The sequence below is a fragment of the Vagococcus luciliae genome (genome assembly GCF_024637875.1).
In the GTDB taxonomy this organism is placed as follows: Bacteria; Bacillota; Bacilli; order Lactobacillales; family Vagococcaceae; genus Vagococcus; species Vagococcus luciliae.
Map to the genome: position 1 here is coordinate 57,672 of NZ_CP102451.1, position 57,022 is coordinate 114,693.

A 57,022-nucleotide genomic window follows, 5' to 3' on the forward strand; every position below is an offset into this window, starting at 1 on the left:
ATTTAATTCTTCTGCTATTTGTTCTTGTGGTAACTCTAACTGCTCATAAGTATCCATATCCATAAACACATAACTACCACCAGACTCATAAAGATATTGCATTTTTTTATTATCTATTTGAGCTTTTGCGACTTTTTCTCCACCACGAAATGTTTTTTCAGCAGTATTTCCATTTCGTAAATTTTTTAATTTTGTTCGAACAAACGCTGCACCTTTTCCTGGTTTAACATGTTGAAATTCAATGACACGATAAATATTACCATCTACTTCAATTGTTAAGCCTGTTTTTAAATCATTAACTGATATCATAACGGCCTCCTAAAATACTATTTTTCACATGAATTATCTATAAAATAATAAGCTCTTTTGGAGAATGTGTCAATCGGTCAATACCATCTTCTGTGACTAACATATCATCTTCAATTCTAACGCCACCAACACCTGGTAGATAAATACCTGGCTCATTTGTAATAACATTTCCGGGAACAAACGCTTTTTCAGCTAATTTAGAGACATTCGGCCCTTCGTGAATTTCTAAACCAATTCCATGTCCTGTTGAATGACCAAAAGCATCACCATATCCTTTTTCAGCAATATAATCCCTTGCTACTGCATCTAATTCTATACCAGTCATACCTGGCTTAGCTGTATCCAAAACCAATTGTTGTGCTTCTTTAACAATTTGATAGATTTCTTTCAATTTTTCACTTGGTTCACCTAAAGAAATCGTTCTTGTCATATCAGAAACATACCCATTATAATAACAACCAAAATCAATCGTAATAAAATCGCCAACTTCGATAACTTTATCACTTGCAACACCATGTGGCATAGCTGAACGTAATCCACTTGCGACAATTGTATCAAATGACACACCACTTGCTCCTAAACTTCTCATATAAAAGTCTAATTCATTTGCTACTTGTATTTCAGTCATTCCAGGTTTGATATAAGTTAAGATATGTTCAAAGGCAGCATCAGCAATTTGACAAGCCTTACGAATGGTTTCAATCTCAGCGATATCTTTTACTTCACGTAAGGTTTCAATCACTCCTGTTATAGGTATTAAATCAACATCTACTAATTCTTCTAACACAGTGTATTGGAAAAACGATACTGTTTGTTCTTCAAATGCCATATTTTGAACTTTAGATTGATTCACTAAATCTGCAGCAACATTAAAAGCTGGTTCAACATTTTTAACAATTTCATATCCTACACATTGTTCACTTGCTTGTTCAGTGTATCTGAAATCTGTAATAAAATACGCTTTATCTAATGTGATTAATGCAATACCTGTTGTTCCTGTAAAGCCTGTTAAATATCTTAAATTATATGAATTCGTAATTAAAAAACTATCTATTCCACGTTCCACCATTTTACTTCGTAATTTTTCTACACGTTCCATCATTTACGTCGCCCTCTTTTCATTATGCTACTTTTTATTATAACAAACTTATCAAGGAAATAAAATCAAACAAATAAAAAAGCAACTTATCCCAACGAATAAGCTGCTTTAAAGTTTTAATTATTTAGCCACTGGATAAACTGATACTTGAGTTTTTTCGCGACCTTTGCGTTCGAAACGAACCACACCGTCTACTTTTGCATACAATGTATCATCTCCACCACGACCAACGTTTTCACCTGGATAAATTTTTGTTCCGCGTTGACGATATAAAATTGATCCACCTGATACAGTTTGACCATCAGCACGTTTAGCACCTAAACGTTTTGATTTTGAGTCACGACCGTTAGTAGTAGAACCTCCACCTTTTTTATGGGCGAATAATTGTAAATTCATTTTTAACATGGATTTGCACCTCCTTGACTGAGTTTAACTTGTATAAATGCTTGATTATCAGTTTCAATTGAGCGTAGCCCAATTAATAAACTGTGAACCAATAAATTTGTTATATCAATTTGATTATCTGATAAAGAATCCAATCTTTCAAAATAAAGATATCCTGACTCCATTTCGTAAATAGGCATATAGTCTGCTAGTTCGTTAATACTATTTATCGTATTAATTGACAAAACAGATGCTGCTGCACACACTATATCATATCCATAAGGACCTGATTCAGCATGTCCATCCATTTCAAATGATAAAAAGTCACCGGTCTCAGTTTGCTTAAATTTAGCCTGTATCACAAGCATACCTACTTTCTAAAAATTAGGCATTAATTGCTTCAATCATAACTTTTGTATAAGGTTGACGATGACCTTGTTTACGATGACTGTCTTTTTTAGGTTTATATTTGTAAGTAACAACTTTCTTTTGTTTTCCTTGTTTTTCAACAGTTCCTTCAACAGTTGCTCCTTCAACAAGTGGTGTTCCAACTTTTGTTGATTCTCCACCTACTAAAACGACTTCATCAAACACAACTTTACCGCCAGCTTCTACGTCTAATTTTTCAACGTAAATTGCTTGACCTACTTCTACTTTAACTTGTTTTCCACCAGTTTTTACAATAGCGTACATGTTTGTTCCGCACCTCCTTCTTCTATACTTAGACTCGCCGTCACAAGCGACTAATGTTCTTAATACTTGTTTCGTGCGGTTGTAGTTGTGGTGCACACAAATACAACATTAACATCCTACCAAAAAAATAGAGAACAGTCAATAACTTTTGACCATTCTCTATAAATTAGAGTGTTTCAGATACAAAAAAGTCAGACAATCCAACTTCAATAAACAATTCAGAGCGATACATTTTTGATACCATTGCGGCAATATAATGATTCGCATAAATTTGACCTTCATTAACCCAAGCATTTGAAATACCTAGCAATGAGTAAACAACAAAGTTATTTACCAATTCTTTTGGCATTTTTCTAACTGGAATAGAGTTACCATAGTTCACATGAGCTAATACATAGTCATACAAACGTTCACTAAATAATACGCGGTAATCCTCTGCATCGTTTTCATTTAGTAACGTTACGAAAAATTCTGGTGAGTTACCAATATAAGCAAACACACGATCTAAAACGATTCGTGGAATTTGTTTTTCTTCATCACCTTGATAAGGAATGTATTCCACTACTGATTCATAGAAATCTTCAATGATTTCTTCCATAATGGTTTCGATAAATGTATCTTTATCTCGATAATGTAAATAAAAAGTACCTCTAGTAACACCTGCTTGATTTGTTAAATCTTTGATGTTCATTTCACTTAAACTACGTGTTTTTAACAAATCTAGAAAAGCTTGTCTTAATTTTTTACGAGTTTTAATGACTCGTGGATCGATTTTCCCCATATTGTATATTCCCCTTACACATAAATTAATTGTTATATTGTTTAATTTCCCCATAATATCAACAATACTTTTGTAAGTATACATCATACTTCTACTTTTTGTCTAGTTTTTTAAACTTCCGTTTGTTTATCATCCATTTTTTCTTTTATTTTTCCTTTTACATAGGTTTTTTTATAACAAAAATTTTTATTAAAAAAACAGTTGACTATCCTGTAAAAATTGTTTATGATTATTCTGTTGTTTAAAACAACCAATACTACTAATCCATTCAGTCGCAGTAGCTCAGCTGGATAGAGCATTCGCCTTCTAAGCGAACGGTCGGGGGTTCGAATCCCTCCTGCGACGTTATTTAACCCAACTGTTAATTTATTTATCAGTTGGGTTTTTTATTTTGATAAAAAAAATAAGGAATGTGCCTATATCACATTCCCTTGTCAATTTTTAATTGTACATTATCCACTTCTTTTGAAATCATTAACACACCATCTCCTAAAGGAAGAATCGTGACAGATAAGTCATCATTTCCTAGTACAGTATCATACAATTGATTTAATTTTCGATAAATAGTTCGCTGGCTCTTAGGTATATCCTTTATATCATGCATGACTGTTCCCGCTTGAAATACGTCATCAATCATAATCACGCCACCTGTTTTTACTAACCTTAAACATTCTGGTAAAAATTCAATATACTTTGATTTTGCACTATCCATAAAAATAAAATCATATGGCCCATCAAGTGTTCCTAATAAATCTTTTGCGTCACCTTCTAGTAAAGTTACTTGATCTTCAATTTCTAATTGTTCAAATGTATTCTTTGCTCGCCTAATCATAACGTCAAATCGGTCAATCGTCGTCACGTGACTATCTTTTCCCATAGCCTCTATCATCAAACTAGCAGAAAAACCAATAGCAGTACCAATTTCCAAAACATTTTTTGCTTTAATTTGTTTTAAGAAAAAGCGTAAAAACGTGGCTGTTTCATTTGGAATAACAGGTACTCCTGTCTCTTTAGCTTCTTCTTGGACTTTCCCTACTTTACCACTAATTTCTGGTTGTCTATGCCTAAGCAATTCTATTATTTCATCTTTTAAAACTGGACGATACATCATTTCATTTCTCATTTTTTATCACCTACCCCATCCTTACAAATTATACAAATTTTTTTATCGTTTGACAATTAGGTATTTTATACCAATTGGTATATATTGACTAATAATGTATGATAGACTACTATTAAGTAAAAAAGAAAAGGTTTAGGTCCTATGATAGAACAGAATAAATATCTTGATTTACTTTATAAACAGTATGGAAATGAAGAAAACATTATTAGCGAAATCATAAATTTGAAAGCGATTCAAAATTTACCAAAAGGCACTGAACACTTTGTTAGTGATTTACATGGTGAGTTCAATGCTTTCCAACATTTATTAAGAAATGGATCGGGTAATGTAAAAGAAAAAATAAATGATGTCTTTAATAATGAATTAACTTTTAACGAAAAACAGAACCTTGCTTCACTTATTTATTATCCCGAGGAAAAATTAAAACATCTTGAAAAACAAATTAACACTAATTGGTATAGACAAACAATTGATCAATTAATTCGTTTAATAAAATTTAGTGCGAGTAAATACACTCGCTCAAAATTAAGAAAATCTTTACCAAAACGTTTTTCATATATAATTGAAGAGCTACTTTATCAAGTAAAAACTAATGCTGATAAAGCAGAATATTATAATCAAATCATTTCTAATATTTTGACGCTCAAACAAGGAAACGCTTTAATTATTGACCTGTGTTACACTATCCAACGTTTAGTTATAGACCATTTACACGTTGTCGGCGACATATATGATAGAGGACCTGCACCAGATAAAATTATTGACGCTTTAATGAATTACCATTCAGTCGATATACAATGGGGAAATCATGACATCATTTGGATTGGAGCAGCAGCTGGTTCTCCTATTTGTATGATGAATATCATCCGCATTTCAGCAAGATATAATAACTTAGATATTATTGAAGATACTTATGGTATCAACTTACGACCATTACTAACTTATGCAGAAAAATACTACCTAGATAATCCAGTATTTCAACCTAAAACAACACCTGAAACGATATCATCAAAAGAAGAGCTGTTGGAGACAACCAAAATACATCAAGCAGCCGCTATTTTACAATTCAAATTAGAAGAACAATTGGTTTCTAGGCGACAAGAGTTTAATATGGATCATAGAAAACTTTTAACAACTGTCGACTACACTGACTTATCGATTCACTTAAAAGGAAAAAAGTATGCTTTAACCAATACCTGTTTCATGACAGTAGATCCCAATAATCCCGCTAAATTAACTTTGGAAGAAGAAGAGATTATTGAACGTTTAATGCACAACTTTATCCATTCAGAAAAATTAAAACGCCATACTGATTTTTTAGTAAGAAAAGGAAATATGTACCTTGTCTACAATGATAACTTGCTCATTCACGGTTGTGTTCCTTTAAACCAAGATGGTTCATTAAAAGCTTTCCATATCAATGGACATTCGTATAAAGGAAAATATCTATTAGATTTTTTTGAAACCAGCTTAAGAAGGGCTTACGCTAATCCACATAGTCATAACGATATCGACACAGATTTACTTTGGTATTTGTGGTCAGGAGAAAATTCGTCATTATTTGGAAAAAAAGAAATGACTACTTTTGAACGATATTTCATTGAAGATAAAGAAACTCACATAGAAGAAAAAAATGCTTATTATAAGCTTAGAGAGTATCAAGAAACGATTTCTTTTATCCTTTCTGAATTTGGTCTCCACAAGAAAGATAGCCACCTTATAAATGGTCATACTCCTGTTAAAGAGATTAAAGGAGAAACGCCTATTAAAGCAGGAGGAAAAATGTTAGTAATCGATGGAGGATTTTCAAAACCTTATCAAAAAACAACCGGTATCGCCGGATATACTCTTTTATATAATTCTTATGGCATGCAATTAGTTGCTCATAAACCTTTTTCCTCTATAGAAGAGGTTATTTTACAAAACGATGATATTGCTTCCGTCAAGCGAATTGTGGATAGACCTGTGGATAGAAAATATGTAAGAGATACGACTATTGGAGTAAGTTTACAAGAGCAAATCAATGACTTAAATAAACTATTGAATTATTTAACCTATTAATAAAAAAACACATGCTTTTTAGGATTATCTTACCTAAAAAGTATGTGTTTTTCATATAAAAAATCTAGAAAACATACATTCTCTAGATTAATAACTATTATTTAGCTAAAGCAGCTTTTGCTTGGTCCATTTAAGTATTGTTAAAATAGTATATATTTAAATGTAATACATACTAATATATCAACTTTCTACTATTATATAAACATCATTGTAATTCAATAAAAATCATTTCAATCTGGGTCAATATCTGGGTCAGACTAAAATTTATACCCTAAAATATCTGGGTCAAAAAAGTAATCCAATTTATGCGGGCACAATATTATTATAGCACTAACGATGCAAATCTTCATTTAAGGCGTTTAAATTTGATTATATAAAGTTTAAATACACCTTATCTAAACCTACTTGATTATTCTCTAAAGACAATTCATAATTACTAACATAAATTTAAAATGGAGTTGAACTCAATGGATTATGAAACTGCACCAGAAGGACATATATGGGTTGATACAAATTCATATAAACGTTTCTTGCAATCTGTAAATACACCTAAATACTTAGTAAGGATACAAACAAAAGAAATGTGGGATAGACAGTTAAACAGAGAGCATTATCAACAAATAAAACGAGCGACTAATAGAAAATCTAAACCTAAAAATTCTAGATTTCACCCTAATAGAAACAAACTACTTGAAAATGAAGAATGGCGTAAAAAAAGATATCATAAATCTGTTTGGAAAAATATGGATTACGGAGATATCACTAAAGCCGGACCTGTTAAAATTATAAAGAAATAAAAAAGAATATCCTTAATTTTGCGTACCTTCTTAATCGGAATTTCTTCGTTAGGTAATGTTGCCATTAAATAAATAGCTCGATTACTCAAATGATGCCAATTGTCAACATTTGGTAGTTCTTTAGCAACTTTCATAAATCGTTGTACTTCTGTTACTAAATGTTTCTACGTTGAAACATTTGGTAGTTCTCTAGCAACTCTCATAATTTTATATGCTTCTTAAATCGTTCGACGTTGAACGATTTTGAAAAAACCGACGTCGGTTTATATTTCGTAACGTTTAGAAATTTAACCAATGTTTTTTACCTTGCCTAAACCTCACCAAAAAAAACACACCCCGTTAAGAGTGTGTCATTAGAAAAAAACAAGTTTATTAAAAGAATTACAAAAGACGACTAAAAAATAGTATTCCATCGTTTACACCCAGCTTACTTCAGTTAGTCCAGCACGTTGCAATCATGCCTACAATTTTCACATCCGTAAGACTTGTTGATAAATTTATCTCACAAATTAAGGGTAGCTAATCCCTAACTTGTTACCTTAATTATACCATCGTCTACATTTGTAGTCAATTAACAGAACGACAAACAAGGACGTTAAACTCTTTCATACCACTATCCACGTTCACTTTTATGATTGGATAATTGTTCCCTCGCCATGTTACTTCCATTGTTTTATCTACTTCAAATTCTTGATCATAACGAATCACAAAATTGATGATATCTTGACTTGTATTGTCGATTGATGTCACAACATCACGTAACATTCTTGTTTTAACGTATGCCCAGCACTCACCAACTTCAACTAATCCTTCAACTAAATCGCCATCTTCACTTTGATAGCTGTCATTTTTACTTATTTTAATCCGTTCATTAAGCTGGGTTACATTATCAATGAGTGGCATAATAAGCACCTCGCATTTGTTGTATCATAGCCTGTACCGTTACTGGTATACGCTCACTACTGGCTTCTTGTCGGTTTAAATACCAATGTTGAGTTAATAGACTAACCGCCCAATTAAATTGCTTGTAGTCCTCAATAATACCTTCTTTGGCATTGCTATCAATCGCATGGATAATATAATCACTTGCTGTTTCAATTAGACTTTGAAGCATATCGTCATCTATTGAGTGGTCTATTCTAAGACTGTTTTTTATATCTTCTTTTGTTACCATAAACTATCCTCCTTATAAAAATAAGGAAGGGAAAACTCCCCTCCTTTAGATTATGCTTCTGCTGGTGTAAACTCCACGTATCTAACCGCTTCTTCATCAATCTTTTGATAATCTGAACGTGTAATCACAGCTAAACCTTGTGAGTAAAAATCAAATTTTTCCCACTGTGTTGTGACCTGGTTACGTCTTGCCACAAATACCGCTTGTTTTAAATCACCCATAATCAATGGGAAGGCTTTTCCTGTGTTTGTTAGTAGTTTATCACTAAGCACTTGTAAAGGAGCTCCAAACAACGAATAACCACTAGGAGCTGTTACATCAGGTTGTAAGATATAGCGACCTTGACTATCTTTCATTGTATCTAAATGATTAAAGCCTGTTTGATTCGTTACCACTGTTTTAGTTAACGCTGGATCTAACTCCACATTAAAGACTTTCTTCAAATCATCTAACGTTGTCGCAGGGACCTTTTTGAATGTTTTAAGTAATTTAATAATGTTTTGATTGTCAGTGTTAACGACTAATTGAGCCAACTGTGATTTCACTTCTGCTACAATATTCACTGCACTATCTTCAATCACTTCATTTGATAAAGCAATCTTTCCAGCACGAGTTTTTACATTGTATTCAACCTGTTTAAACATTTCTGCTTCAATATCTTCAATCTCGGCTAGTTCTTCTTTAGTGGCTAAAATGGCTGTTTGTGGGTTTGTCGCAATCGGGTATTTTCCTTGACCGTTTGATACTTCTTTTACTGTAACCAAATCAATTAATGATTGATTCGCACGTTTTAATTGGAACACTTCCCCAATCACATCTTTAGGAATAACCACGCTTGTATTCTGTGTTGTTAGTCCGTCACGTTCTTCACCATATGAACGGATAAAGTTTTCAAAGTTTCTTGTTTCTGTTTGTTCGTTATCAATTAATGTTTTCATGTTTTTAGTCTCCTTTTGTGCCTTAGAAGTTGATTCTAAGCTCTCGTTTGTTTTAGTTGCTTGATGATTATCCATAAACGCTTCATAGGAACGCTTATCTACTTGAACATTTGTGTCATTGTACGCTGGAACGGTCACAACAGATATTTCATTTAAATTCTTAATGGCTTCAATAGAACGAACTACTTCACCACTTTCTTTTTTATCAAATGAATCAAGTCCCATTGTGAAACCAAAACTCATACTGTCTACTAGTCCTTTTTGCACATTTTCAAAGACATCTTTGGCATAGCTTGTATCATTGAGAGTGGCTTCAAATTTTAAGCCCACTTCATCAATCGTTAATTTAAGCGTCCCAGCTTTCGTACTAGCTAGTGGCTTGCTATAATCATGATTCTGTAATAAATACACGTCCGATAAATCAACCTCTTTTAAGGCTTCGGGAGTGATTACCTCAATAAAGCCACCTAAGTCTTTACTTTCTTTCCCAAACTTTAACGCATAACCAGAAATGGTTTTTTGTTCCGTTGTTTCATCAACTTTATTTTCAGTTGATTTAAGATTGGCTTCATTCGTCAATCGTTTCTCCTTGTTTTCTTCCATACCGTTCATCCTTTCTCATTTGGTATTTTTCTAAATTATCAAGATAGGTATAATTTAAACTTGCGAGTAATCGGTCACCGCCTTCCTGTTCGGGAAGTCCTAAACGTTTTCTAGCTTCATTTATTGTGAGTAGTGAGCCTTGAACGGCTTTTATTGTATTCTCTAATAAATTAGCTGGGTCGGTTTCGAGTAAGCGATCCGTATTAAATCGCAAAGATTCTTTTTTATCGACAATTAACTTATCTCTTAATTCAGAACTAAAAGCCATAAGATAATGTCCTAGTGAACTTTGGATATACATCAGATTAGATTGAACGGTGCTTGAATGTTGATTTTCTACCCCTAATCTATCTGAAGGTATGCCGAATGTTTTCGCAATCTGCTTTGTATTCCAATCATTAGAATTAACTAGTCGTAATACTTCTGTGTTAATTTCTAGTGTTTTATAGTCCATTGTTTCGTCTAAGATAATTGTTCTTAAAGCATTGTCCCCACTGCTGGAACCGTTCGCTTCTTCAAATTTTTCTCTTATCGCATTTTTAGCCGATACATCCAAATCTGATTTATTCACTTTTAAAATGCCACTGCCATTTACTCCACGATTGAAGAAATTAAACAGTGTTTTGTTTCCTGCTCGTTGGATGTCTAATTCATCTTTTAAACTATTCAAAGGTGAAATGCCTACTAAGCCATCTTGTGAGAAGTATTTGAAGTGAAGAATATCTTTTGATGATAGTTTTCTTTTTGTCTTACCATCATCATTAGTCACTTCATAAGTTAATGTGCCATTTTCATGTTGTGTTAATGTCACATTTGAATTAGCAATAAGATTTAATTGAACAACTTCGTCATTTTCTCGAATGATTTCAGCGTAGCTATTGCCATTCAGTAACATATTTACCGCTAAAGAAAATTTAAAATGCCATCCGTCCAATTCTTCATTTGGCTTTATATTGATAAGATAATCAAGTTCGTGTCCTTCAACAATCATCTTATTTTTAACCACTTCTATTGGACTTGAAGCAATATCGCTTGCAATTATCTTTACAGCGGTAAATACATCACTATTTTTTAATGCTTTCACACTGGTGTAAGTCGTATTATCACTTGATGTCATACTAACCACCGCATCTAAAAATGGTTCTCCGCTTGTTTTAACGGCTGTTCTTGGTTTAAATAGTGCCATGCTTTACCTCCTTTCATGTTTCTTTGTCTATCAATACAGACATAATAATTAAGACAATGCCTGTTGCAATCAATCCCCATTCCGTACCAGCTAATAAGCCGACTGCTACAACAATGAGTAAACAACCTAATATAAATAGATAGGTATGTAATTGATTAAAAAGCAAAACTTTCAGACGTGTAAAATTCATTATCTGCCTTCTTCCCTTCCACTGTTTCAAAATGATTCATTGCGAATACGTGTGCGTTTATCAATGCAACTATTGGATCAATTTTATTTGAGTTCTTAGATTTATTAATTTGAATGCCGTTATTATCTTCTTTGATAATCGCATTGTTTACTGCATGAGTTAATATTGTATTTTTAGGATGAATAATCTTTTTATCATATAATTGTTCTCTAAATGACCGCGTAGGGACGTTTAAAGTTAAAATACCTTGTCTTACTTCTATCATTGGATAGTTGGCTTTTTCTGCCTTAGATATAAGGCTATTAGCATTGTAAGGGTCATAACATATGCCCAAACACTCTAAGTCATTCATCTCAATCAAATCCTTTATAAACTCAAAGACTTGGTCGTAATCAACAATCCCACTCTCTAATTGAGTGATAGAACATTCGCCAACCTTTTCAAGTTCACGATATGGCAATCCGTCCCGATTTTCCTTATCTTGCAAACCGTATTTTGTAGCCACAAATGAATGAGAATCACAATATAATCTGCCATCATCTAGTGGTACAATCCACGATATACTAGTTAAATCATCTGTTTTAGATAAATCGACTCCGATATAAACCTGTTTACCTGTTATATCTACTGGCTCAACTTTTGCAATATCCCAATCTTCCCCAGCGATATAACTATCCTCGCTTGCTTGTTGCCACATATTGAAGTTCTTTACGAGTACCGCATTGAGATTATGTTGTTTAATCCCCAACTCAACATCATCTTGTATAGCTGGAAGCATTGTTGACTTGATTTCTTCACTTTCAAATATTGGATTGGCTTTAATCCACATATCTTGGTCGTGTATTTCTTCTTTATCATCAAGTTCCCATATAGCGATAAAATATCTATCGGCTTCTTCCTTGCCTTCTAATACATCCGACAAGAATTTATATTCGTCATACATTGGAACATTCATATCTAACCCTGCCGTAGATACAACGGCAAGAAGTCCATTCTTTTGATTACTCATACCACTTTTAAGAACGTTATAAACTTTTCTAGTTTTTGCTTCATGCCACTCATCAAGAATCGCCGTAGTAGCTCCAAAACCATCTAATGTACTTGTTTCAGAAGCCAACGCCATTGCAAATGAATCACTTTCTAAATCAGTAATTTGAGCATTTAATATTTTTAATCGTTGTCGCATATACTTAGATTTCTTGGCAACACTTTTTAAGCCATTAGACATCATGTTATAACCTAACTTAGCTTGTTTTAAGGCATTAGAAACAAATAGGACTTGTCTGCCTTGTGCTGGCTCCGTTTCCATTAACAAGGAGTTAGAAGCCATACTACTAACTAAATAGGTTTTACCATTTTTTCTACTCATTGAAATAAACGCTCGATTAAATCGCCTATTCCCTGTTTTCTTTTCTCGCCATCCGTCTAACTCGGATATTATCCATTGTTGAAACGACAGCATTTTTATTGGATTGCCGTCCGTTCCTGGTAACAGTTCAACAAATTTCAAAGAACGATTAGCACGCTCGACATCAAAGTAATAAGGAAAATCATCCGACTTACTTCGTTCTAAATCTTTAACAAAACGCTCCACTGCCAACTTAATTTTTTTACCAGCCACAATCTCACCATTCAAAACTTTATTGGCATACTCTAAAGCGTAATTAACCATTCAATAAAACCTCAAATGGATCACTCGGCTTTTCATTCTTCGCTTTGTTTAAAGCAAGTTTTGCCCTAGATTCTAATGTCATACCTAAGGCACTAGAAGAAGCCTTTAAGTCTTTCATAGCTTGTGACTGTACTTTAACCGCTGGATTAGGCTGTTTTTGTCCTGTGTTTTCGTTCGTGATAAACGTGCCGAATTTACGTATCTCACCTTCAGCTGTCTTAATTCTTGAAAATGCTAAACAATAAGAAATTAATAAGCCAAAATCAGTTTCAGATAAAGGCAAATCTTTTTTCATAACTGGTACTATCCGAAGAAACTCACTTTTTGCAGAAGGTGGCAACCAATCGGGGGGCGTACTAACTAATTCTTCATGTTCAAATAATTCTTTCTTAGCGTCCTCACGCTGTGCTTTTTCTTCGTTTGATAAGTGTGCTTTAGTCCCTTCAAACAATTTAACTGGTTTCGTCATAGCGTTCTCCTTTCCAACAATAAAAAAGAGGACATAACTAATAGTCATAATTGACTAATAGCTACATCCTCGGCTTTACCGTTTAGGTGTCTTTAACATATTTTATTATCGTTGATTGTTCTAATATTGGTTACTTTACCATTTCTCACTGTGACGATAACTTCACCATAATTAGGCAACTCAACCAGCTTTTTATTCCCGTTGTTAGTGGGTATTATCATTTTTTCTGTCATAGTTCTCCTACTTTCATTATAACATAATCGTCTACAAACGTAAACGGTTAGCATTTGTTCATTTTGGCTCTATATAACTCTACAAAAGGCCTTTTTTTGCAAAGTGAGAATGGCTCGATGTCACAAACGTTGATATATCAACCCCCATGATTTGATGGGTTATTGGCACGATATAGCCTCACTTCATTGGTCTTTGTGTTATGGCAGGCATGACATAGGCTTTGAAAGTTCGATTCGTCTAGTCGTTTACTAAAATCGTCTTTAATTTCTATGATATGATCCACAACATCAGCTTTTACTATCTTTCCACTTCGTTCACATTTCTCACAAATTGGATTTTTATATCTATAAAGTAATGAAGCTTTTCTCCATTGTCTTGATTGGTAAAACTTTATATACTTTTCATCTTTTAACATTCTATCTTTGTATTGATTAGTTGAATGAACTTTCTCATGTTTCTCACAATACCTAATATCATAATCAACTAACTTAGTACAAGAAGCATGATTACATTGTTTCTTTGGTTTCATGATATTAAAACTCTGTTGATGGTTTTATATTATTATCTTCAACATATTCTATAAAGGGACTAACCACGTTTATCTTATGTCCGTCCTCTAAGGCTATGACATACTTATTATCATTTACTTGTTGGATTGCCTGCACCTTGTTCTTGCCGACTATTATCGTTTCTTTAACATCACCATTGAAATATCTTAATTCTTTTATCATTGTTTACTCTCCTTTATTAATTGCTAACTTCATATAGTTTTCAGTTAGTAACTGTAATTCTTTTAATTCTTCTTTACTGCATTTATTTAAGTTTCCTAATGTCTTTAACAGATTAGATTGTATCTCACAATTCTTTTTATGAACTGATTGAGCTTGTAACATAACCTTATCAATTTCTTGTAATTTATCCTGCACCCTGTCTTGTAGGACCTGTAAACAATTTGCCTGTTGTTCTATCATAGTCCCATAATCAAACCCTCTATACTGCTTAGGTATATACATTAGTTTAAACATATAGCCACCCCTTTAATTACTTTTAGTGTCTTTATAAATCAGTGTCCACAATCCATATGTATGTAGTGCTTCGGGTTCCTGGTCCAATGATTGTTTGATATCTATCAACTCATAGCCTTGTTCCAAAAACACATTAATTCTATTTTCAACTTCTTTAATTTGCCCAAAGAACATTTTTATTTTTGTCATAGTTGCCCACTCCTAAATTAGTAATTCACACGTCATTCACACGATAATCACACGTACGTGTTACCTATCCAAAGCACTGGTATATAAGGGTTTATCATTGTTGAGTAACACGTTAACACGTCATGTCTGCAAACTTACCTATGTATGTCTAGTCTATAAACTGTCAATACTTTTAGGTAAAAGTACGTGTGACGTGTTACTAAAACTCTGCAACCCTTGTGGCTCAATGGATTCAGCAATCACACGTACGTGTTACCACCTGTTACTACGTGTTACTTATTAATATTTTTATTTGCATGATTTTTATTATAGAAACCACGTCTTCTATTTCTATTAGTTAGTTGTTTCTTTTCCCAACCATCTATGTTCTCAATGATTAAAGAAATCTTTTTAGCTTCTGAACCCGAACCAATTTTCAACATATCTTCACTATCCTTTTCAAAAACAACTTCTAATATGTCCGCAGTCAATACACTTTCTAAATATATAAGTCTATCTCTCATTGCAAAGTGTTTGAGTATATCATCATCAATACCCTTAGGATAGTTCTTATAATATTGTCTTTTATTCCAGGTTCTAGCTTCATCCCAATCTGCTGGGACTTCCATATCTAGATACTTAATAATCAAGTCACGTACTGGATCTTCAACCTTAGCTTCTTCCTGGTACTTAGTAGCTATTTCTAAAATCTCGATATCTTCATCATGACCTTTGTCAAAATAGATTCGTTGCCCTTGTTCAAACAATACTTTAGCTTCTGCCAACACTTGTAAGAAATAATCATCTGCCATTTTAAAAACATTGAGCTTTGGCTTATTCCTACATGGAAGTGGGTAGAAACGTCTTTCCCCTGTTAAATCTTTCAGATACTCACCATCATTAGTGGTTCCGATAAACACACAATGTCTAGCCCACTTTACTGTATTTCTTTCATACGGTAAGCGAATATCATCATACCGTCCACTAATAAAGTTTTTAGCTTTTGTGATTTTTGTTTTACCTAATGAAGCAAGTTCACCCAATTCCAAAATGACATTATTTCTTAGTTGTAAATAGTCGTCTTTGTTTTCCCCTAATGATTCTAGCGTGTCACTAAAATAATCATCCGTATATAATAGACTAGGTGCCGTTGATTTCCCTATACCTTGTTTCCCCGACAAGATAGGAACTAACTCAAACTTAATACCTGGCTTATATATCCTAGCAACTGACCCGACTATCCAACGTTTTGTGACTTCACGAGTATATAAGTTATCATCTACCCCTAATAAATCTATAAAAAACGTTTCAACCCTAGATGTATTATCCCATTCTTGCTTTTCTATACGTTGCTTAACTGGATTGAATACATTACGTCTAGCCACGTTTACAACGGCATTGTGGAGCTTTGTACCATCAAAAACAACATTGTAGTGTTTTTCTATATAAGACTGTAAGGCGGATTCAAAACTATCTTCCCATTGTCCTGCTTCTCGATTTATCCAGGGAGAATTTTTCAATAAATGAATATGTCCGCTAAACTCGTTATATCCAATAGTTCCTTTTAGATTACTATCGTTAGATATAATTAACTCCGCATTGACAATACTTGATTGTTTTATATTATCGTCTTTGTTATAACGTAGTTCAGACATCCAGGCTTTTAACTCAATGATTTTTTCAGAACGTTTTTCCGATTCCGGGAAGTCCAACGCTTCATGTAATTTATTTTTATGAGCCATGTACTTTCCCCCTAACATCCTTTTTAATCATACTTTTAATTATTTTATTCACTTCCTTATCATCAAGTGGAGGACTATTATAAGCATTGGCCGTATAAATCAACTCAACCAATGTTTCATTATCGACACCGTGCCATAGTAACCAACCACATAAAGAAGTTAAGTGATCGTTCCGTCCTCCTTCGCCTGCTCCACTTGTAATCAAATCTAATTTCATAGCTGTATTTGTTTTAGATACTGGTCGATAATTTTCTACTTTTATAGGCTTTCCACCCTGTAACAAGTCAATTAACCAACCTGGAGCCATTGCAGTATCATTTAAAGTCTTACCATCTAAAGAAATATACTTTGTTCCATTAGTCATAATTGATGGAGCAATAGGAATACCATAAGTAATAACATCTATCCCACTTCGTCCGTTGCCTGCTTCATCTACCCCAAATAATTCTTTAAATGCTCCTGTTTCTTGACTAATTTCCACACCATCAGGCAATTTAAAAAAGAAGTGAATACCATTCCCTGGGGTGGCTTCGACATAAGTCGGTGGGAACATATCGTATTTACTCCAAAGTTTCTTACAATTTTCAACTCCATCCATTCCTTTATCATGACGATCTAAATCAATCACGATAAAATGATGGTCTTTTAACATTAGTCCCACATTCCTTGATGAATCTTCTTCCCACCAATTAGAAATTTGGTCTAAATCGTTTGTTGCGTCATTCCATCCATTAGAACCTTGAAGCGGTATCTTAGTACCTGGACTAAGTGGGTAAATGGAATATCCTTGTTTTTGTAATTCGATAGCTCTATCGTAATTATTTACCACTCAATCACCTTCTTAATCTTCAAACTGTGTACTTTCCATTTCTTCGGCATGTTTTTTAGTTAATAACTTTATAGCATTTACAAGGCTAAAAATTTGATTGATATCATCCGTCGTCATGTCTTTATTTAACTTATAGTCTAAAAACGTTTGTAAGGCAGACAATGAATGATCTATGTCATTCGCATTGGTTATATTTAAGTCAAAATTATTTTTCATTACTTACTACCTCCACTTGTTCATCCGGACAAATACCATTAGATATAGTTTCTAATCGCTTAGATACGTCCTCAAGTAGTAGTTCTAGCCTTGTAAGCCCTCCAGTTTGAATGAAATATTTAAAACTAAAATCATCACCATTAGAAAAAACACTATTTAACAAATCAATTAAATCTCGACTAGAATCAAGTGTATTTTTTACGCCTATTAATTCATCTGCTTTCTTAAATAAATAATCAAACGTTACCTTATTACCGTTAATTGTTATTTTTTTCTCGTTCATGTTAAAATCCCCTTTATTTTCAATTGATTGTAAAGTGAAAATACTTTATAATAGGGATAAATAAGCTTACTAAATCTATTTATCCCATGCTCGCTTAAAGATTGCCGTCTTTAGCGTGCTTTTTTTGTATTCTCTTATAACTTGATTCATCAAATGCCATTAACCACGTTAAGATAAACACCGTACTAAGTAACATATTTATAACTGTTGGTCCATACTTTCCCATCAATAAACCGATAATAAAAATTGTTAGTAATAAACCAAATCTTCTTACTCGATACATATACTCACCTCCTTTCAATTCAAATAGATGTCCTCTAACCCAATTGAATCTAATAAATCAATAATCTTCTCTTTATATAGTTCTTGTACATCATCAATCTTTGCTGGCTTACCGTCCACTTTAAAATTCGTTGCTTCTGATAATTCATATAAATCTGTTAATTTTTCTTTTAAACTATTTAGTTCAATCATTATTTGTTCCTCCCACATGTGCCCAACATGTTTTTATTTTTGGTGTTCTAAAAGCCACTGTGTTATTGCCGATTTACTATATAGAGCCATTCCAGAATCTAATCTTATTTCTGGTGCCCCTTGAGCAATCCAACTTTTAAAAGTGTTTACACTTACGTTAAATGCGTCTGCACAATGTTTTTGTTTCAAAATATCTTGATCTAGTCCAGCATTACGTTTTGCTTCCTCAATACTTTCTTTAGTTATTTCGTAAATGTAACTTCTTAAAGCGTTTGTTTGTTCTTCTGATAAAAATACTTGCATTTGTCCCACCTCTTTTTGTCCATTTTTTTAACAACATTTAAGTTGTTGACCTTAATATACACAATTAAAAGAATCATTGCAAGTCTTTTTGCTACTTTTTTTTACTATTTTTTTGAAGTTGATAAAAAAAGGTTCAAATTAATGTTTTTTTGTAGTACACTATTGATATAAAAAAATGGAGGTTGAAACATGATTGTTTTTCATTTAGATAAATTACTGAAAGAACACGATTTAACAATTAACTCTTTAACAAATATTTTAAACGAAAAATATCCTAAAGATAAAAATGTTTCCAGAAAAACTATTACTGCTATCGCAAATAATTCTGCTAAAAATATACAGTTATCAACTTTGGAACAACTAACAGACTATTTCAAAATACCATTAGATAAATTAATGACTCTAACCACTAACAATCTAAAATATATATTTAGATTGATATATCCAAACAGTCTCTTTAATGTTAAAACTATGATTGGAACTAAAGATAAAGAAACATTACTCCCGCAAATGTATTTAGAGATTTTTGAGGATAATAAATTGATAGAGTCTTTTGTATTCCACATAATAGTTACGTCTAGTGAGGACGAATCACATAAAATTATTGATAGCATTTCTTTTCTTCCAGTACTATCTACACCGCATGAGTACAAAAATAATTTTGAAGAATTTGAAGAAAAGCTTAACAATAATCAAACTGAAGTTTACAGTGCGTTTTATGAGTTATTAAATAATTATCTTTCTAAGTTAACAATATTTGATATTGAAGATATCTTTAAATTATTTATTGAAAGTATACTAACAAATCTTAAATCTTTTTTCGCTGATAGTTTAACTATTTCATCAACCTTGTATTTTGACATTACAAATTTTTTGATAGTTCCCTTATTAGTCGATGAGAAAGACTCAAAAATCACAGTAGATTTTTCAATTGCTAAACATATACAAGAGTTTGGTACTCCACATTATAAAAATTTATCTGAGCAAAAAAAAGTATATGTAGAAACAGAAATTAAAACTGACTAACTCCCCTCCCGCATGTGCCCGCATAAGATAAGGGAGAGTTAAATATGGCAACACAAATAAAAAAATATACAAAAAAAGATGGAACAACTGCTTATATGTTTAAAAAATATCTTGGCATTGATCCAATTACTGGAAAACAAAGAGAAACCACTCGTAGAGGTTTCAAAAGCGTTAAAGAAGCAAAATTAGCTTTGTCACGGTTAGAAGTTGAAATTGCGGAAAATGGATTAAAACAAAATAAACCAATCAGAACATATTCAGAACTATGCGATGATTGGTTTAATCTTATTTATAAAAAACGAGTTAAAGAAAGTACATTCTGGAACACTAAAACAATTTTTGATACTCATATAATACCTATATTAGGTCATTTAAAAGTAAATAAAATCACTGTCCAAATGTGTCAACAGTATGCAAATGATTGGTCCGATAGTAGTCCAAAAAGATATAAAAGGTTGATTAATTATGCTGGGATGATTTTTAAATATGCGGTTTCTATTGGTGAATTAAAAGATAATCCTATGGATAATATTATTATCCCGACTATTGAAGTGGAAGAAAAAAAAGCAAATTTTTTATCTAAAGAAGAATTAGTTTTCTTTTTAGAACAACTCAAACAAAATTGGGATTATAAAAGATTCGCATTTTTCTTTTTACTTTCTCATACTGGAATGAGAAAAGGCGAAGCTCTTGCTATTCAGTGGCGTGATATTGATTTAAGCAATAAAACTTTAACTATTAACAAGACTTTAGCTGTGGGAAAAAATGGCAGTCTATTAGTGCAGACACCAAAAACTAAAACAAGTATCAGAACAATAGGCTTAGATGATAATACGATTGAAGTTTTAAAACAATGGAAGAAATTTCAAGCTAAGGAATTATCATTATTGCAGTTTATACCTTCAGTGGACCAATTAGTTTTTAGTAAGTCCGATACCAACACATTGTTAGACCCTGGAGCACCTAGAAACTGGTTAGATACTTTTTATAGGAAGTTTCCTACGTTCAAAAGGATAACCGTCCATCAACTAAGACATACACATGCTTCGCTTTTATTTATGGCTAAGGCTGACATGAAGCAAGTACAATCAAGGCTAGGGCATTCCAGCCTATCCACAACGTATTCAGTTTATACACACTTATCAGAAGAAATTGAAAAAGACACCGCAAATCTATTTGCTGATTTTATGACTGATAAAAATAATCTGGGTCAAAGTCTTGGTCAAAAAAAATACCCACTCGATTGAGTGGGTTAAAACGTTGGTATATCAACGATTATTTAATTATTTAGCTAAAGCAGCTTTTGCTTGGTCCGCTAATGTTGTAAATGCTTCTGCATCATGAATAGCGATATCAGCTAACATTTTACGGTTCATATCAATGTTTGCTAATTTTAAACCATGCATAAATTTAGAATAACTTAAACCATTCATACGAGCTGCTGCGTTAATACGAGCAATCCATAATTTACGGAAGTTACGTTTTGTTTGACGACGATCTCTAAATGCGTATGTATAAGAAGTCATCACTTGTTCTTTTGCTGTTTTATATAATGTATGTTTTGAGCCATAGTAGCCTTTAGCTAACTTAAGCACTTTTTTACGACGTTGGCGAGTTACTGTTCCACCTTTTACACGTGCCATGATAATTCCTCCTTGAGTTGTTCGTTATTTCAATATATATTTTTTAGCTATTATCAGGAACTAAAAATTATTTCATGCGAGTCAATTGTTGACGAATACGTTTGTAATCGCCTTTTGATACCATTGCTGGACGACGTAATTGACGACGTTGTTTTTTAGTTTTTCCATGGAAACGGTGACTAGTAAATGCGCGATGTCTTTTAAGACCTCCACCACCAGTACGTTTTACACGTTTTGCTAATCCACGGTGTGTTTTCATTTTTGGCATGTTATTTTCCTCCTCAGATTCTTACCTACTTATCTGTTTTTGGTGCAAGCATGATAAACATACTTCTACCATCCATTTTCGCTTTTTGCTCAACAACTGAGATATCATTTGTTTCTTCTGCTAAGCGATTTAAGACGTTCTGACCAATTTCTTTATGGGTAATCGCACGACCTTTAAATCGGATAGAAGCTTTCACTTTATCACCTTTTTCAAGGAATTTACGCGCATTACGCAATTTGGTATTAAAATCATTGACATCGATTGTTGGGCTCAAACGAACCTCTTTTACATTAATGACTTTTTGTTTTTTACGGGCTTCGCGTTCCTTTTTCTGTTGCTCAAAACGGAATTTTCCATAATCCATGATTTTTGCAACTGGTGGTTTAGCGTTTGGTGATACTAAAACAAGATCAAGATTTGCTTCTTGAGCAATTCTTAAAGCTTCTACTTTAGATTTAACACCTAGCTGTTCTCCGTCTACTGCAATTAAACGTAGTTCTCTTGCACGAATGCCGTCATTCACCATATTATCTTTTGCTATGGTCATTCACCTCCGAATTTTTTAGAGAAAAACACAGAAAAAAACGAGCTCTTTACAAATAAAGACCCCGCACCAAAATAGTATTTGATATCATATCAAAACTAAACGTTATCTAGCCCAACAATTTTTTATTGTTAAGGCGAGAAGCGGGTGCTTCTGCTTTAATTTCTCAACTTCTTAATTGTATAAGAATCAAATAAAAAAGTCAACAACTTTTTTATCATTTATTAACTTAGCATTCTATACTTTCACTAAAAATAATGTATGATATCTATTAGAAAGAATGTGCCATATGAAAATAAAAGAACCGGTGATAAGTTTAAATCAACTAAAACTATTGGATAGTCTTCCGAATTCTTTATCAGGAAACTTGTTAGAAAATAAGCAGATGACCCCTATTATCACTACAAACCCAAAAAGCTAATAAATCGTTTAGTTATCGATAAAAATCATTGGATTAGTTCAACTTTTTCCAATCAATCAAGGGAATCAATTGAAATTAGTGATACTATTTTTGACGCTTGCGACTTTTCAAATACCGAATGGATCAACAGCTCCTTCCATCGTGTTATATTTAAAAATTGTCATCTAACTGGTATCAATTTTGCAGATTCCTACCTTAACCATTGCCAATTTATCAACTGTACTATGCCCTATATATCATTTAATTTTTCTAAAATATGCCTGACACATTTTTTTCTTGTGATCTACTATCATCTGAATTTTCTGATACTGATTGGAAACAACTTGAACTAAATGATTACACTCTGGAAAATACAACCTGGTTGAATACATCTCTTGATTCACTCAATCTTTCTACGTGTCACTTTGAACAGTTGTACTTTTCACCTGATAAAATACGTGGTCTAATAGTTAACTTGGATCAAATTGTTAGCGTCGGTTTGGCACTTGGTTTAATACTTGATGAACCGCTTGAAACAAAAGAAAATAAAAAAACCACTCAAGGTAAACTTAAGTGGTTTTATCTTTTAAAGTTAGAATTAAGCTTTAACGATGTTAGTTGCTTGAAGTCCACGTTGACCTTCTTCAACATCAAAAGTCACTTCTTGACCTTCTTCTAAAGTTTTGAATCCTTCACCTTGGATAGCTGAGAAATGTGCAAATACATCTTCTCCACCTTCTTGAGTGATAAAACCAAAACCTTTTTCAGCGTTAAACCATTTTACAGTTCCGTTTGCCATGTTATGTTTCCTCCTTATTATCGCGTAATCATGTACGCATATTTTGTTGCAATAAATGTGACGCTTAATAGGAGAAATGTAAACAGAATGTTAATTTTCCTAAAACGAATCAAATATACTACGCTTATTAATATATCATGAGTTTCATTTAAATACAACCTTTTTTTAAAATAAATTAATTTTTTTACCAAGCAAAAGCATTTGTGGTCATTTTTAAATAATCTAACCATTTATCATCAACTATTTCTAAAAAAGTTAAAGATATACCGGCCATATCTGTTGATGTCATATAATTACCTGTCTTGGCAAATACAATCTCGACATCTTCCAAATCAAGTAATCGTCTCACATCATTTGAGAAGACATATTGCTCCATAATCGTTGTCGTACCTAATCCGTTAATTAATATAGCGAATTGTTTATTTGTATAATCTTCATACTGAACAAGTAACTTGTTGATTAATTCGTTAGCTAAATGTTCTGATGAATAGAATGGTTCACTTCGATACCCCTCTTCTCCGTGAATTCCGATTCCAAAAGAAATCATATCCTTTTCCAAATCAAAATTGAATTTATCTCCTGTTAAACTTGTTCCACTGGATACGGCAACACCTAAGCTATTCATCGATTGAATAACTGTTTCTCCTAACTTAACTAACTCGACAACACTTTTCCCTTCACTTGCCGCTGCTCCAAGAATTTTATGAACAAACACAGTCCCTGCGACACCACGTCGTCTTTTTTCGAAACTACCTGTTTCAACAGAGCAATCATCGTTAACAATAACATGACCTACTTTATGACCTGCTTTCACTGCCATCTCTTTTGCTTTCAAAAAATTGGTTACATCAGCTTCAAAGTTTTTAATAATCAGCAAAACGCCTAACCCTTGATCTGTTTTTTGAATAGCTTCAAATACTTCTTCAGCTGTTGGTGGAATAAATAAAGGACCACTCACTGAAGCATCTAACATATTTTCTCCAATATAGCCAAAATGAGCTGGCTCGTGTCCACTTCCACCACCACTAATTACCGACACTTTATTTGAGGGTTTATCTGTACGTAATAATATACCCGTCTTAGGAACTCTTTGTAAGATATCTTGTTGAATGTATGCCACACCATTTAAAACTTGTGAAACAGTATCTTTGGGTTTATTAATAATTCGTGTCATAACATCCTCCTTTTTCTTTTTTCATTCCCTAGTCTATCACAAGTATATAAAATAAACAGTCAGAATATAGCGTATTCTGACTGTTTCAATCATTTTATTGTTATTTGTGTTTTGCCTTGTAGTCACGACCAATTTTATCTGCTGCAATAATAGCAGCCGCAACTTCTTCCTCAACAATAGGGAAAGGCATAGAATGAATTGATTCTTCGGGAATACAAGCCTTTTTAGCCACTTCCATTGCTTCCTCGAATGTAATACTCTCTACCCCAATGTCTTCTAAACAAACTGGTAAGCCAATTGATAAACTAAAATCAAGTACTTCATGTAATTCTTTTTGTGAAGCATTTTCTAAGACTAATTGACAAATCACACTAAAGGCAACTTTTTCACCATGGAAGTATGAATGAGTTCCTTCTAATGCTGTTAGTCCGTCATGGATCGCGTGAACAGCAGCTAAACCGCTACTTTCAAACCCTAAACCAGATAATAAAATATTTGTCTCAACAATGTTTTCTAACGCTGGAGTTACCACATTGTTATCACATGCTATTTTGGCACTATAGCCATTTTCAAGTAATGTTTCGTAACACACTTTAGCTAATGTGTAAGCTGCAATCGTATTTTTAGCAGGTGCTGTTTCTTTTGTCACATAACCATTTGGTAAGCCGGCATTAACATTTGAAAATGAATTCGCTGTTGCACGAGCTTCAAATAATGTAGATAACGCATCTCCCATACCTGATACTAAAAATCTTGTAGGTGCGTTTGCAATAATAGTTGTATCAACCATTACCACACTTGGACTTTGTTTAAAGTAAGCATAATCATCAAACTCACCATCTTCAGTGTATAAAACAGCTGAATGACTTGTTGGAGCGTCGGTTGCAGCAATAGTTGGCACTATAATTAAGTTATCTCCTTCAGCCACACATTTTGAGGTATCAATGGCTTTTCCACCGCCTAGACCAATCACGCAGTCTGCTTCGTTTTCTTTAGCAAACGCCTGTAATCTCGCTACTTCTCCACGTGAACATTCACCGTTGAAATGACTTGGAATAAACGTAATACCAAATTTTTCTGCTGTTTTGTCTAATTTTTCTTGCACACGATTAATGTCGTCTTGATGTGCGATTAAAAGAGCTGTTTTTCCAAATGTTTTAACATAATAACCTAAGTTCAGTAATTCATCTTCGCCTTGTACATATTTTGATGGACTAATAAATGCTTTTCTCATGATTTTTCCCCCTAGTTATTTTACCTTTAATTCGCTTAATTGTTCTTCAATGGTTTTTAAATCAGCACCAGCTTGTATTAACGCGGCCGCTGTATAACTACTTTCCACTAATGCTGTATCATATAAAATGACATTTTTATCTGTCATGTCCATTGCTAATTCTAAATTCATTTTGGCACTTCCTAGATCATAAAAGGCTAGAATAGTGTCTGCTTCATTTGCTTCAAACGCTGACATAATCGTTTCAAAACTTGTTCCAATACCATTGTCTTCCAAACCGCCAGCTGTTGTGATTGAAACGTCTTTCGCTACTTCTCTGATTAAACGTGTAATACCTGTTGTAATTTCTGATACATGTGAGACTAATACAATTCCTAAACTCATTTACTTCACTCCTGCTTCTATCATAGTTTCAAATAGATAACTACTTGACATAGCACCTGGATCAATGTGTCCAATTGAACGTTCACCTAAATAAGAGGCACGTCCTTTTGTTGCTTTCATCTCTTTTGTTTCTTCAGAAATTTCTTTCACTTTTTCTTCTGTTAAAGAACCGTCTTTGAGGGATTCAATGACACGTGACCAAGTATCAAGCATTGTTTTTTCTCCTGGCTCACTTTTTCCACGTTTTTGAATCTCACTCATACCGCCTTCTAAAATTGACACTAAATCATCCGATTGCATTGAAGCTTTTGTCATTCCCATAAAAGCTGAACCATATAACGGACCAGATGCTCCACCAACTTTACTAATTAATGTCATGGCTGCTAATTTAAACACTTCTGTTGGTGTTTGAGGATTTTTTTCTTCGATAGATTTCATCATTTCGCTTGTCCCACGTGCCATGTTTGCACCATGATCTCCATCACCAATTGGTGTATCTAAATCACTTAAATATGCTTTATTTTCGCCAACTTTATCTGTAAATAATTGTAACCAATTTATCACTTGTTTTGTTTCCATATATGTCTCTCCTTTTACCATGCAATTGTTGTAACAGGTGCATTTAAAGCTTCTGTCCATTCTGGTGTATCTAGATGAATCATAGTTAATGACAAACCTTCCATATCGATTGATGTCATCACATCGCCAACTTTTTTGAAGTCAACTACTAAACCATCTTCTTCAAGTAAAGCCTTTACATCATTCATAAAAACAAATTGCTCCATTAATGGTGTACCACCTAATCCATTCACTAAAACACCATATTTATCCCCAGACTTCCAATTAAATTCATCTTTAAGTTTCCCAACTAACTCTTCAGCTAATTTTCTTGATGATTGTAATTTTTCTTTACGATATCCAGGTTCGCCGTGAATACCAACACCAAATTCAATTTCATCTTCAGCTAAAACAAATCCAGGTTTTCCTACAGCAGGAACTGTTGCACCAGTTAATGCTACACCTAATGTTTTAATTTCTTTAACTAGTTTGTCGCCAATTTCTTTGATTTCAGCTAAACTTTTACCTGATTCAGCGGCATGACCTAAAATTTTATGAACTAAAATGGTTCCAGCGACTCCACGTCGACCAGCTGTATAGGTACTATCTTCTACCGCAATGTCATCATCAACTAATACTGTTTCAACTTCAATGCCTTCCATCTCAGCTAAATCTTTTGCCATTTCAAAGTTCATCACGTCACCAGAGTAATTTTTAATGACTAACAATACTCCAGCACCATCATCAGCAGCTTTGATTCCTTCTAGTACTTGATCAGGAGTTGGCGAAGTGAAAATCTCTCCACAAACAGCGGCACTTAACATTCCTGTCCCTACAAATCCAGCATGAGCAGGTTCATGACCACTTCCTCCACCACTAACAACCCCTACTTTACTACCTGAAATATTTTTCTTAACAATCACATTTGTTTCAGGAATACGTGTCACTAAATCACTATAAGCGTAAGAGAGTCCTTCAAGCATTTCATTTAATATGTCGTCTGTTTGATTCATTATTTTTTTCATCGTCGCTTCCTCCGTTTTCTTATCTATGTCTGTATTATATAAAGAAAAGGCTTTCTTTGTAATGGACAGTTTCACAAATGTGTCCGCTTTCAAAAAATAATTGATGTTTGTCTTTTCCTTTATTGATTGGTATTCTTAAGACAACGTAAATTTAAGGAGGTCTCTCATGGCGTCAACTGGTTCTTTAATCACAAAAAAAGTCATCGCCTATTCGTTAAAAGATTTATTAAAGACAACTCCCTATCAAAAAATATCCATCAAAGATATTATGTCTCATGCTGAATATCGTAGACAAACCTTTTACGATCATTTTACAGACAAAGAAGATCTGATTATTTGGATTTATCAACAAGAACTCACTGAAATTGTGGAACATTTTATCAACTATGATCACTGGACAGTGATTATTAAACGATTGGTTGATTATTTCGAAAAAAATAAATTGTTTTACCAAAAGACGCTACTAGAATCCTATGTTTTTGATGCTCAGCTATCGACTCAACTACAACAATTTATTTTATACCTAATCACCCATCAAAAAAAAGAAACGATAAAACAAATCAAACCTGAAGAAATGGCTGATTTTTATGCATTTGCTGTGACAGGCGTCATTAAAAATTGGTTATTTCATGATTGCCAAACACCAAAAGAACAACTCACCTCATCTATTATTACCCAACTATCTTTTCTCATCAGAGAAAAATAAAAACATCTTTGCGTTTTTTTATCCGCAAAGATGTTTTTACTATTTCTCTTTAAAGGTTGCTTCTAATCGATAAATCGGTTGCCCCTTAGCAGAAAACTTTTCTTCATATTCTGTCATAATATTGCCTTCATAATCGCTACCATGTAAGTCAAGCCACACTTGATTTAAAACCATACCATATTGAGACAAACTAGCTAATGAATATTCAAATAAACCTTGATTATCCGTTTTAAAGTGAAGTTGTGCACCTGATTTTGAGATAGTTTCATAGGTTTTTAAAAATGTTTTATAGGTTAGTCGTCTTTTAGCATGCTTTTTCTTTGGCCAAGGATCAGAGAAATTCAAATAAATTTGAGAAACTTCACCTTCTGCAAAGAAGTCAGTTAAATCTGCTCCATTGACTAATAATAATTGCAAATTAGGTAACTGCTCAACTAATTGTTTTTCTAATACTGAAATCATGGCATTTGTTTGAAGTTCAATACTCACATAGTTAATATTAGGATGAGCTTTTGCCATTTCGACAATAAATTGCCCTTTTCCACTCCCCACTTCTATATGAATGGGTTGTTCTTTTGCAAAACGTTCTTGCCATTTGCCTTTCCACAAGCTGCCATCTGTTAAAATATATTGTGGATTGTCTTTAATTGTCTCCATTGCACCTGGTTTGTTTCTTAATCGCATAACGGATTCCTTTCTCTATAAAATAGCCCCTTGACTTTTAAGTCAAAGAGCTACTTATACATCATATAATTTTTTTAATAATGAAACGTAATTTGACATTTGTTTGTATTCTTCTCGGTAATAACTTCTTTTAATTTGCTGCAACAAGTTCATGCCTGCATACCAATTAATACGCTCTAACAATTCATCATCAACTTGTATACCATACATTTCTAACCAATTAGGCCAATCCTCTCTAGAAACATATTGTCCTAATATCGTCCCCAAATCATAAGCTGGATCAGATAAAACAGAATAATCCCAATCAACCAAATATAATTCTCCATTTGATGCTAACATCCAATTATTATGAATAGCATCTCCATGACACGCAACAAATCCAACTGATGCATAAGATGGTAAGTGATTTTCTAAATAACGAAAAACACGCATTAAATAATCGTCGTTTTTCAATTCTTTAGGTAAATCAGTTATATAATCTTTCAAAAAATCAAAGACTGATTTTTCTGCACCATCCATTCTTTTAAGCATTGATTTTAATGACTCTGATTGATGAAGATAACGCAACATATGTGCAACATCTTCACTCTTAGAGAGTTCTTCTATCTCTAACTGTCGTCCTTCTAACCATTCTTGTGCAGTTAATATGTCCCCATTACTTGTTCTTTTAGTCCAAAGTAATTTTGGCGTTAAACCTTCACGAGATAATGCGGCTAAAAAAGGAGTAGAATTACGCTTAATAAAGACTCTCTCATTTTCTTTCATACCTTTATAAGCTTTCCCGGTATCTCCTTTTATTGGTTGGAGATTCCAGTTTTTATCAAAATTAAACATGTCTATTACTCTCCATAACTGTCCTTTACTCACTTTTACCATCATTCCACTGTTCCACTATGGGATTACGAAAATTTAGTATAACACATTTCTATTGAAGTTTTTCATCTATTTGCATTTTTTTCAATTTTTTTTAGTCTCAAAGGGAGATACCCCCACGATAATACTAAACAGACCACAACAAATATCCCAAATAATTGCATTGCCTCTACTTTATTAGGTAATGCAATTAACACAATTATGCCATAAATAATTGTCATGATCATTAATACACTTCTTATTATAGATAAAACTGCACCAGATTTTTTCTTAGGAGAAACAGGATACAGCTGAGCCATCAACATATAATCGAATGCATGATACATTGGAATTAATTGAAAGCCCAACAAATAGATAAACAAACTACCTAGTATAGCCATTAACCAAAATGACTGAGTAAAAAATAAAAGAATCGCACCTACAATAACCAAACGTAGCGTTAAGCTACTATACTCAGAACTTCTTGCAGCAACTCTTGCATAAAGATAAAGATAAGTATTCTCTGAGGTTTTCTTAACTTTATTTAGTAAGCCATCTAAATATTTCCGTCTTCTAACATCTGATGACAAGCCAGGAACATCTGTAAATAAATTAAAGAATGAATAAATTCGTTTCATTCTTTTTCTTTCCATATTAATACTCTTTTCCCAATTCAATTGACTTATTTCTAACGTTTGTTTTGCTAATACAACTAGCAATATACTCACAAGAATTGAAATGACTGTTCCAATATAAAATGATAAAAACAAACTTGAAGAAAGACCAATTAAAGCGCCAATATACCATACAAATCGATGCGTTGTCACCTTTTTCTCTGTATTAAGATAAAGTGACTCTAACTGTATCCATAAATCTGCATATTTTAATGAAATCAAACTTACAATTATGAATAATGCCATAGAAAAAGTCACTGATTTTGTTACCACTACTAAAGGAAACGTCACTCCGACAATTAGAGATAAGCTAATCACTGGTAAAATAGTTGAATATCTTAAACTCTGTTTCAAATAAGTCGTCATCGCTCTTTCTTTTGGCAATAAAAATACCATATCTGCTTCTTGCATCAAGGTACTCAATCGTCCAATAAATAGACTGATTAACCAAAGCATCATCACCACAAAAGGTACCCAAGTAACAAATGGGGTCAATGTTTTTAAATATTCGGAATAGTAATAACCAAAACCACCTAGTCCAACCATACAAATTAAAATAAAATGATCATTCATCACATATTTTAAATAGCGAATCATTTTTTTTTGATGTTTAGTAAGACGTAATTTATAAAATTCTACCATTATTTTCCCTCCTCTTTAGTAAGAGATAAATAAATATCATCTAAAGAAGAATCTGGTAGATTAAACTCCTCACGTAATTCCTCCATTGTCCCATTCGCTCTAACTTCACCATTATGCAAGACCACAAAACGATCACAATATATTTCAGCTGTAGCTAAAATATGAGTGGACATCAAAATAGCAGCACCTTGTTGTTTCATTTCATTCATCAACTCAAGAAGAGCATTGATAGCTAATGGATCTAAGCCTAAGAATGGCTCATCTATGATATATAAACTTGGCTCTGTCAAAAAAGCACACAATACCATAACTTTTTGTTTCATTCCTTTTGAAAAATGAGTGGGGAACCAATCTAATTTATTTTCTAAACGAAATAATTTTAATAAATACTCCGCACGTTTTAAAGCTTCTTCTTTTGGAATATCATACGCCATCGCCGTCACTTCAATATGTTCCCTTAATGTCAATTCATCATACAATATTGGACTTTCTGGTATAAAGCCTATTTTTTTTCGATAGGATTCTGGGGCATTAAAAATGGTTTCATCATCAATAGTAATTTTTCCTTTTTGTGCATTAAGTAAACCAATAATATGTTTTATGGTTGTACTTTTACCTGCACCATTGAGACCAATTAACCCAACCATCTCACCAGATTTCACTTCAAAATTAACTGATTTTAAAACAGGAACATGACCATAGCCTCCTGTTAGATTTTCTATTTTTAAACTCATTATTTTTCCTCCAATACATACTAGACTAATTATATCATATATCGTTCGTTTACTTACTTATTTTAATATTCATTGTCCTAACTTTTCATTCAATTATGATAATGTTACACTAGAACAGAAAGCTAATAAACATAGGAGGAACAAAGCATGACTGATTGTATTTTTTGCAAAATAATAGAAAAAGAAATACCTAGTTACCCCGTATATGAAGATGATATGGTATATGCCTTTTTAGACATTACTCAGACCACTAAAGGACACACTTTGGTTATTCCAAAAAAACATGTTACTGACATTTTTGAGTATGATGAAAAATTAGCATCAGATGTTTTTACTAGAATCCCTAAAATTGCACGTGCCATTGAACAAGCCTTCCCTGATATGGTTGGATTAAATATGGTTAACAATAATAAAGAAGCCGCTTATCAAAGTGTCTTTCATTCACATGTCCACCTTATTCCAAGATATGGAAAAGAGGATGATTTTTCAATGACCTTTGCAGATAATGGCTCAAAATACTCAAAAGAAGACATGGTATCAATTGCTCAGTCCATTAACAAGGAGATTAAAAAATGAAAAAGAAAGAGAAAAATAAATCTTTTTCAGGAAAAAAATTTATTAAAGGCTTTTTAGTTGGAGGAGCTATTTGTGGTGGGGCTACTCTTTTACTAGCTCCACGATCTGGAAAAGAAACCCAACAATCAATCACTAATAAAATAGAAGCAGATATCAATTTTCTTCTATCATTAAGTAATCAAATTGATACTACCAAAATACAAGCTAATCGATTAGTAACGTTATCACAAGAATTATTACCTGTCTTTGAAAAAGAAACAACAAAAAGTCTTAAAAAATTTGAATTTAAAGCCAAACCAAGGATTGAACAAATCAAAGAACAATTAGCAAAAATTGAACAAGATATCACTGAATTTAAAGACACTCTTGAGCAATAAAGTATTAAAATATTTATAAATTATTATTAACTTTTTAGATAACTATTTAGTTTCATTCTTTTTATGGTATAATAATAAACATGCTTATGAATAATTCATAATATTTACTGAAAACTAGATTGGAGAATTAACATGAAAAACAAAAAATTAAAATTAGCCGCTGTCGCGCTATTAAGTATGGTTACTTTAGCAGGTTGTTCTGGCGGTAAAGATATCGTTACAATGAAAGGTGGAAAAATTACTGATACTCAATTTTTCGATGAACTGAAGAAAAGTTCTACTTCATCTGAAACATTGGTTAACATGATTATTCAAAAAATCACTTTAGACGATTATGGTAGTAAAGTTGACCAAAAAGAAATTGATAAACAATACTCTGCTTATGAAGAACAAAATGGTGGTAAAAAATCTTTTGAAGCCCTACTTAAACAAAACAACATGACAGCTAAACAATTTAAAGATAATATTAAACAAAGTTTGGCCTTCCAAGAAATGTTAAAATCTCACATCAAAGTAACGGATGCTGACCTGAAAGAAACTTGGAAAACATATCATCCACAAGTAGAAACTCAAATTATGTCATTTGACTCTAAAGAAAATGCTGAAAAAGCATTGAAAAAAGTCAATGATGGTGATGATTTTGCTAAAGTAGCTAAAAGTGATTCTCAAGATACTGTCACTAAAGAAGATGGTGGTAAAGTGAAGTTTGACTCAACTGCTACAACTGATCCTGCTGGTGTAACAGTTCCTACTGAAGTAAAAGAAGCTGCATACAAATTAGAAGACGGTAAGGTATCTGATTTAATTACTGTTCAAAACCAACAAACTGGTACAGATGTTTATTACATTGTAAAAATGGTTAAAAACAAACAAAAAGGTAATGATTACAAACCTTATGAAAAAGAATTAAAAGAAATTTTTGAACAAACTAAAATGTCTGATGCTACTTTCCAACAAGAAGTGATTGGAAAAGAATTAGAAAAAGCAAATGTAAACATTAAAGATGATCAATATAAAAATATATTAACACCATATTTACCACAAAAAGAAACCAAAACAAGTGATAGCAAAACATCAGATTCTAAAACAAGTAAATCTTCAGAAACTAAATCAACTGAATCTAGTAAAGAAGAAACCACTGAATCAACTAAATAATACTAATGATAAAAAACAAAAACGTACATCCCTTAATGGGATGTACGTTTTTTATTTAATACAACAATTCAATTAAATCACTTGCTTCGATATTTCCAAAATATTTTTTAACATCAATTTTATCAACAGCTTTTGATATTGATTCTTTGTCATATTTGATTCCAGTAAGAATATCCTCCACATCAGCAATCTGACCTAATCCAAAGAAATCACCAAAAATACGAATCTCTTTAATTTCACCATCGGATACATTCATTTTTGCTTCAATTGAACCAATTGGGTATCTCTTACGTCGTACAATATCAAATTCAGGTGAACGACCATAGTTCCAATCCCAATTACGATATAATTTATCAGAAATAGCATTGATTTTTTTCCAGTCTTCTTCTGTTAATTTATATTCATTTACATCATTAATATCTGTTGTTTCAAAGATTTTTAATAAAATCTCTTTTCTAAAATCTTTTGTAGACATATATTGATAATCATCAGATAAAAATGGTTTGATATTTGTCACTCGAGATCGGATTGATTTAATTCCTTTTGACTCAATTTTATCTTTTCTCACCTTTAATGCATTAACTACTTCGTTTACATCACTATCAAACATCAACGTACCATGAGCAAACATACGACCATTTGTGGCATACATCGCATTTCCAGAGAATTTTTTATCATCGATAACTAAATCGTTTCGTCCCTTTAACTCTGCTCCTTCTACACCTAGCTCATGAAGGGCATCAATAATCGGTTGAGTCACCTTCGCAAAGTTTCTAAATGATTCTCCATCATCTGGCATAATAAAACTAAAGTTTAAATTTCCTTCATCGTGATAAACTGCTCCCCCACCACTTAATCGACGAACCACATGAATACCATTATCTTCAACATAATCCATATTAATTTCTTCAATCGTATTTTGGTTACGTCCAATGATAATTGATGGCTCATTAATATAAAATAATAAAATTGGCTCATCTACTGGCATTTCCTGTAATAAAAATGTCTCAATAGCTAAGTTAATTCGTGGGTCTGTTATTTCTTCATTTGATACATAAATCATCGATACATCTCCTTATAATGTCTTATTTAAATTAATTTTTGCAAGTTGAATTGGAATATCACCAGCATAATATTGAGTCTGTTTTAAAACCTCATCTAAATCAAGGGATTGATTTAAATGACTAATTATTACTTGTTTAACATTAGCTTGTTTAGCTAATTCGCCAGTTTCTTTGGTTGTTAAGTGTGCTTTATGGTGTTCATTACCTTCTAAAAAATAGGTATCTGTAATTAATAAATCAGCTTCCTGACAAAAATCAGATAATCCTTCCAAATAGCCTGTATCTGCCGTAAACACAAATACTTTGCCTGTGCTTTTTTCGACAATTCTTGTTGCAAAACAAGGAACAGGATGAATCGTGCGTTTAAACGTTATTAGGAATGGACCAAGTTCAAGCTCTTGTGTTTCATGATAGGCAATGCCTTTTGAAATACCTGTCATGGTTAAATCATTAAATTTTTCCATGTTTTCAGTATGACCATATATCGGTAATTCTTCCACAGGTTTTGTTGGTTTTAATTGACGTAAATATTGTAAAACACCTAAATCTGCCATGTGGTCATGATGATAATGAGTCAAAAGAACAGCATCTAACGTCAAAGGATCTAACTTTTCCTCTAACCTAACAAGTGTTGTACTTCCAGCATCTAATAACAATGAAAAATCATTTGATTGAACAAGGTATGATGTTGTACCTTCCCCTTGATAAGGGTAACCTCCCCAATAGCCTAATACAGTGATATCCATAATATGACTTCCTTTCCATACAATATTATCCTACGACTAGTCAATAAAAGATACAAATACTTTGGTAATATTATCAACTAATTCCTAAAATCATTCAATAAAAATTATTTTTTTAAACAATTTTGTTCTTTATAAAAAATAAACAGATACTTTTACGTACCTGTTCATTTCATTTAGTAAGATGTTAATTCTTTTACTTTATCAGCATCTAAACGTTTCACTACTTCTGTCACTAATTTAATAGTGTTTAAATAATCATCTTCATGAATAATAGATGTGTGCGAATGTAAGTAACGAGTTGCCACAGTAATCGCCAGTGATGGCACACCATTACGTGTTAAATGTTGCATTCCAGCATCTGTTCCTCCACCTGTGATAACAGTGTATTGGAATGGAATATCCAGTTCTTCTGCTACATCAATGACAAAATCACGCAATTTTCTGTGTGGAATCATTGACGCATCAAAAATTAAAATTTGTGGTCCTTCACCTAACACAGAATCTGCTTCTTTTGGTGTCATACCTGGTGTGTCTCCTGCAGTACCTGTATCAAGAGCAAATGCAATATCAGGATTAACTAAATGAGTACTTGTTCTGGCACCACGTAATCCAACTTCTTCTTGTACATTACTACCAGCAAATAAAATATTTGGATGACCTTCTTTAGCTAAATTTTCTAATACTTTTAATGACACGGCCGTTCCGATACGATTGTCCCATGCTTTTGCTAATAAATATTTTGAGTCATTTAATCGTTTGTACTCAATGTAAGGAGTAATCATATCTCCTGGTTTGATTCCCCACTCACTTGCTTCTTCTTTACTTGTTGCGCCAATATCTATAAACATATCTGCAATATCGTATGGTTGTTTTCTTGCTTCAGCAGACAAAACATGCGGTGGTTTTGAACCAATTACACCATGAATTTCTTTTCCATTAGATGTTGTGATGGTCACTTGTTGAGCCAACATAACTTGTCCCCACCAACCGCCTAATGTTTGAAATTCGATAAAACCTTTATCAGTGATTTTAGTTACCATAAAACCAACTTCATCCATATGCCCTGAAATTAAGACGCGTGGACCTTCTTTTTCACCAATATGACGCGCGTTAATGCCACCTAACCCATCAAACAATAATTTATCAGCATATGGCTCAGCATATTTTTTAAATAGTTCTGTCACCTGTGTTTCATTGCCAGGTACGCCTTTTGCATCTGTTAATTCTTTTAAAAACAGTTCTTCTTTTTTATCTAACAAACTAGTCACCTCTTTTTAATTTCATTAACTTTAGTATAACATTTTTAACCGAAATATAAAAAGAACGATAACGATTCTTTTAAAAGGTTGATATTTTCCAACCCTATACCTATTTAAAGACTATTGATTTTATTTACTACTAATCATATAACATTAACCCAAGGAGAAGAAACATGAAATCATGTTGATTGAACCAGATAAATCATTAGATTATGTCTTACGTTCACTATTAATCACTAAATCATCTGTTACTCTAAATTATTCCTTATTTGATAATGTCACTGAAGAAAAAACTGATTTCACTGTGATACATGCTTTTTAACCATATAAATGAATTAGTATCGATAAATTAGGAAACAATCTAATATTTGAATAAATTTAATCTTTAGGTGATTATCATTATATTCTAACCAAATTAAAGCAAGGTTATGATATTCCCTCATGCATAAAAAAAGAGGGTTTCCCCCTTTTATGCTATCTTTACTACATTAATCTTATCATCAAAATAGTGTTCATCAAATATAACATCTTGTTTATCAATAGAAGATATGGCACAAATTAGCCCTTGCTTTACAATAACTTCTGTTGTATTTTCTTTATCAGAGAGCCCTCTTGCTAATCCAAATAAAAATCCCTCATGACTTAAGTTCGATACATCTAAATCATTTGTCGATAAACTGAATAGCTCTTCATTGTGAGAAACATAGCCTGTTCCTGACTCACCGTAAATAACAACCATTGGAACATCTTCAAATAAAGGATCAGTTATAATTTCCGAAGGTAACATGTTAGATACCACTGTTTGAGATAATGATAATAAATCTGGTAATTGCGTTTCTTTAAGACAAATAGCATAGGGTTTATCATCACCATTTAGTGCAATCTTTATAGTTTCGATACTTCCATCAAAAATAATTTTTTGATTATTTTGTAGTAGATGAAAGAAAGAGTAATAACTATTTCTTTTATTGACTAATGAGTCTGAGAATAAGATGATAGCATCACTTCCATCAATAACCTCTTGATAATCATAAATATCTCGACTATATAATACATTAGATATACTAGAAAATTCTTGTTGAAATAAATTATTTATGTGTGTTGTCATATTATCAAGTAAAACAAGTGTTTCAACTTCACCAATAATAGGTTTTAAATGAGTCACCACTCTTTGTTCTAAATTTATTTTTGCTTGCATTCTTTTAGAGACTTCTGGGTACAAGTTAACTGTCACAATCATTCGATTCACCTCTAATAATTAATATGTTTATTATCACAAATAATTTTAACTTTTTAGAGATAAAACTATAAAAAAAAGATGAATACTATACATATCCATCCACTTTAAAGAAAATAAGCTTCTTTATCTAAACATTTTTCCCAAATAACAATTTCAGAATCCTGTAATGACTTTGACACATCAATAATCCGTTGATTACTACTTCCACGAAATTGCAAAGTTAAATCCCGTTTTTCCAATTCAAATCGACCATCAACTAATACATCCACATAGTTAAGTAGTTCTAATTTATCATCTGTCTCTTCGAGAAGTTCTTCAAAAGTATATCCTGTCCACGACCAAATATCTTTTGATGTTCCAAATTCATTTCTTACGCGCTTGACTAATGACAAACAAACTTCCGTATTTAAGAAAGGTTCTCCTCCTAATAACGTCAGCCCTTGAACATAGTCATGAGACAAATCTTCTATGATTTTGTCCTCTAATTCTTTTGTATAAGGTGTACCATACTTAAAGTTTTGAATCGCTCTGTTAAAACATCCCTTACATGCAAATAAACACCCACTAACATAAATACTGCATCGAACACCTTCACCATCTACAAACATAAAGGGTTTATAGTCAGCAATGTATCCTTTACTATATTTAGCAGAGTCCCACTCTTTTGGTTTTGGATTTCTCATTTCTATACTCCTTTAAAAAATAAAAAAGAGTGTGACACTCTTTTTTATTTCATATGTTTTACTCGTGATGAAATTTCTTTATGACGACCATGAACCATTGGTCTTGCTTGTGGGTTACCTAAGTAGCCACATGTTCGTTTTACTACATCACATGTTTTTGGGTCATTATTGTGGCATTGTGGACATTCAAAACCACGTTCAGTTGGATTAAAATCCCCCTCAAAACCACATTCATAACAATGGTCAATTGGTGTATTAGTGCCTAAATACCCAACTTTATCATAAGCATAATCCCACACCGCTTCTAATGCTTTTCTATTTTGTTGCAAGACTGGATATTCACAGTAATGAATGAAGCCACCTGAACAATATTTAGGGTAATCTTTTTCAAAATCTAATTTTTCAAATGGCGTAGGATTTTTTCTCACATCATAATGAAAACTATTTGTGTAGTATTCTTTATCTGTAATATTTTCAATCTCACCAAATTTTTCTTTATCTAAACGACAGAAACGATCAGTTAAACTCTCACTAGGTGTTGAATATACGCTAAAGTGATAACCATACTCGTCGCCCCATGCATCAGTATGTTGTTTTAGATATTTCAATATTTCTAAAGTAAATTCTTTGGCTTTAGGATTTTCTTCCCATTCGCCACCAAAGAATGAAGAAGCTACCTCATACAATCCAATATATCCTAGAGAAACGGTTGCTCGTTTATTTCTAAATAATTCATCAACTGACTCATTTTTATTCAATCTATCGCCAAATGCACCATACATATATAAAATAGGCGCATTAGCTGGTGTTGCCTCTTTACATCTTTTCACACGAAAAACCAGGGCATCTTTAGCAATAGATAAACGTTCATCTAACAATGACCAAAATGTTTCTATGTGACCATTAGCTTCCAACGCGATGCGTGGCAAATTTAATGTCACTACGCCTAAATTCATACGTCCAGCATTAACTTCCTTACCTGTCTCGTCTTTCCAACCTTGTAAAAATGATCGACATCCCATTGGAACTTTAAAACTACCAGTTAACTCAACAATTTTATCGTAATTCAATATGTCAGGATACATTCTTTTAGTCGCACACTCTAATGCTAACTCTTTGATATCGTAATTTGGATCACTTGGTTTCAAGTTAACACCATCTTTAATCGTAAAAATTAATTTTGGGAAAATCGCTGTACGATGTTCTCCTCCAAGCCCCTTAATACGATTTAAGAAAATTGCGCGTTGAATTTCTCGCTCAAACCAATCCGTACCAAGACCAAATCCTAATGAAGTGAATGGCGTTTGACCGTTAGAAGTAAACAATGTATTAATTTCATACTCTAAACTTTGCATAGAATCATAAATATCTTTACTTGTTTTTTGTTTCGCATATTCATCGTGTTTAGACTCATCATCTATCCATTGTTTGGCATCCTCTAAATGCTTTTCATAATTTTTCTTCGCAAAAGGAGCTAAAAATTCATCAATTCTATCTGCCGAACATCCACCATACTGACTAGATGCCACGTTTGCGATAATTTGAGAAATTTGTGCTGTCGCTGTTTGAATTGACTTAGGAGGCTCAACTTCAGCATTACCAATTTTAAATCCATTATTTAACATACTCTCAAAATCAATTAAACAACAATTTGTCATAGGTGAATAGGGATGATAATCTAAATCATGATAATGAATTTCACCTTTCTGATGAGCATTTGCCACATGGGGAGGCAACATTTTCAAGCCGATTGATTTTCCAACAATTCCTGCAGTCAAATCTCTTTGGGTATTAAATACATCACTATCTTTATTCGCATTTTCATTTACTAAACGTTGATCCTTATTTAATAATTTCTCAATTGTCACATTAATATCTGTTGATTCTGCCCGTTCAAAATCTCGCTTAGTTCGATAATTTATATATTCTTGAGCTAAAGAATATTCACGATTTTCAAGAAGTATATGTTCAACGATATTTTGAATCTCATAAATCTTCACATCTTTAGAAAAACGAGATGTAATCTCAGAAACAATTTTGAATACTAATTCATCAATTTTTCTAATAGATAAATCATCAATTGGACCATTTATTTTATTTTCTGCTTTCAGTAGTGCCGCTGTTATTTTTGCAATGTCAAAATCAACCGTACGTCCATCTCTTTTAATGACATTAATCGTATCAATTTCTTCTGATATTTTGCTCATTATTTCGTTTAATTCTGCTGTTTCTATCATTATCATCTAACTCCCTTAATATATTCAACTAATATCTTATCCCAATGAGATTCTTTTTTCAACTATATATAGTATATATTTTTATTTTTAAAGATTTGAAAGCACTATATATAGTATAAGAGTCGATATAACAATATCTTTTGTTTGTCAACAATCATTTTGTTTTTTTCTTCACTTAATTATAAAAAATAGAGCAAAGCACTCCTAACTAACAGAGTACTTCGCCCTACCTTATTATCTATCATTTTTTATTCTTTTATAAATAATCATCTCAATAACTATTAAACTTATTGCAATAATAGAAACTATTATCCATAGATTAAGCCCATTATTTGATACTACTAATCCATTATTCAAATGACTTGCTTCTTCACGACTTATCTTAAAAGTATCTTTCCACGTCTCATCGTCATCATTATTAACAGAAACATGTGTCCTTTCTTTATTGCCGTTAATGACATCAAAGTAACCATAATCGCCTCTTGAAGTACCTGTTTCTTTATTGAAAAATTCATAACGTCCTGTTTTATTATCATATCTTGCTAAACCAAGGTATCCTTGATTGTACTCAGATACATCCTTATCGTTACTATCTAGCGCTTTTGTCCCTTACCAAAATGTTGAACTCAATATATTTCGACCTGGCACGTCTTTATCAATTGTCCCTGTTTCAAGGCTTAATTTAAGGAAATCAATTGTAAAGTTTAAATCTTTATCATAAGGAGCATGTTCAACAAATACTGGACCAGTTCCACCATCTTTTTGTGTTCCATTTCTTCTATATGTAAACATATCACTATCTAGCCTAACCATATCAACCACTACGTTATAATTTATTTGTGACATTAAGATACGTTTTTTCCCATCAGGTGTTACAAAAAATACTCCTTTCTCTCCTCTTGTCTCCCCAGTTGTTTTTATCAAAAAATTCGTAACGATTAGTTTGATTGTCATACTTCGCTAAACCAATAAAGTCACTATTTAAATTCGCTACATCGTTTCTATCTTTATCATAAACATACGTTCCTTGCCAATTTGTTCTCCCAAAACTATATTCGGATCAAAATCAGCTGCTGTAACTTTCAATCCCCCTACAATTCCAATTGTAGTAAAAGAAACTGATAACATCACTCTTTTTACATTTTTAACCTTCATTCTGCTATGAACTGATAAACCATAAACGTTGGAGTAATTAAATTATTTTGTATCATATTGACAAAATTCACATGAAATCAAATAAAAGAGCAGATGAATGAACTCATCTGCTCTTTTATTTATTATTAACCAACTTTATTTTGCATAATCTACTGCTCTAACTTCACGAACAACCGTTACTTTAATGTGTCCAGGATATTCAAGCTCGTCTTCTATTCTCTTACGAATGTCATGAACCAATATAACGGCTTCGTCATCTGTCACTTCACTTGGTTTCACTACAACTCGAATTTCTCTACCAGCCTGTATTGCAAAACTTGTGTCAACTCCAGGGAAATCATTAGCAATTCCTTCTAAACGTTCTAAACGTTTAATATAATTTTCTAAAGATTCACTTCTTGCCCCTGGTCGAGCAGCTGATAAAGCATCTGCTGCTGCAACTAAGACAGAGATTACAGAGGTTGCTTCTACATCACCATGATGTGACGCAACAGCATTAATTACTACTGGATTTTCTTTATATTTACTTACTAATTCTGTTCCTATTTCAACATGAGAGCCATCTACTTCATGATCTAAAGCCTTACCGATATCATGTAGTAATCCAGCTCTACGTGCTAACGTTGCATCTTCTCCTAGCTCTTCAGCTAAGACACCTGCTAGTTTTGCTACTTCTATTGAGTGATTTAATACATTTTGACCATAACTTGTTCTAAATCTTAAGCGACCAAGTATTTTAATTAAATCAGGATGTAATGAATGAACTCCCACTTCAAATGCTGCATTTTCACCATATTCACGAATTCGTTCATCCATTTCCTTACGAGATTTTTCCACCATCTCTTCAATTCTTGCAGGATGAATTCGACCATCTTGAATTAATTTTTCCAATGTCATTCGAGCAATTTCTCGTCTAATTGGATCAAATCCAGATAAGACGACTGCTTCTGGTGTATCATCAATAATCAAATCAATACCTGTTAATGTTTCAAGTGTTCGTATATTTCGGCCTTCTCGTCCGATAATTCGACCTTTCATATCATCGTTTGGTAATGTGACAACTGTCACTGTCAATTCAGAGATCTGATCAGCAGCACTTCGCTGAATTGCTAAAGCTAACATATTACGTGCTTTACGATCTACTTCATCTTTTACACGTTGTGCACTTTCTTTAATCAACATCGCCCGATCATGTGACAATTCTGCTTTCATGTCGTTCATGATAATATCTTGCGCTTCATCTTTAGATAGATTAGCAATACGCTCTAATTCTATCTCTTGCTTTTCAATTAAGGTTGATACCTCTTTTTCCCGCTCATCAATCAATTGTTTCCTTGAATCAAGTTTTTCCTCTTTTTCTTCAAGTGAACGTTCGCGTTTTTCTAAAGAGTCATCTTTTCGATCAAGATTATTTTCCCTTTGTAACAGTCTATTTTCTTGATTTTTTAATTCAGCTCTTTCTTCCTTCAGCTCACTTTCGATTTCGAATCGGTATTGTTGATTCAGTTCTTTTGCTTCCAACAAATGCTCTTTTTTTAGAGTCTCAGCCTCTTTCTTGGCTTGTCGAATAATTCCGGTGGCAGTATTATTCGCACCTTCTATAGACCTCTTATGTCGAGTCATGGCAATAAAATAGCCAATTGCTAGACCTACAATTAAACCGATGATAGCAAGGAGTATTGTAGCAGCCATAAAAACACCTCCATACTATCTTTATTATTGTGTTATTCGTAGATGTAAAACATATTACTATGACTTAAATCATATATAAAATATGAGTGTATATATTTAACTATACATTATATATTCTAATCTTTGTTAAAACGAGTGTCAACTTAAAAAAGAGGCTAAACAACAAAGCATAAAAAAATAGACTACTGTCTAAAAAGATATAATAACATAATTCATTATTATTACTTTAAACAGTAGTTTATTATACAATTAATCTTCTGATTCGACAGATATTTCCTCTAATTTTTCATTTTCTTCTTCTACGTCTTCAGGTTCTACACCATCCATATTATAAGCTAAACGCACTTTTTGATAAATCTCTTCCATCATCTCTGAGTGTTCAGCCAAATATTTTTTCGCATTTTCACGGCCTTGACCAATACGTTCATCTTGATAAGAATACCATGCACCACTTTTATTGACGATATCCTTATCAGCAGCCATATCAAGTAATTCACCCTCTTGCGAGATTCCTTCTCCATACATGATATCTACTTCTGCTATTCTAAATGGTGGCGCTACTTTGTTTTTTACTACTTTAATCTTAGTACGATTACCAATAATATCCGTTCCAGATTTTAATTGTTCGGCTCGACGAACTTCAAGACGAACTGTAGCATAAAATTTTAAAGCACGTCCTCCTGGTGTTGTTTCTGGATTTCCAAACATCACACCAACTTTTTCACGAATTTGGTTGATAAAAATAGCAATGGTTTTCGTTTTATTGATTGTCCCGGATAATTTTCTTAACGCTTGTGACATCAAACGAGCTTGCAGACCAACATGTGAATCTCCCATTTCTCCATCAATTTCAGCTCTTGGTACAAGTGCTGCAACAGAATCGACTACAACAATATCAATCGCTCCACTAGAGACTAATGCTTCCGCAATATTTAAACCCTGTTCTCCAGTATCTGGCTGCGATAACAATAACTCATCAATATTGACCCCTAATGCGCTCGCATATTTAGGATCTAATGCATGCTCTGCATCGATAAAGGCAGCCGTTCCACCAGCTTTTTGAACTGAAGCAATAGCGTGTAACGCAACCGTAGTTTTACCGGAACTTTCTGGACCGTATACTTCCACAATTCTTCCTCGTGGGTATCCGCCAACACCTAAGGCAGAATCTAAAGCAAGAGAGCCACTAGATACTGTTGAAATTTGTGTATCCACTTTCTCTCCCAATTTCATCACTGAACCTTTACCAAAATCTTTTTCTATTTTTTTTAACGCAGCATCTAAGGCTGCTTTACGATTATCCGCCATGTATGTACCTCCAGTTATTTTATCTCTTCACTCTTTAATATACTTTTTTTTAATCAAAAAAGCAAGAAAAAAGCGAACAAATATTCGTGTGTTTCATTAACTATTTAATCGTATGAAATTATATCCATGCTTTATAGCACCATCTTTCATATAAGACAAGTGACGTTTAAATATTCTTTTTTTACAGATAATATCTTCTTTATTAGCCAAGAAAAACCAAGTAATCCCTTCAGGTAATTCATCATTTCCATGACTCATATCTCCTAATAACACCATTACATAATCTGTTTGAAACATCTCTAATCCTGATTTTGCTAATTCTTTCCCGAGCACTTCATCGTTACTTGCCTCAATTGTTTGATTAAATATAGAAGATAACATGCTCTTGCTATTGACGTTAATCCCTGCCTTTACAACCGATTCACCACCAGCTACCTCAGTTCCTACAGTAAAGAAACGACCGTCCGTTAATAAATCAATCACTGATAATGTTTTTCTTTGCTTCTTTAGTTGATTAATAGCAACTTCTTGAATGGTTAATTCTTCTCCATAACCATAAAAATAATGCTTTTCAATATCTAATATTTTTTCTTCCATTTCATCTAATAACTCTCTAGCCGTATCTAAATTTGAGCTTTGTGCCGTAAGTCTTAACATCACTTCATTTGACTTGGCATAAGGCGCTACTGTTGGATTAGTTTGCGCATCGATAATGTCTGATAAATCTGTTACTAACTGTGACTCGCCAATATCAATAAAACGTAAATAACGCGATACCAATTCATTATGGTGTGGAGATAGTTTTCTGAGTAGAGGTTTAGCTTCTTGTTCAAACATAGCCGTTAATTCACTTGGTGGCCCTGGTAAAAGTAGATAATTAACACCATTCACTTCAATAAAAGCACCACATGCCAAACCTGTTGGATTTTTTAATGTTATGCCTTTCTTAAAGGTAAGTGCTTGTTGTTTATTATTTTCTGGCATGACTTTATCTGTCGATGAAAACAAATGGTAGATCTTTTCTAGAGATCCTTCATCATATTCTAACGGTTCATTAATAAATTCACTCACTGCTTCTTTTGTTAAATCATCTGTTGTTGGCCCCAGCCCTCCACACAAAATAATTAACTCACTTCTTTTTGAAGCTAAATTCAACGTATCTATTAAACGTTTTTTATTATCTCCAACTGTTGTTTCAAAATAAACTTCATAACCTAAATCAGCTAACTCTTTCGACAGAAAAGCTCCATTTGTATTAACAATTTGTCCCAACAATAATTCTGTTCCTACTACAATCAGTTCTGTTTTCATTCTTATTCCTCCACTCATAAATTAAAATACGCTTTTTCCTATTTTATCACATTATATTTAAATAAAAAAAAGACTAAGTTTACAATAAAATCAACCTTTCATGATAAACTAAAATCAAATAATAATATATATGGAGGTAAATCATGGGGCAATATAATAGCGTTTTCGATATCATTGGACCAGTTATGATAGGACCTAGTAGTTCACATACTGCTGGTGCTGCTAGAATTGGAAAAGTCATCCGACGTATTTTAGGTGAACAGCCACTTTCTGTTGATATCTATTTATATGAGTCTTTTGCAAAAACTTATCGTGGTCATGGAACTGATATCGCGTTAGTTGGTGGGTTACTTGGGATGGATCCAGATGATGACCGTTTAGCTAAATCCTTAGAAATCGCTCATGAAAAAGGAATGGAAGTAGCTTTTATACCTAAAATTGAAAAAGCTGACCATCCTAATCAAGTAAAAATGATATTAAAAACAAAAGATCGTAGCATGACATGTACTGGTATATCTATTGGTGGTGGATCCATTCAAATTTCTGAGCTTAATGGTTTTAAAATTAATTTAGATTTTTCAACACCAACCTACATTACTTTCCATCAGGATAAACCAGGAGTTGTTGCTAACGTAACGCGACTGTTATCTGAAAAAAATATTAACATCAGCACCATGACATTAACAAGAGAAGCCAAAGGAGAAAAAGCTATGATGATTATCGAGGTAGATAATCGTGTGGATGGCTTACTCGATTCTCTGAGACAAATAGAATATATTGATGCGGTTGATTTTTTCAACTAGAAAGGATACAAGAATGTTTGAAACAATTGAAGAATTAATTACTTTAGCAAATGAACATGGTTCAATTGCTGAAGCCATGATCCAAACAGAAATAGAAGTTTCACAGCGACCACGTGATGTGATTATAGCTCATATGGAAAAAAATCTTTCTGTTATGTTAGCATCAATTGAAAAAGGAGTAAAAGGTGTCACTTCTGTAACCGGTTTAACTGGTGGAGATGCTCCCAGAATGAATGACTATGTCAATCAAGGAAACTTTTTAAGTGGTGAAACTATTTTACGTGCGGTACAAAATGCCATGGCAGTTAATGAAGTTAACGCTGAAATGGGGTTAATTTGTGCCACACCTACTGCTGGTAGCGCTGGAGTTGCTGCTGGTGTATTATCTGCTTTAACAGATAAACGTGATTTAACAAAAGAACAACAAATCAATTTTTTATTTGCAGCTGGTGCTATTGGTTTAGTCATTGCTAATAATGCTTCAATTAGTGGTGCTGCTGGTGGGTGCCAAGCAGAGATTGGATCAGCTAGTGCTATGGCAAGTGGTGCTTTAGTCGAAACGTGTGGTGGAACACCTGAACAAGCATCTCATGCTGTTGCAATAACCATCATCAATATGCTAGGTCTTATCTGTGACCCAGTGGCTGGGTTAGTTGAGATACCTTGTATTAAAAGAAATGCCTTAGGTGCTTCTCAAGCATTTATTTCTGCTGATATGGCTTTAGCAGGAGTTAAAAGTGTTATTCCTGTAGATGAAGTAATCGAAGCGATGCATCAAGTTGGAATGCAAATGCCCTCTGCTTTTAAAGAAACTGCTGAAGGTGGATTAGCAGCAACTAAAACAGGTAAAAAAATTATGCATCAACTTTACAATAATCACCCTAAATAAAATAAGCACCTTATTAGACTTCAATCTAATAAGGTGCTCTTTATTCTTATTTTTAATGATAATAATCAAAACGGCCTTTTTTAAGAAGTGTTCCTGCAGTCCCAACATCAAGAAGAGATTTATTGATAATACTTTTCTTAACAATTGATCCCATATATCCTTTAACTTCTTTTCCACCAAGGATTTGACCCATCCCAACATTATTACCAATTGAAGCGACTGTTCCTAAAGATTTAAAAGTAAAGGCTTCAGTAGGTTGGTTGTTCAATAAGCGAGCTAAGTTGTTTGCAGCTGCTTCACCTTGTTTAATCGCGATTTGAGCTGTCGTTGGAAATGGTCGACCAGATTCTTCATCCATTACGGCACTCACATCACCAATCATAAAGATATCAGGGTAACCTTCAACACGTAAATCTTTTTCCACCATCACACGTCCACGACGTTCTGCAAATCCAGATTCTCCAACAACATGGCTTCCTTTAACCCCTGTTGTCCAAATAATTGTATGTGCATGAACTTCTTTTAGTTCACCATTTTCTTCATAAACAACTGTATTTTCTTTAATTTCTTTAATTGGTGTGCCAACTTTAAATGTCACACCACGTTTTTTTAATACGTCAATACCAAATTGACCAAGTTTTTCTGAAAACATTGGCAATAGGGTTGGCATTGCTTCAATACAAGTAATTTTCACTTTATCCATTGGGAAATTCATTGTTTTCGCCAATTTTGGAATACGGTTTGTAATCTCACCTAAATATTCAATACTTGTAAAACCAGCACCACATACTACTATTGATAAATCTAATTCATTTTTAGATTGTTGATAGTTAGATAACATTTTATCTAGGTGTGCTTGTGCTGCTTCTGCTGTTTTAATATTTACTAATGGTAAAGAAAATTCATCTACACCAGGAATGCCAAATGTTTCTGATTCAAAACCTAATGCCATTACTAAATAGTCATATGATAGCTCACCATTGTTTTCTAACAATACTTTTTTATCATCTTTTTCAACCTTAACAACAGTATCTTTTATAAATTCAACTTTTTTAGTATCAATAACATCCACAATATTAAATGTTATTTTACTTGCTGGTTCTGTTCCAGCAGCTACTTCGTGTAATTGTGTTGATTCATAATGATAATCATTTTTATTCACTAAAACGATATCCGCCTCAACATTTTTCTTGCTTAATTCTTTAGCTGTCTTTAGGCCTGCATAGCCTGCCCCCAAAATAACGACTCTTGGTCTGCTCATTTTTTATTCCCTCCAACTTTTAGTCCATCGACACTATATGATTTTTTCACAAAAAAGTCAATTTTTTTGACTGTGACTTTTTAAACAAACATGTTTCTATTTTTTTAGCGTTCTAGAGTAGTACCAAATACTAATAATTGTCACTAAACTCACAAATGCACCGTATATCAGTAAATGATTCACAAATTCACTTCTTGACAGTCCAAATGAATTTAATTCAGTTAAAATAACACCTAATCCTAAAATAAATCCACTCATAGTTAATTGAGATGATTTAGCTAATACTTCTAAACCCAACTGATTTTTTTTTGCTTTACTTACTTGACGATAATAAATAAACATACTGACAAAAATGATAAGCAACGTAACGATTTGTATGATTAAATTCATAGTTAAGACTCCTCTATTATCGAATTAAAAAAACATGCTTTAAATTGTAACATTTTTTTTATCATTTGACTATTTTTTTATTGATTTAAAATGTTGGTATACATTAGTTGCGACTCGTTGAGGTAAGCCTGACTTAATCAAATCTTGAACACTTGCTTCCTCAATTTTTTTCATCGATTTAAATTTTGTCAATAATTGTTTTTTACGCTTTGGTCCAAGACCATCTATACCATCTAATTTAGAGGCAAAACTTGTTTTACTACGTGTTGAACGATGAAACGTAATAGCGAATCGATGGACCTCATCTTGTATGCGCTGAAGCAAAAAGAATTCAGATGAATTACGCTTTAATGGAATAACTTCCAAATCTGGTCCAAATAATAACTCACTTGTTTTATGTTGATCATTTTTTGCTAATCCTGCAATTGGTATATCTAAACCTAATTGATTATCTAACACATCTTGAGCTGCATGTACTTGCCCTTTCCCACCATCAATTAAAATTAAATCTGGCATTGGTAAATTGTCCTTTATCACTCGCGAATACCTTCGATAAATCACTTCTTTCATTGAGGCATAATCATCTGGACCTTCAACTGTTTTAATTTTAAATTTACGATAGTCTTTTTTTGATGGTTTTCCGTCAATATAAACCACCATCGCAGAAACAGGATCTACTCCCATAATATTCGAGTTATCAAATGCTTCTATTCTATTAGGTATTGGAATATTCATTGCTTGTCCTAGCTTTTCTACCGCCCCAATCGTTCTATCTTCTTTTCGTTCAATCAAATTAAACTGTTCTTCCAAATAAATTTTGGCATTTTTATTAGCTAATTCGACTAAATCTTTTTTTTCACCACGTTGAGGTTGTAATATTTTAGTTGGAATCATTGCTTCTACAAGCGTCTTATCCAATTCTTTTGGTAGTAAAATTTCTTTCGGAATAAAATGATGATTTTCTTGATAAAACTGGCCGATAAATGTCAACATATCTTCTTCTGGCTCATTATAAAAGGGGAAATCAAACACATTTCTTTCAATAAGTTTACCTTGTCTAACAAAAAAGACTTGAACAACCATCCATCCTTTATCTACATAATAACCAAAAACATCACGATCGACAAAATCTGCATTCGTCATTTTTTGTTTGGTCATCACACTTTGAATAGACTGAATTTGATCACGATATTCTGCCGCTTTTTCAAACTCCATATTTTCAGAGGCTTTTATCATTTTTCCTTCAATTTCTTTTTGAATCTCAGTATAGCCGCCATTTAAAAACTTTTTAATTTCTTCTACCATCTCTTTGTACTTCGCTTCTACCACTGGATTCACACATGGTCCTAAGCATTGTCCCATATGATAGTACAAACATACTTCATTTGGTAGATTTTTACATTTTCTAAGAGGATAGATTTTATCTAGTAGTCGCTTGGTTTCATTGGCTGCTTTGACATCAGGATATGGGCCAAAGTAAATGGCGTTATCTTTCAATACTTTTCTAGTAATAAGCAGTCTTGGTGCTTTTTCATTGGTAATTTTAATAAAGGGATAGCTTTTATCATCTTTTAACATGATGTTATATTTCGGCATATTTTTTTGAATCAAATTAATTTCTAGCAATAGAGCTTCCGTATTCGACTCTGTGATAATCGTTTCAAAATCTACAATCTCGCTAACTAGTCGTTGTGTCTTCTCATCATGCGTCCCTGTAAAATAAGATCGCACGCGATTTTTTAAAATCTTCGCCTTACCAACATATATAATGGTATTATGTTTATCTTTCATCAAATAACAGCCTGGCTGATCTGGCAACAAAGCTAATTTATTTTGTATTCTTTCATTCACTAGTTCAATCTCCTTGTACTCTCTCTTTATCAAGTCAAGTATACAATTTGTTGAAAAAAAAATCATTCCACAGTGACTATTCACTATAGAATGATTTTAATTTTAAAGATATTTATTAAATACTTGTTCTAATTGTGGTTTTTGTTGGACACCAATCATTTGTTCAACAACTTGACCATCTTTTTTAAGTAATAATGTTGGAATACTCATAATTCCATGTGCTTGACTTGTTTGAGGATTTTCATCCACATTTACTTTAACAATTTTTACTTTGTCTTGGTATTCTGTTGCAATACCGTCTAAGATAGGTCCTTGCATACGACATGGTCCACACCAAGGTGCCCAAAAATCTACCAATACTAATCCTTCTTCTGTTTCTGCTGCAAAGTTTGCATCTGTAATATTTTCTACCATATTCATTCATCTCCTAAATAATCTTTTACTTTATGAATTTATTATACCATTGGGGGTAGTAAAGAACTAACAATCTGCTCACTTTCTAGAAAGTCACAATTGTCGCACCGTCTCCACCTTGATTGCTAGGAGCAAAATTATATTTTTTCACTCTACGATTATTTTTCAAGTACTCTTGTACCCCTTGTTTTAGTGCACCTGTTCCACGTCCATGAACAATGGTTACTTGAGGGTATCCTGCAAGTAACGCTGAGTCAATATACTGATCAACTTCTGCTAAGGCATCCTCATAACGTTTTCCTCGTAAATCTAGTTGAGTTGAAACTGATTGACGGCTACCACCACCATCGCTTTTTACGGTTGATACACGCATGCGAGGTTCTTTCTCAGGTGCAATTCGTGTCATGCCATCTTCTGATACATTCATCTTCAGAATACCTAGTTGCACTTGCCATTCTTTATTTCCAACTTTTTCGATTAATGTACCCCGTTGTCCAAACGCTTCAACTAAAACATCATCACCAGCTTTAAATGTTTTTTTCTCTTTAGCTTTTTTCAAGACTTTGTTTTTCTTCAAATGTGTTTCATCATGTTTTAATTTTTCAAAACCTGATTTAACTTCAATCAATTCATGTTCTTTAACGGATTGATTATTCCCTGTTCTTAGTTGCATTTGACGAATGTCTTTAATCATTTTTTCTGATTCTTCTTGTGCTTTACTAATCACTTCATTCGCTTCTCTTTTAGCCTTATTCATCTCTTTTTCACGTTCGGTAAAGAATAGTTCATAAGCCTCTTTTAAATCATGATAGAGTGTTTCAGCTTCATCAGCATAGTGACGCATTTCCAAATATTCGGTTTCCGTCATTTTACGTTGATTTTCTAAATCAGAAATCATATCATTTAAATCTTGGCTTTCTCCATCAATAATTTGTTTAGATTGCTCAATGATATCAGGAGATAACCCTAAACGTTTTGATATTTCAAACGCGTTACTTCGACCAGGAATTCCAATTAACAAATGATATGTTGGACTAAGTGTATCAACATCAAATTCCATACTAGCATTGATTGTATTCGGACGATTATAGCCATAAACTTTTAACTCAGGGTAGTGAGTCGTTGCCATAACATAGGCACCAATTTCTCCTACTTTATCTAGAATAGAAATAGCCAGTGCTGCTCCTTCCTGTGGATCTGTCCCCGCTCCTAACTCATCAAACAATACCAAACTATCTGAATCAAGATTATCTAATATTGACACAATGTTTGTCATATGTGAAGAGAACGTTGATAAATTCTGTTCAATTGATTGCTCGTCCCCAATATCTGCATAAATATTTGAAAAAATTCCAATACTACTTTCTTCTCCAACAGGAATTGGTAACCCTGATTGTCCCATTAATTGAAGTAATCCTAATGTTTTAAGTGTAATCGTCTTACCACCTGTATTCGGTCCAGTGATGACCACTGCTTGATACTCTTTACCAATTACAATATCATTTGGTACCACAACCTCTTCATCAATTAGTGGATGTCTAGCTTGTTTAAGGTGAACATCTTTGTCCTCGCTCAATCTTGGCACAACGGCTTTCAATTGTTTACCAAATAATGCTTTACTATTAATGAAATCTAGTTTACCTAAAACATAGGCATTTTGTAAAATATCTTGTCTGTAAGGTTCTAATTCATTAGAAAGTTCAGCTAAAATACGCTCGATTTCTTTTCTTTCAGCAATTTGATGTTGTCTCAAACGATTATTCAACTCGACTACTTGTCTAGGCTCAACAAATACCGTTTGACCTGATGCACTCTGATCATGCACAACCCCACCAAAATGGCTACGGTATTCACTTTTTACTGGTATAACGTAGCGATCGTTTCTCATTGTCACAATGGTATCACTTAAATAATTTGAATTTTTTCCACGAAGTATGCCATCAAGCTGTTCTCTAACTGCTTGCTCAGACCCTCTAATACTTTGTCGAATGTGTTTTAATTCAGTCGATGCGTCATCTGTTACATGACCATCTTCATCAATTGATAATCGAATGACTTTTGATAAATCAGGTAACGCAATCATTTTTTCTGACCAATCATATAATCGATGTAATGCAACCTCAGCATCGTTTAAATCATCAAAAAAGGATTGAATCTCTAACACTGTTCTTAGCACACGTCCAACTTGAGCTAACTCAACCCCATTAAGCATGGCACCTATTTCAATTCGTTTCATATGTGGTTTAATATTTTCTAAAATCGGCATAGGAATCCCACCACGCAAACGTAGCACTGTCATCCCATCTTCCGTTTCCATTAATGCTTCTTCTATCTCATCATATGAATGAGAAGCCTTTAACTCACTCACATGCTCTAATCCTGATTTTGTCACAATATGTTGTGATAACAATTGCTTCACTTTATCAAATTCTAAAATATCTTCTATTTTCTTTTTCATTCTATTTCACTTCCTAAAATACGACTTATGTAAATAAAGAGCCCATTTTACTAGGCTCTTCTTTTATAAAATAATTTGTTTAATCCACCACTGATATAAACTAGATGACAGTATCGGGGTATGTTCAATCATGGCTCTAGCAACACCTGATCTAGCAAAAGCATTTTGAATAAAGCCTAGTGGTATCATGCTTATTATCGTTAACACAATGACTAATCCAATATAGGTTAAAGCAAGATTAATTAATCCTCCAACTAACTGGTTACTTTTATGAAGCAATGGAATAAACGTTAGTCTGTAACACAACATACCGACAAATTTTGTTATCAAATAGCCTACGACTAAAATAATTAAAAAGCCAAATGCTGCATAAAAAGCTTTATCTAAATCAAATATCAACTGATTATCAAAAATAGCTAGTTTCGTTGTCTGTGTTGGTGCAGGATAAGGGATTAATAATTCAATTTTTTTTCCTACAGATTTGTACATACTTTTTGCCATAAAAAAACTTAATGAATAGCCAACAAAATAAACCAACTGTAAAGCAAAACCTCGTCGATAGCCTGCATAAAATCCTGTCAATAATACTAAAATACTAATTATTGTTATAACCATTGAAAAACCTACTTATTTTTTATTTGTTTGATTGTTGTTCTTTCTTTTGATGATTGTTACGTTTAATTTTTTCTTTTGCTTGTTCATTCACAATTTTTTGAATTTCAATCTGATTTAACATCTCTTCATCTGTTAATTCACGGTTTTCTTGTATCACTTTTTTTTTTGTTTCTTTCTCTCTTGCCTCGATTTTATCAAGACGCTCTTCTAACTTCTTCATTTTTTCTAGTTCATCTTCTAATTCACTAATATCTTTTTTTAAGTTTAAAATTGTTTCTTGTTGTTTTATTTGTACAGATAGTGTATTAATTGCTAATAAGATAGCTGCCTGTTCTGTTGATAACTTAGGAGCATTTTTCATAATTGTTTCAAGTTGCTCGTTTGCCAACTGATTGACAATATCCATATGATAATGACTTTCTTTTCCTATGATTGTATATGTATTACCAGCAATGGTTGCTTTATATCGTTTGTTCTCTTCAAGAGCCATTTTAAATCCTCCCATAAATCCTTCACTAAAATAAGCAACTTAATTATATATGACTTTCTTTTAATTGACAATTAAGCAAACAGTATCTTAAGAATCATTCAAGATAAAAACATGTTATACTTAACTTAAATTTTAAAAAAGGAAGTTGAATATGCCCCAGACAGTCACATTACTAGCTACAGAAACATTATTACAAGAACTATCAAGTGCTTATGAGCCATTCTTCAAGAAAACACCTCCTTATGCAGTATTTCAAGCAAAAATCCCTGGAGTGGTTATCACTGCTTATCAATCAAAAAAAATCGTCTTTCAAGGAGAAAAAGCTGAAACAGAAGCCGCTATGTGGGAAAAACGTGGCGCAACAAATTCAAAGAAAACAAAAGAAAAAAGCGTGTCTTCTGCTTTACCAAAAGACTTTGCTTCATGGAATGTTATCGGCAGTGATGAAGTTGGAAATGGTAGCTACTTAGGCCCTGTTGTTGTCTGTGCTGCTTACGTTGATGAAACACATATTCCTTTATTAAAAGAATTAGGTGTTAAGGATTCTAAAATGTTAACTGACACAGATATCAAACGCATTTCAAACGAGATTATCCATGTCATGCCTTACCGAAAACTAGTATTAACGCCAAAAAAATATAATGAAATCCAACCCGAATACAATGTCAATCGAATGAAAGTTGCCTTACATAACCAAGCGATCTATCTTTTAATGCAAGATATCAATCCAATTACCCCTAAAGGTATATTGATTGATCAATTTACACCTGAATCAAACTATCGCAAATACTTATCAAAAGAAAAAAATCAAGTAACTAAACCTTTATACTTCACGACAAAAGGAGAACAATATCATCTGGCGGTTGCTACTGCATCCATTATTTGCCGCGCAGAATTTTTAACAAGTTTAGAAACAGCTAGTAAAGAATTAGGATTTACTATTCCTTC

Annotated in this window: 67 protein-coding genes, 1 tRNA gene, 2 pseudogenes and 2 other annotated features (2 of these 72 only partly in view); of the genes and pseudogenes, 14 read left to right on the forward strand and 56 right to left on the reverse strand. The window is 33.0% G+C overall.

Going from position 1 to position 57,022, the window contains the following annotated elements; translation table 11 throughout:
• From efp to G314FT_RS00330, 6 genes are all read right to left on the reverse strand, one after another.
• Positions 1-309 carry the 5' portion of an elongation factor P gene (efp, locus tag G314FT_RS00305; RefSeq protein ID WP_257701574.1) on the reverse strand. The gene continues 249 nt to the left of window position 1, outside the view, so only the first 309 of its 558 coding nucleotides appear in the window; it begins with the start codon at positions 307-309; its stop codon lies off the left edge, out of view.
• 37 nt (positions 310-346) lie between these two features.
• Positions 347-1,411, reverse strand: a complete 1,065-nt coding sequence (locus tag G314FT_RS00310) for a M24 family metallopeptidase (protein WP_257701575.1) — start codon at positions 1,409-1,411, stop codon at positions 347-349.
• A gap of 117 nt (positions 1,412-1,528) precedes the next feature.
• Positions 1,529-1,813 (reverse strand): 50S ribosomal protein L27, encoded by a 285-nt coding sequence (gene rpmA, locus G314FT_RS00315; RefSeq protein ID WP_257701576.1) that lies wholly within the window; start codon positions 1,811-1,813, stop codon positions 1,529-1,531.
• Positions 1,807-2,154: a ribosomal-processing cysteine protease Prp gene (locus G314FT_RS00320; protein WP_257701577.1), complete on the reverse strand. Its 348-nt coding sequence runs from the start codon at positions 2,152-2,154 to the stop codon at positions 1,807-1,809. Before G314FT_RS00320 ends, rpmA begins: the two co-directional genes overlap by 7 nt.
• A gap of 22 nt (positions 2,155-2,176) precedes the next feature.
• Complete coding sequence (gene rplU / locus G314FT_RS00325) at positions 2,177-2,485, reverse strand: 50S ribosomal protein L21 (protein ID WP_071456389.1); 309 nt, start codon at positions 2,483-2,485, stop codon at positions 2,177-2,179.
• Between the two features lie 20 nt (positions 2,486-2,505).
• Positions 2,506-2,576, reverse strand: a sequence feature (ribosomal protein L21 leader region).
• Between the two features lie 75 nt (positions 2,577-2,651).
• Positions 2,652-3,266 carry a TetR/AcrR family transcriptional regulator gene (locus G314FT_RS00330; RefSeq protein WP_257701578.1) on the reverse strand — a complete coding sequence of 205 codons (615 nt, stop codon included), beginning with the start codon at positions 3,264-3,266 and terminating at the stop codon, positions 2,652-2,654.
• 271 nt (positions 3,267-3,537) lie between these two features.
• On the opposite strand from G314FT_RS00330, the gene G314FT_RS00335 reads away from it, so the two are divergent.
• A tRNA-Arg gene (locus G314FT_RS00335) sits at positions 3,538-3,611 on the forward strand.
• Between the two features lie 76 nt (positions 3,612-3,687).
• Here G314FT_RS00335 and G314FT_RS00340 read toward each other — a convergent pair.
• Positions 3,688-4,389 carry an O-methyltransferase gene (locus G314FT_RS00340; RefSeq protein WP_257701579.1) on the reverse strand — a complete coding sequence of 234 codons (702 nt, stop codon included), beginning with the start codon at positions 4,387-4,389 and terminating at the stop codon, positions 3,688-3,690.
• A gap of 141 nt (positions 4,390-4,530) precedes the next feature.
• On the opposite strand from G314FT_RS00340, the gene G314FT_RS00345 reads away from it, so the two are divergent.
• Both G314FT_RS00345 and G314FT_RS00350 read left to right on the forward strand, forming a co-directional pair.
• The gene (locus G314FT_RS00345; RefSeq protein ID WP_257701580.1) at positions 4,531-6,450 is read left to right on the forward strand and encodes a fructose-1,6-bisphosphatase; all 1,920 of its coding nucleotides are present in this window, start codon (positions 4,531-4,533) and stop codon (positions 6,448-6,450) included.
• 467 nt (positions 6,451-6,917) lie between these two features.
• Entirely contained in the window at positions 6,918-7,247 is a 330-nt protein-coding gene (locus tag G314FT_RS00350; RefSeq protein ID WP_257701581.1) for a hypothetical protein, read from the forward strand.
• A gap of 567 nt (positions 7,248-7,814) precedes the next feature.
• On the opposite strand, the gene G314FT_RS00355 is transcribed toward G314FT_RS00350, so the two are convergent.
• From G314FT_RS00355 to G314FT_RS00440, 18 genes are all read right to left on the reverse strand, one after another.
• Entirely contained in the window at positions 7,815-8,150 is a 336-nt protein-coding gene (locus tag G314FT_RS00355) for a phage head closure protein (RefSeq protein ID WP_257701582.1), read from the reverse strand.
• Entirely contained in the window at positions 8,137-8,421 is a 285-nt protein-coding gene (locus tag G314FT_RS00360) for a head-tail connector protein (protein ID WP_257701583.1), read from the reverse strand. The genes G314FT_RS00355 and G314FT_RS00360 overlap by 14 nt, the downstream gene beginning before the upstream one ends.
• Before the next feature lie 50 nt (positions 8,422-8,471).
• Positions 8,472-9,962 (reverse strand): phage major capsid protein, encoded by a 1,491-nt coding sequence (locus G314FT_RS00365; protein ID WP_423837515.1) that lies wholly within the window; start codon positions 9,960-9,962, stop codon positions 8,472-8,474.
• Positions 9,928-11,148, reverse strand: coding sequence for a phage portal protein (locus G314FT_RS00370; RefSeq protein ID WP_257701585.1), 1,221 nt, complete (start codon positions 11,146-11,148; stop codon positions 9,928-9,930). Before G314FT_RS00370 ends, G314FT_RS00365 begins: the two co-directional genes overlap by 35 nt.
• A gap of 13 nt (positions 11,149-11,161) precedes the next feature.
• Complete coding sequence (locus G314FT_RS00375; RefSeq protein WP_257701586.1) at positions 11,162-11,338, reverse strand: hypothetical protein; 177 nt, start codon at positions 11,336-11,338, stop codon at positions 11,162-11,164.
• Positions 11,304-13,010: a terminase large subunit gene (locus G314FT_RS00380; protein WP_257701587.1), complete on the reverse strand. Its 1,707-nt coding sequence runs from the start codon at positions 13,008-13,010 to the stop codon at positions 11,304-11,306. Before G314FT_RS00380 ends, G314FT_RS00375 begins: the two co-directional genes overlap by 35 nt.
• Positions 13,003-13,479 carry a phage terminase small subunit P27 family gene (locus tag G314FT_RS00385; protein WP_257701588.1) on the reverse strand — a complete coding sequence of 159 codons (477 nt, stop codon included), beginning with the start codon at positions 13,477-13,479 and terminating at the stop codon, positions 13,003-13,005. Before G314FT_RS00385 ends, G314FT_RS00380 begins: the two co-directional genes overlap by 8 nt.
• Positions 13,480-13,849: 370 nt before the next feature.
• Complete coding sequence (locus G314FT_RS00390; RefSeq protein ID WP_257701589.1) at positions 13,850-14,242, reverse strand: HNH endonuclease signature motif containing protein; 393 nt, start codon at positions 14,240-14,242, stop codon at positions 13,850-13,852.
• Between the two features lie 4 nt (positions 14,243-14,246).
• Entirely contained in the window at positions 14,247-14,444 is a 198-nt protein-coding gene (locus G314FT_RS00395) for a hypothetical protein (protein WP_257701590.1), read from the reverse strand.
• Positions 14,445-14,447: 3 nt separating this feature from the next.
• Positions 14,448-14,738 (reverse strand): hypothetical protein, encoded by a 291-nt coding sequence (locus G314FT_RS00400; protein ID WP_257701591.1) that lies wholly within the window; start codon positions 14,736-14,738, stop codon positions 14,448-14,450.
• Positions 14,739-14,750: 12 nt separating this feature from the next.
• Positions 14,751-14,927, reverse strand: coding sequence for a hypothetical protein (locus G314FT_RS00405; protein WP_257701592.1), 177 nt, complete (start codon positions 14,925-14,927; stop codon positions 14,751-14,753).
• A gap of 272 nt (positions 14,928-15,199) precedes the next feature.
• The gene (locus tag G314FT_RS00410; protein WP_257701593.1) at positions 15,200-16,648 is read right to left on the reverse strand and encodes a virulence-associated E family protein; all 1,449 of its coding nucleotides are present in this window, start codon (positions 16,646-16,648) and stop codon (positions 15,200-15,202) included.
• Positions 16,638-17,477, reverse strand: a complete 840-nt coding sequence (locus G314FT_RS00415) for a bifunctional DNA primase/polymerase (RefSeq protein ID WP_257701594.1) — start codon at positions 17,475-17,477, stop codon at positions 16,638-16,640. The genes G314FT_RS00410 and G314FT_RS00415 overlap by 11 nt, the downstream gene beginning before the upstream one ends.
• 12 nt (positions 17,478-17,489) lie before the next feature.
• A complete protein-coding gene (locus G314FT_RS00420; protein ID WP_257701595.1) occupies positions 17,490-17,693 on the reverse strand; it encodes a hypothetical protein in 204 nt (67 codons plus the stop codon).
• A complete protein-coding gene (locus G314FT_RS00425) occupies positions 17,683-17,976 on the reverse strand; it encodes a hypothetical protein (protein ID WP_257701596.1) in 294 nt (97 codons plus the stop codon). The genes G314FT_RS00420 and G314FT_RS00425 overlap by 11 nt, the downstream gene beginning before the upstream one ends.
• Positions 17,977-18,070: 94 nt before the next feature.
• Positions 18,071-18,259: a hypothetical protein gene (locus G314FT_RS00430; RefSeq protein WP_257701597.1), complete on the reverse strand. Its 189-nt coding sequence runs from the start codon at positions 18,257-18,259 to the stop codon at positions 18,071-18,073.
• A gap of 14 nt (positions 18,260-18,273) precedes the next feature.
• On the reverse strand, positions 18,274-18,450 hold the full coding sequence (locus G314FT_RS00435; protein WP_257701598.1) for a hypothetical protein: 177 nt from the start codon (positions 18,448-18,450) through the stop codon (positions 18,274-18,276).
• 33 nt (positions 18,451-18,483) lie between these two features.
• Positions 18,484-18,753, reverse strand: a complete 270-nt coding sequence (locus G314FT_RS00440; protein WP_257702580.1) for a DNA-binding protein — start codon at positions 18,751-18,753, stop codon at positions 18,484-18,486.
• A gap of 189 nt (positions 18,754-18,942) precedes the next feature.
• Here G314FT_RS00440 and G314FT_RS00445 point away from each other — a divergent pair, with 189 nt between their 5' ends.
• Together G314FT_RS00445 and G314FT_RS00450 are read left to right on the forward strand one after the other, a co-directional pair.
• Positions 18,943-19,779: a helix-turn-helix domain-containing protein gene (locus G314FT_RS00445; RefSeq protein WP_257701599.1), complete on the forward strand. Its 837-nt coding sequence runs from the start codon at positions 18,943-18,945 to the stop codon at positions 19,777-19,779.
• 44 nt (positions 19,780-19,823) lie between these two features.
• On the forward strand, positions 19,824-21,026 hold the full coding sequence (locus G314FT_RS00450; protein WP_257701600.1) for a site-specific integrase: 1,203 nt from the start codon (positions 19,824-19,826) through the stop codon (positions 21,024-21,026).
• A gap of 36 nt (positions 21,027-21,062) precedes the next feature.
• On the opposite strand, the gene rplT is transcribed toward G314FT_RS00450, so the two are convergent.
• The 3 genes from rplT to infC all read right to left on the reverse strand — a co-directional run bounded on the left by rplT (position 21,063) and on the right by infC (position 22,237).
• Positions 21,063-21,422: a 50S ribosomal protein L20 gene (rplT, locus tag G314FT_RS00455; protein ID WP_071456385.1), complete on the reverse strand. Its 360-nt coding sequence runs from the start codon at positions 21,420-21,422 to the stop codon at positions 21,063-21,065.
• A gap of 67 nt (positions 21,423-21,489) precedes the next feature.
• On the reverse strand, positions 21,490-21,690 hold the full coding sequence (gene rpmI / locus G314FT_RS00460) for a 50S ribosomal protein L35 (protein ID WP_071456384.1): 201 nt from the start codon (positions 21,688-21,690) through the stop codon (positions 21,490-21,492).
• A 25-nt stretch (positions 21,691-21,715) separates the two neighbouring features.
• Positions 21,716-22,237 carry a translation initiation factor IF-3 gene (gene infC / locus G314FT_RS00465; protein ID WP_257701601.1) on the reverse strand — a complete coding sequence of 174 codons (522 nt, stop codon included), beginning with the start codon at positions 22,235-22,237 and terminating at the stop codon, positions 21,716-21,718.
• A 25-nt stretch (positions 22,238-22,262) separates the two neighbouring features.
• Positions 22,263-22,399: a sequence feature (ribosomal protein L20 leader region), on the reverse strand.
• A gap of 342 nt (positions 22,400-22,741) precedes the next feature.
• Between infC and G314FT_RS10525 the strand changes: the two genes are divergently transcribed.
• Positions 22,742-22,987: a pentapeptide repeat-containing protein gene (locus tag G314FT_RS10525; RefSeq protein ID WP_423837536.1), complete on the forward strand. Its 246-nt coding sequence runs from the start codon at positions 22,742-22,744 to the stop codon at positions 22,985-22,987.
• 245 nt (positions 22,988-23,232) lie between these two features.
• Here G314FT_RS10525 and G314FT_RS00470 read toward each other — a convergent pair whose 3' ends face one another.
• The 6 genes from G314FT_RS00470 to dhaK all read right to left on the reverse strand — a co-directional run bounded on the left by G314FT_RS00470 (position 23,233) and on the right by dhaK (position 27,808).
• Positions 23,233-23,433, reverse strand: coding sequence for a cold-shock protein (locus tag G314FT_RS00470; protein WP_125957125.1), 201 nt, complete (start codon positions 23,431-23,433; stop codon positions 23,233-23,235).
• A gap of 184 nt (positions 23,434-23,617) precedes the next feature.
• Positions 23,618-24,607: a DhaKLM operon coactivator DhaQ gene (dhaQ, locus tag G314FT_RS00475; RefSeq protein WP_257701602.1), complete on the reverse strand. Its 990-nt coding sequence runs from the start codon at positions 24,605-24,607 to the stop codon at positions 23,618-23,620.
• A 100-nt stretch (positions 24,608-24,707) separates the two neighbouring features.
• Positions 24,708-25,841 carry a glycerol dehydrogenase gene (locus G314FT_RS00480; protein ID WP_257701603.1) on the reverse strand — a complete coding sequence of 378 codons (1,134 nt, stop codon included), beginning with the start codon at positions 25,839-25,841 and terminating at the stop codon, positions 24,708-24,710.
• 15 nt (positions 25,842-25,856) lie between these two features.
• Positions 25,857-26,225: a dihydroxyacetone kinase phosphoryl donor subunit DhaM gene (gene dhaM, locus G314FT_RS00485; RefSeq protein WP_257701604.1), complete on the reverse strand. Its 369-nt coding sequence runs from the start codon at positions 26,223-26,225 to the stop codon at positions 25,857-25,859.
• Complete coding sequence (dhaL, locus tag G314FT_RS00490) at positions 26,226-26,804, reverse strand: dihydroxyacetone kinase subunit DhaL (protein ID WP_257701605.1); 579 nt, start codon at positions 26,802-26,804, stop codon at positions 26,226-26,228.
• A 14-nt stretch (positions 26,805-26,818) separates the two neighbouring features.
• Entirely contained in the window at positions 26,819-27,808 is a 990-nt protein-coding gene (dhaK, locus tag G314FT_RS00495; protein ID WP_257701606.1) for a dihydroxyacetone kinase subunit DhaK, read from the reverse strand.
• Between the two features lie 166 nt (positions 27,809-27,974).
• On the opposite strand from dhaK, the gene dhaS reads away from it, so the two are divergent.
• Positions 27,975-28,514 (forward strand): dihydroxyacetone kinase transcriptional activator DhaS, encoded by a 540-nt coding sequence (gene dhaS / locus G314FT_RS00500; protein ID WP_257701607.1) that lies wholly within the window; start codon positions 27,975-27,977, stop codon positions 28,512-28,514.
• A gap of 39 nt (positions 28,515-28,553) precedes the next feature.
• Here dhaS and trmB read toward each other — a convergent pair whose 3' ends face one another.
• The 4 genes from trmB to G314FT_RS00520 form a co-directional block, all read right to left on the reverse strand.
• Positions 28,554-29,198: a tRNA (guanosine(46)-N7)-methyltransferase TrmB gene (gene trmB / locus G314FT_RS00505; protein ID WP_257701608.1), complete on the reverse strand. Its 645-nt coding sequence runs from the start codon at positions 29,196-29,198 to the stop codon at positions 28,554-28,556.
• 54 nt (positions 29,199-29,252) lie between these two features.
• The gene (locus G314FT_RS00510) at positions 29,253-30,032 is read right to left on the reverse strand and encodes a phosphotransferase family protein (RefSeq protein WP_257701609.1); all 780 of its coding nucleotides are present in this window, start codon (positions 30,030-30,032) and stop codon (positions 29,253-29,255) included.
• Positions 30,033-30,136: 104 nt separating this feature from the next.
• Positions 30,137-31,366, reverse strand: a complete 1,230-nt coding sequence (locus tag G314FT_RS00515; RefSeq protein WP_257701610.1) for an ABC transporter permease — start codon at positions 31,364-31,366, stop codon at positions 30,137-30,139.
• Positions 31,366-32,100, reverse strand: a complete 735-nt coding sequence (locus G314FT_RS00520; RefSeq protein ID WP_257701611.1) for an ABC transporter ATP-binding protein — start codon at positions 32,098-32,100, stop codon at positions 31,366-31,368. The genes G314FT_RS00515 and G314FT_RS00520 overlap by 1 nt, the downstream gene beginning before the upstream one ends.
• A 147-nt stretch (positions 32,101-32,247) precedes the next feature.
• Here G314FT_RS00520 and G314FT_RS00525 point away from each other — a divergent pair, with 147 nt between their 5' ends.
• The 3 genes from G314FT_RS00525 (at position 32,248) to G314FT_RS00535 (ending at position 34,208) form a co-directional block, all read left to right on the forward strand.
• Positions 32,248-32,676 (forward strand): HIT family protein, encoded by a 429-nt coding sequence (locus G314FT_RS00525; protein WP_257701612.1) that lies wholly within the window; start codon positions 32,248-32,250, stop codon positions 32,674-32,676.
• Positions 32,673-33,053: a YtxH domain-containing protein gene (locus tag G314FT_RS00530; protein WP_257701613.1), complete on the forward strand. Its 381-nt coding sequence runs from the start codon at positions 32,673-32,675 to the stop codon at positions 33,051-33,053. Before G314FT_RS00525 ends, G314FT_RS00530 begins: the two co-directional genes overlap by 4 nt.
• Before the next feature lie 132 nt (positions 33,054-33,185).
• The gene (locus G314FT_RS00535; RefSeq protein ID WP_257701614.1) at positions 33,186-34,208 is read left to right on the forward strand and encodes a peptidylprolyl isomerase; all 1,023 of its coding nucleotides are present in this window, start codon (positions 33,186-33,188) and stop codon (positions 34,206-34,208) included.
• 55 nt (positions 34,209-34,263) lie between these two features.
• Here the strand turns inward: G314FT_RS00535 and lplA are convergent, their stop codons facing one another.
• From lplA to G314FT_RS00550, 3 genes are all read right to left on the reverse strand, one after another.
• Positions 34,264-35,271, reverse strand: coding sequence for a lipoate--protein ligase (gene lplA / locus G314FT_RS00540; protein WP_257701615.1), 1,008 nt, complete (start codon positions 35,269-35,271; stop codon positions 34,264-34,266).
• Between the two features lie 12 nt (positions 35,272-35,283).
• Entirely contained in the window at positions 35,284-36,018 is a 735-nt protein-coding gene (locus G314FT_RS00545) for an MBL fold metallo-hydrolase (protein ID WP_257701616.1), read from the reverse strand.
• Positions 36,019-36,191: 173 nt separating this feature from the next.
• The gene (locus G314FT_RS00550) at positions 36,192-37,277 is read right to left on the reverse strand and encodes a M42 family metallopeptidase (RefSeq protein WP_257701617.1); all 1,086 of its coding nucleotides are present in this window, start codon (positions 37,275-37,277) and stop codon (positions 36,192-36,194) included.
• A 181-nt stretch (positions 37,278-37,458) separates the two neighbouring features.
• Here G314FT_RS00550 and G314FT_RS00555 point away from each other — a divergent pair, with 181 nt between their 5' ends.
• Positions 37,459-37,599, forward strand: a complete 141-nt coding sequence (locus tag G314FT_RS00555; RefSeq protein WP_257701618.1) for a hypothetical protein — start codon at positions 37,459-37,461, stop codon at positions 37,597-37,599.
• A gap of 147 nt (positions 37,600-37,746) precedes the next feature.
• Here G314FT_RS00555 and G314FT_RS00560 read toward each other — a convergent pair whose 3' ends face one another.
• The 8 genes and pseudogenes from G314FT_RS00560 to G314FT_RS00590 form a co-directional block, all read right to left on the reverse strand.
• Positions 37,747-38,517 (reverse strand): hypothetical protein, encoded by a 771-nt coding sequence (locus G314FT_RS00560; RefSeq protein WP_257701619.1) that lies wholly within the window; start codon positions 38,515-38,517, stop codon positions 37,747-37,749.
• 104 nt (positions 38,518-38,621) lie between these two features.
• Positions 38,622-39,200, reverse strand: coding sequence for an anaerobic ribonucleoside-triphosphate reductase activating protein (nrdG, locus tag G314FT_RS00565; RefSeq protein WP_257701620.1), 579 nt, complete (start codon positions 39,198-39,200; stop codon positions 38,622-38,624).
• A gap of 44 nt (positions 39,201-39,244) precedes the next feature.
• Positions 39,245-41,407, reverse strand: a complete 2,163-nt coding sequence (gene nrdD / locus G314FT_RS00570; protein ID WP_423837537.1) for an anaerobic ribonucleoside-triphosphate reductase — start codon at positions 41,405-41,407, stop codon at positions 39,245-39,247.
• A gap of 264 nt (positions 41,408-41,671) precedes the next feature.
• Positions 41,672-41,986, reverse strand: a pseudogene (locus tag G314FT_RS10530) (DUF4822 domain-containing protein); the annotation flags it as partial.
• A 60-nt stretch (positions 41,987-42,046) separates the two neighbouring features.
• Positions 42,047-42,425, reverse strand: a pseudogene (locus tag G314FT_RS00575) (DUF4822 domain-containing protein); the annotation flags it as partial.
• Positions 42,426-42,727: 302 nt separating this feature from the next.
• Positions 42,728-44,284: a ribonuclease Y gene (rny, locus tag G314FT_RS00580; protein WP_257701623.1), complete on the reverse strand. Its 1,557-nt coding sequence runs from the start codon at positions 44,282-44,284 to the stop codon at positions 42,728-42,730.
• Positions 44,285-44,533: 249 nt separating this feature from the next.
• Positions 44,534-45,592, reverse strand: a complete 1,059-nt coding sequence (gene recA, locus G314FT_RS00585) for a recombinase RecA (RefSeq protein ID WP_257701624.1) — start codon at positions 45,590-45,592, stop codon at positions 44,534-44,536.
• A gap of 96 nt (positions 45,593-45,688) precedes the next feature.
• Positions 45,689-46,903, reverse strand: a complete 1,215-nt coding sequence (locus tag G314FT_RS00590) for a CinA family nicotinamide mononucleotide deamidase-related protein (RefSeq protein ID WP_257701625.1) — start codon at positions 46,901-46,903, stop codon at positions 45,689-45,691.
• Positions 46,904-47,046: 143 nt separating this feature from the next.
• Between G314FT_RS00590 and sdaAB the strand changes: the two genes are divergently transcribed.
• A complete protein-coding gene (sdaAB, locus tag G314FT_RS00595) occupies positions 47,047-47,706 on the forward strand; it encodes an L-serine ammonia-lyase, iron-sulfur-dependent subunit beta (protein WP_257701626.1) in 660 nt (219 codons plus the stop codon).
• A gap of 13 nt (positions 47,707-47,719) precedes the next feature.
• The gene (gene sdaAA, locus G314FT_RS00600) at positions 47,720-48,595 is read left to right on the forward strand and encodes an L-serine ammonia-lyase, iron-sulfur-dependent, subunit alpha (RefSeq protein ID WP_257701627.1); all 876 of its coding nucleotides are present in this window, start codon (positions 47,720-47,722) and stop codon (positions 48,593-48,595) included.
• A gap of 52 nt (positions 48,596-48,647) precedes the next feature.
• Here sdaAA and G314FT_RS00605 read toward each other — a convergent pair whose 3' ends face one another.
• The 7 genes from G314FT_RS00605 to zapA form a co-directional block, all read right to left on the reverse strand.
• Positions 48,648-49,856 carry an NAD(P)/FAD-dependent oxidoreductase gene (locus G314FT_RS00605; protein ID WP_257701628.1) on the reverse strand — a complete coding sequence of 403 codons (1,209 nt, stop codon included), beginning with the start codon at positions 49,854-49,856 and terminating at the stop codon, positions 48,648-48,650.
• Between the two features lie 96 nt (positions 49,857-49,952).
• Complete coding sequence (locus tag G314FT_RS00610) at positions 49,953-50,246, reverse strand: hypothetical protein (RefSeq protein ID WP_117972495.1); 294 nt, start codon at positions 50,244-50,246, stop codon at positions 49,953-49,955.
• 69 nt (positions 50,247-50,315) lie between these two features.
• Positions 50,316-52,097 carry an excinuclease ABC subunit UvrC gene (gene uvrC / locus G314FT_RS00615; RefSeq protein ID WP_257701629.1) on the reverse strand — a complete coding sequence of 594 codons (1,782 nt, stop codon included), beginning with the start codon at positions 52,095-52,097 and terminating at the stop codon, positions 50,316-50,318.
• 102 nt (positions 52,098-52,199) lie between these two features.
• Positions 52,200-52,511, reverse strand: coding sequence for a thioredoxin (gene trxA / locus G314FT_RS00620; protein ID WP_257701630.1), 312 nt, complete (start codon positions 52,509-52,511; stop codon positions 52,200-52,202).
• Positions 52,512-52,596: 85 nt separating this feature from the next.
• The gene (locus G314FT_RS00625; protein WP_257701631.1) at positions 52,597-54,969 is read right to left on the reverse strand and encodes an endonuclease MutS2; all 2,373 of its coding nucleotides are present in this window, start codon (positions 54,967-54,969) and stop codon (positions 52,597-52,599) included.
• A gap of 63 nt (positions 54,970-55,032) precedes the next feature.
• Entirely contained in the window at positions 55,033-55,584 is a 552-nt protein-coding gene (locus G314FT_RS00630; RefSeq protein WP_257701632.1) for a CvpA family protein, read from the reverse strand.
• Positions 55,585-55,603: 19 nt separating this feature from the next.
• Entirely contained in the window at positions 55,604-56,074 is a 471-nt protein-coding gene (gene zapA, locus G314FT_RS00635; RefSeq protein WP_257701633.1) for a cell division protein ZapA, read from the reverse strand.
• 151 nt (positions 56,075-56,225) lie between these two features.
• Here zapA and rnhC point away from each other — a divergent pair, with 151 nt between their 5' ends.
• Positions 56,226-57,022 carry the 5' portion of a ribonuclease HIII gene (gene rnhC / locus G314FT_RS00640; protein WP_257701634.1) on the forward strand. 130 nt of this gene lie beyond the right edge of the window, so only the first 797 of its 927 coding nucleotides appear in the window; the start codon lies at positions 56,226-56,228; its stop codon lies beyond the right edge, outside the window.

Excerpts from the sequence above, each read along its gene's own strand:
- G314FT_RS00515 (WP_257701610.1), bottom strand. The coding sequence starts at position 31,366 with ATGGTAGAATTTTATAAATTACGTCTTACTAAACATCAAAAAAAAATG.
- sdaAB (WP_257701626.1), top strand. The coding sequence starts at position 47,047 with ATGGGGCAATATAATAGCGTTTTCGATATCATTGGACCAGTTATGATA.
- G314FT_RS00450 (WP_257701600.1), top strand. The coding sequence starts at position 19,824 with ATGGCAACACAAATAAAAAAATATACAAAAAAAGATGGAACAACTGCT.
- G314FT_RS00340 (WP_257701579.1), bottom strand. The coding sequence starts at position 4,389 with ATGAGAAATGAAATGATGTATCGTCCAGTTTTAAAAGATGAAATAATA.
- G314FT_RS00420 (WP_257701595.1), bottom strand. The coding sequence starts at position 17,693 with ATGAAAAATAATTTTGACTTAAATATAACCAATGCGAATGACATAGAT.
- G314FT_RS00395 (WP_257701590.1), bottom strand. The coding sequence starts at position 14,444 with ATGATAAAAGAATTAAGATATTTCAATGGTGATGTTAAAGAAACGATA.
- G314FT_RS00445 (WP_257701599.1), top strand. The coding sequence starts at position 18,943 with ATGATTGTTTTTCATTTAGATAAATTACTGAAAGAACACGATTTAACA.
- sdaAA (WP_257701627.1), top strand. The coding sequence starts at position 47,720 with ATGTTTGAAACAATTGAAGAATTAATTACTTTAGCAAATGAACATGGT.
- nrdD (WP_423837537.1), bottom strand. The coding sequence starts at position 41,407 with ATGAGCAAAATATCAGAAGAAATTGATACGATTAATGTCATTAAAAGA.
- G314FT_RS00625 (WP_257701631.1), bottom strand. The coding sequence starts at position 54,969 with ATGAAAAAGAAAATAGAAGATATTTTAGAATTTGATAAAGTGAAGCAA.
- dhaK (WP_257701606.1), bottom strand. The coding sequence starts at position 27,808 with ATGAAAAAAATAATGAATCAAACAGACGACATATTAAATGAAATGCTT.
- G314FT_RS00435 (WP_257701598.1), bottom strand. The coding sequence starts at position 18,450 with ATGATTGAACTAAATAGTTTAAAAGAAAAATTAACAGATTTATATGAA.
- G314FT_RS00590 (WP_257701625.1), bottom strand. The coding sequence starts at position 46,903 with ATGAAAACAGAACTGATTGTAGTAGGAACAGAATTATTGTTGGGACAA.
- nrdG (WP_257701620.1), bottom strand. The coding sequence starts at position 39,200 with ATGAGAAATCCAAAACCAAAAGAGTGGGACTCTGCTAAATATAGTAAA.
- dhaL (WP_257701605.1), bottom strand. The coding sequence starts at position 26,804 with ATGGAAACAAAACAAGTGATAAATTGGTTACAATTATTTACAGATAAA.
- G314FT_RS00430 (WP_257701597.1), bottom strand. The coding sequence starts at position 18,259 with ATGTATCGAGTAAGAAGATTTGGTTTATTACTAACAATTTTTATTATC.
- G314FT_RS00605 (WP_257701628.1), bottom strand. The coding sequence starts at position 49,856 with ATGAGCAGACCAAGAGTCGTTATTTTGGGGGCAGGCTATGCAGGCCTA.
- G314FT_RS00560 (WP_257701619.1), bottom strand. The coding sequence starts at position 38,517 with ATGATTGTGACAGTTAACTTGTACCCAGAAGTCTCTAAAAGAATGCAA.
- rpmA (WP_257701576.1), bottom strand. The coding sequence starts at position 1,813 with ATGTTAAAAATGAATTTACAATTATTCGCCCATAAAAAAGGTGGAGGT.
- trxA (WP_257701630.1), bottom strand. The coding sequence starts at position 52,511 with ATGGTAGAAAATATTACAGATGCAAACTTTGCAGCAGAAACAGAAGAA.
- G314FT_RS00510 (WP_257701609.1), bottom strand. The coding sequence starts at position 30,032 with ATGTTTAATTTTGATAAAAACTGGAATCTCCAACCAATAAAAGGAGAT.
- recA (WP_257701624.1), bottom strand. The coding sequence starts at position 45,592 with ATGGCGGATAATCGTAAAGCAGCCTTAGATGCTGCGTTAAAAAAAATA.
- G314FT_RS00330 (WP_257701578.1), bottom strand. The coding sequence starts at position 3,266 with ATGGGGAAAATCGATCCACGAGTCATTAAAACTCGTAAAAAATTAAGA.
- G314FT_RS00425 (WP_257701596.1), bottom strand. The coding sequence starts at position 17,976 with ATGAACGAGAAAAAAATAACAATTAACGGTAATAAGGTAACGTTTGAT.
- rplU (WP_071456389.1), bottom strand. The coding sequence starts at position 2,485 with ATGTACGCTATTGTAAAAACTGGTGGAAAACAAGTTAAAGTAGAAGTA.
- rny (WP_257701623.1), bottom strand. The coding sequence starts at position 44,284 with ATGGCTGCTACAATACTCCTTGCTATCATCGGTTTAATTGTAGGTCTA.
- lplA (WP_257701615.1), bottom strand. The coding sequence starts at position 35,271 with ATGATTTATGTATCAAATGAAGAAATAACAGACCCACGAATTAACTTA.
- G314FT_RS00360 (WP_257701583.1), bottom strand. The coding sequence starts at position 8,421 with ATGGTAACAAAAGAAGATATAAAAAACAGTCTTAGAATAGACCACTCA.
- G314FT_RS00410 (WP_257701593.1), bottom strand. The coding sequence starts at position 16,648 with ATGGCTCATAAAAATAAATTACATGAAGCGTTGGACTTCCCGGAATCG.
- G314FT_RS00470 (WP_125957125.1), bottom strand. The coding sequence starts at position 23,433 with ATGGCAAACGGAACTGTAAAATGGTTTAACGCTGAAAAAGGTTTTGGT.
- G314FT_RS00390 (WP_257701589.1), bottom strand. The coding sequence starts at position 14,242 with ATGAAACCAAAGAAACAATGTAATCATGCTTCTTGTACTAAGTTAGTT.
- G314FT_RS00480 (WP_257701603.1), bottom strand. The coding sequence starts at position 25,841 with ATGAGAAAAGCATTTATTAGTCCATCAAAATATGTACAAGGCGAAGAT.
- G314FT_RS00385 (WP_257701588.1), bottom strand. The coding sequence starts at position 13,479 with ATGACGAAACCAGTTAAATTGTTTGAAGGGACTAAAGCACACTTATCA.
- G314FT_RS00530 (WP_257701613.1), top strand. The coding sequence starts at position 32,673 with ATGAAAAAGAAAGAGAAAAATAAATCTTTTTCAGGAAAAAAATTTATT.
- dhaQ (WP_257701602.1), bottom strand. The coding sequence starts at position 24,607 with ATGACACGAATTATTAATAAACCCAAAGATACTGTTTCACAAGTTTTA.
- rpmI (WP_071456384.1), bottom strand. The coding sequence starts at position 21,690 with ATGCCAAAAATGAAAACACACCGTGGATTAGCAAAACGTGTAAAACGT.
- G314FT_RS00555 (WP_257701618.1), top strand. The coding sequence starts at position 37,459 with ATGTTGATTGAACCAGATAAATCATTAGATTATGTCTTACGTTCACTA.
- G314FT_RS00400 (WP_257701591.1), bottom strand. The coding sequence starts at position 14,738 with ATGTTTAAACTAATGTATATACCTAAGCAGTATAGAGGGTTTGATTAT.
- G314FT_RS00440 (WP_257702580.1), bottom strand. The coding sequence starts at position 18,753 with ATGCAAGTATTTTTATCAGAAGAACAAACAAACGCTTTAAGAAGTTAC.
- G314FT_RS00355 (WP_257701582.1), bottom strand. The coding sequence starts at position 8,150 with ATGCCACTCATTGATAATGTAACCCAGCTTAATGAACGGATTAAAATA.
- G314FT_RS00525 (WP_257701612.1), top strand. The coding sequence starts at position 32,248 with ATGACTGATTGTATTTTTTGCAAAATAATAGAAAAAGAAATACCTAGT.
- dhaM (WP_257701604.1), bottom strand. The coding sequence starts at position 26,225 with ATGAGTTTAGGAATTGTATTAGTCTCACATGTATCAGAAATTACAACA.
- G314FT_RS00310 (WP_257701575.1), bottom strand. The coding sequence starts at position 1,411 with ATGATGGAACGTGTAGAAAAATTACGAAGTAAAATGGTGGAACGTGGA.
- dhaS (WP_257701607.1), top strand. The coding sequence starts at position 27,975 with ATGGCGTCAACTGGTTCTTTAATCACAAAAAAAGTCATCGCCTATTCG.
- G314FT_RS00350 (WP_257701581.1), top strand. The coding sequence starts at position 6,918 with ATGGATTATGAAACTGCACCAGAAGGACATATATGGGTTGATACAAAT.
- G314FT_RS00365 (WP_423837515.1), bottom strand. The coding sequence starts at position 9,962 with ATGGAAGAAAACAAGGAGAAACGATTGACGAATGAAGCCAATCTTAAA.
- G314FT_RS00405 (WP_257701592.1), bottom strand. The coding sequence starts at position 14,927 with ATGACAAAAATAAAAATGTTCTTTGGGCAAATTAAAGAAGTTGAAAAT.
- G314FT_RS00370 (WP_257701585.1), bottom strand. The coding sequence starts at position 11,148 with ATGGCACTATTTAAACCAAGAACAGCCGTTAAAACAAGCGGAGAACCA.
- G314FT_RS00545 (WP_257701616.1), bottom strand. The coding sequence starts at position 36,018 with ATGGATATCACTGTATTAGGCTATTGGGGAGGTTACCCTTATCAAGGG.
- G314FT_RS00375 (WP_257701586.1), bottom strand. The coding sequence starts at position 11,338 with ATGAATTTTACACGTCTGAAAGTTTTGCTTTTTAATCAATTACATACC.
- G314FT_RS00345 (WP_257701580.1), top strand. The coding sequence starts at position 4,531 with ATGATAGAACAGAATAAATATCTTGATTTACTTTATAAACAGTATGGA.
- infC (WP_257701601.1), bottom strand. The coding sequence starts at position 22,237 with ATGACCATAGCAAAAGATAATATGGTGAATGACGGCATTCGTGCAAGA.
- rplT (WP_071456385.1), bottom strand. The coding sequence starts at position 21,422 with ATGGCACGTGTAAAAGGTGGAACAGTAACTCGCCAACGTCGTAAAAAA.
- G314FT_RS00610 (WP_117972495.1), bottom strand. The coding sequence starts at position 50,246 with ATGAATTTAATCATACAAATCGTTACGTTGCTTATCATTTTTGTCAGT.
- G314FT_RS00535 (WP_257701614.1), top strand. The coding sequence starts at position 33,186 with ATGAAAAACAAAAAATTAAAATTAGCCGCTGTCGCGCTATTAAGTATG.
- G314FT_RS00520 (WP_257701611.1), bottom strand. The coding sequence starts at position 32,100 with ATGAGTTTAAAAATAGAAAATCTAACAGGAGGCTATGGTCATGTTCCT.
- G314FT_RS00380 (WP_257701587.1), bottom strand. The coding sequence starts at position 13,010 with ATGGTTAATTACGCTTTAGAGTATGCCAATAAAGTTTTGAATGGTGAG.
- trmB (WP_257701608.1), bottom strand. The coding sequence starts at position 29,198 with ATGCGATTAAGAAACAAACCAGGTGCAATGGAGACAATTAAAGACAAT.
- G314FT_RS00630 (WP_257701632.1), bottom strand. The coding sequence starts at position 55,584 with ATGGTTATAACAATAATTAGTATTTTAGTATTATTGACAGGATTTTAT.
- zapA (WP_257701633.1), bottom strand. The coding sequence starts at position 56,074 with ATGGCTCTTGAAGAGAACAAACGATATAAAGCAACCATTGCTGGTAAT.